The following is a 57,671-nucleotide window of genomic DNA, read 5'->3' as shown; positions in this document are numbered from 1 at the left end:
TGTGGCTGGTATAAAAATAAATCAAGCTGGTATTTTTGCTAGTTACCAAATTAATTCAACATGGGCTATTGCAACAAGTTACCACCAAGACTTAGAGTCTGATATAAATATGGATGCTTTGATAGGTTTTGAATATCGCTCTTGTTGTTGGAGTATACAATTGGCAGCTAAACGACAAATTCTTGTTGATTTAGATGATGCGCAAATAGGCTCTAATACAGATATCGAATATGACACTGGCATCAGTTTCAATTTTAAAATTAGTGGATTAGGTGGTGATTTATCATCAAGCATTGCAAATTTATTCTCAGAAAGTATTTTTGCTTACCGCCGACCATATTTAATTACAAATTAAAAATATATAAGAGAAAAATAATGATAAACAAATCAATTATAAGTTTAGCTTTATTGTGTAGTCTGTTTGTCTCAGCCACAATACAAGCTGAACCACAAGAAATTGACCATGTCACAGTAATTGTCAATGAAGGCGTTATTTTAGAAAGTGAAATTCAAGCAATTATCGCTGAAGTAAAAAAAACGGCTTTACAAAACAATCAATCTCTTCCTTCTGATAAGGCACTAAGAGCTCAAGCTGTTGACCGTTTAATTATAAACAGTGTTCAGGTTCAAATGGCAGAAAATATGGGCATACAGATAAGTGATGCACATCTTGACTCTGTAATACAAAATATTGCTCAAAGTCAAAATATGACCGTAGAGCAAGTTCGCTTAGAAATAGTAAAAAGTGATGAGAGTTATGAGCGCTATAGAGAAAAACTAAGAGAAGAAGTGGCACTTAATGAGGTTCGTCGCGGTAATGTTCATAGACGGGTTAACATCTCACTACAAGAAATTAATACACTTATTGGTTTAATGGACGAAAACTCCAGTAAAGAAGAATATCAAATAGGTCATATTTTGGTATCAGTGCCAAATAAAGCAGCACAATCTGAAGTGGATGTAAAAAAAGAGATCGCAAATAAGGTTCTTAAATTATTAAAAGATGGCAGCGACTTCAAAAAAATCGCAATAGCATCGTCTTCTGGTGCAAAAGCTTTAGAAGGTGGTGATTGGGGTTATATGGGTATTAACGAAATGCCTTCATTATTTGCAGAAAGTGTACGTGACAAAAAAGCAGGAACATTAATTGGCCCTCTTCGTTCTGGTGCTGGTTTTCATATAGTAAAAATATTAGATGTACGAGGACGTCAAACGGTTGAAGTTAAAGAAGTTCTAGCTCGCCATATCTTAATCAAACCATCTATTATTTTAAGTGAAGAAAAAGCCAAAAATATGCTTAATAAATTCTTAGAAGAAGTTGCTGATGGAACCGAAGATTTTGGAAAACTAGCTAAAAAGCACTCTGAAGATCCAGGCTCTGCATTAAAAAATGGTGAGCTAGGTTGGGCTAACCCTGATATTTACGCTCCTAAGTTTAAAGAGCAGTTAGCCAGTTTAAAAGTAGGTGAATACAGTAAACCATTTCGTTCACAATTTGGTTGGCACGTAGTGCAACTGATGGAAGAGAGAACGGCTGATGCAACAGCAAAGAGTAAACAAGATCAAGCGTATCAGATTTTATATAAACGTAAGTTTGCAGAGGAAGCAGAAAATTGGTTAAGAGAAATTCGAGACCAAGCTTATATTGAAGTAATTGCGGAATAATATGCTTAGTAAAATAGCGATAACTCCAGGCGAACCAGGCGGTATCGGTCCAGACATTACAATACAAGTTGCTCAATTAGAATGGGACGCTCAGCTTATTATCATTGCCGATAAAAGTATGATGTTAGATCGAGCAAAAACACTTAATTTACCATTAACTTTGATTGATTTTGACAATACCAAACCGTCAATAAAACATATCCCTGGTCAGCTATACATCATTAATGTGCCATTAGCTGAGCCAGCCAAAGCTGGTCAACTCAATGAAGCTAATGGTCGATATGTGGTAGAAACCTTAACGGTGGCAAGCCAAGGTAACTTAGATAATATTTATGATGCTATTGTCACAGGGCCAGTACAAAAAGGAATAATTAACCAAGCCGGTATTCCTTTTAGTGGACATACTGAGTTTTTTGCAGGGCACTCTAATACATCTGATGTAGTTATGTTATTAGCCACTGATGGTTTAAGAGTTGCCTTAGTGACTACTCATATTCCTTTGCAATATGTATCAAAAGCCATAACACCAGAACGTTTACATAAAGTAATTAGTATTTTACATAGTGAATTGCAAGTGAAGTTTGGTATTGAGAACCCAGCCATATTTGTTTGTGGATTAAACCCACATGCTGGTGAAAATGGACATTTAGGTCGTGAAGAAATAGAAGTTATAGAACCAACTTTAGATATATTAAGAGCCGAAGGTATTAATCTAATTGGCCCTTTACCTGCTGACACCCTATTCCAAGAAAAATATTTACAAGATGCTGATGCCGTATTAGCTATGTACCACGACCAAGGTTTGCCTGTATTAAAATATAAAGGTTTTGGTAATGCTGTTAATATCACTCTAGGCTTACCTTATATAAGAACCTCTGTGGATCATGGTACAGCACTAGATTTAGCCGGAACCGGTAACGCAGATATTGGCAGTATGAAAGTTGCCATTACCCATGCTATTAAAATGGCAAAAGAAAAATTAGCGAGAGCCTCTAAATGAGCAAACATAGACCATCCAAAAAAGTCACCAATGTAAAAAAAGGCATTCATCAAGGTCATAAAGCTAAAAAACGATTCGGTCAAAACTTTTTAAATGACCCTGATATTATTGACAGAATCGTTCGTGCTATTTCACCGAAAGTAGGCGATAACCTGTTAGAAATAGGTCCTGGTTTAGGCGCTATTACAGAACCTGTTGCTGAATTAACTGATAAATTAAATGTAGTAGAGCTCGACAGAGAGCTTGCTGATAGACTTAAAACACACCCGTTTTACGGTAGTAAATTAAATATTTACCAAGGTGATGCTTTACAATTTGATTTTAACGAAATAATTAAACCCGGTGAAAAATTCAAGATCTTTGGCAACTTGCCATACAATATATCGACGCCATTACTTTTCCATCTTTATAACTATCTTGATTGCATAGAGAACATGCACTTTATGTTACAAAAAGAAGTTGTTAATCGTATGTGTGCGGCTCCAAACAGCAAAGCTTTTGGTCGACTGAGTGTAATGACGCAATATTATTGCAAAACAATACCAGTTACTGAAGTGCCACCAAGCGCATTTATACCACCACCAAAGGTTGATTCAGCGGTAATACGTTTAATACCTAAGCCACATGCAGAACGAAACCAAGTTAATCCGGCAACTCTGAATACTGTGTGTTTAGAAGCATTTAACCAACGTAGAAAAACATTACGTAACAGCTTGAGCAACATAGTGAGTCAAGATGTACTAGCTGAGTTAGGGATTGATGCTAACCTACGCGCTGAAAATCTAACTTTAAATCAGTTTATAGAAATTGCTCAATGGTTAGATAAAAATAAAGAAGAACTGAGTAAAAATGACGATTAGTATTGAAGTTAAAACTAAGCATATTGAAGAACAATCCGATGAACAAAATCATCGTTTTGTATTTGCCTATACTGTCACTATAACTAATAACGGTGATAGTAACTCACAGTTATTAAATAGGTATTGGTTGATCACAGACGCCAATGGGAAAAAGACAGAAGTACAAGGTGCTGGAGTTGTCGGTGAGCAACCTATGATCCAACCTGGTAAAAGTTACACTTATACCAGTGGTTGTATTATTGAAACGCCAGTTGGCACAATGGAAGGTTATTATGAAATGTTAGATACCGCTAAAAACAAGCATAAAGCCTCTATTCCAGTATTCCGCCTTTGTGTTCCTAACATAGTACATTAAATAAATAGTTCACTAATCCAATGGTATAGTAAATCAAATGGCACATTACTTTATTGGCGATTTACAAGGTTGTTTTGATGGGCTGCAACAAGCACTGGCTAAAGTAGACTTCAATTCTAGTAAAGATACACTTTGGTTAACGGGTGATCTTATTGCTCGTGGTGAGCAGTCATTACAAACACTTGAGTTTTTATATAAAAATCAAGACTCGGTAAAAACAGTACTAGGTAACCATGACTTACATTTTTTGTCTGTTGCCAATAAAATAAAAAAAGAAAACCCAAAAGATTTATTAACTCCCCTATTAAAAAGTCCTAAACTAACTCGTTATATCGATTGGCTTAGGTTGCAACCTTTAGTGTTAGCTTTACCAGATAATTCAGGATTTATGAGTCATGCAGGCCTACCGCCTGACTGGCAAGGTAAAGACGCTATATATTGGTCGCAGCAAGTACAGTCTATTTTAATCGCAAAAAACTATGTTGATTTTCTTCCTTCCATGTACGGAAAAAAGCCAACTAAATGGCATGAAAAGCTATCAGAACTCGACAAAATAAAATACGCTATAAATGCATTAACCAGAATGCGCTATTGCTCATTAGATAATGAGTTGGAATTTGATACCAAGTGCGCGCCTCAAGATTTAATCGATAAAAGCTTAAAACCTTGGTTTGAATGCAACAAGCAAAGATTTAAACAACATAAATGGATTTTTGGTCATTGGGCTTCATTAATGGGTAAAACTGAAAATAAAAATATTATTGCACTAGATACAGGTTATGTTTGGGGACAATATTTAACCATTTATGAATTAAATAAAAATAATTATCTAAAAATCCCAGCAATTAAGAAATAACCCTACATAGTTTAACTACAAAATATTGTAATCTACCCGTGTAAACTTGCTATCTAACTACAAAAAGCAGTTGTCGAACCACAAAAATAAAATTACATGATAGAATCTACAATTAGCGCTAAATTTATTTAACTTATTGCCGATAGCTTTTAGAGAAATAAAAAATTTATAATGTTTTCAAAATATTGGAGCTCATATGAACTTAACCATTGCTAAGAGAGTAATTGGCGGATTTGCAATCACGTCCACCTTGTTGTTATTCCTTGGCATTAACTCAATCTTTGTTTTAAACGGGATATCTGAGTCAACAACTCAAGTTAATCAAGTTTCTGTTCCAGCATTGGATGCCAGCGCTAAACTTCAACAAAACTTCCTGCAAATGAGTAAAACGGCATTATTAGAATACTATGCAACTGACTTTCAAATTATTGAAGAGTCTATTGCTAAGTTTAATGAGCAATCTTCGGAGTTTGATACCGACTTTGCACTATTAACAGAAATAGTATCCCAGGACGAATTACTTTTTGAAGCCCTACCTAGCGTGAAAAATAGCTACGACGCATTTAAAGAAAAAGCCGACTTATTATCTCACTCCAAAGAAAGAGTGCTAAAACTAGCAGATGCTATTGCCACTACATTTGATGATACTGAAATGGCCGCTGACGATGCATCAGTTTACTTATTAGATTTTATCGATTTAAATAATTTAAGCGTTACGAAACCTGCTGCACGAGAATTGGCTGTAAAAATAGAAAGCAGCATGGTGAGTGTTATCAGTGCAGTTACCGATATTAAAAAAGAAAACAAAAAATTAACGGTTGCTGTCATTATTAAAGAATTAGCTTATACCCAAGACAGTATCAATGAGTCACTTGCACAGTTAATTACGGTTGTGGGCAATTCAGATGTTGAAGGTTTTGATGATGTTGTAGAGCAAATTGGCATTTTAAATGACATGCTAACTAATGAAGTTTCAATACAAAAGCTAAAAGTAGACTGGATAAATCAACTAGAAACAACAGACCGTTTATTAACAGAAACAAACTTAGAAATTAGTAATGGTTTAGCTGCGCTAGATAGTTTATCTAAAGTAGTTAAAGAGCAGTTATCTATTATGAAAACGGAACTAAGCGAAGATGTTAGTGACGGAGTATTAAGTAACTGGTTTGTTATGGTCATCTCAATCATATTATCTGTATTTATCGCATTCATTACGGTTATCCGAGTTACTCGCCCTCTGGCAGAGGTTAATCGTGTACTAACCATAGTTTCTACTGGTGACTTAACCACTAAATTAGATGACTCAGGTACAGATGAATTTGGAATTTTAGCTAAAAACTGTAACTTATTAATTGAAAACCTACGTAACCTAATTAACGGTATCGTTAACCGCTCAAATCAATTAGCTACTGCTGCTGAAGAAACATCTATGATCGTTAAAGAATCGACTATTGCGATAAACGATCAACGTTCACAAGTTGAGCAAGCCGCAACAGCAACTTCAGAAATGGCTAGTACCTCTGAGTCTGTTATGGAACGAGCAAACGAAGCATTATCTGATATAAAACATGCTGATGAAGATGCTGAAAAAGTTAAACTTATTTCAAATACAAATAAAGATACCATCTTGCAACTAGCAAAAGAAATTGAACAAGCATCAGGTGTTATTAACGATGTGAATCAACACAGTGTTGCAATCGGTGGTATTTTGGACGTTATACGTGGCGTAGCAGATCAAACCAACTTATTAGCACTTAATGCTGCGATAGAAGCAGCTCGAGCTGGTGAGCATGGACGAGGCTTTGCGGTTGTTGCCGATGAAGTTAGAACTCTAGCAAGTAAAACTCAACAATCTACTGAAGAAATTCAAAGCATGATCGAACAGTTACAAAGTGGTTCCACATCTGCTGTTGAAGTTATGAACAATAGTAAAGAGCAAGCTGAGAAATGTGTAGAGCAATCTGAGCAAGCAACTATTGCTCTAGATAGCATTACAGACTCAGTGCACCAAGCTAACGATATGAGTGAACAAATTGTATCGGCAGCAAGAGAGCAAAATCAAGTTAGCTCAGAGATAAGTGAACGTTTAGAGTCGATTGTAACTATTGCAGAACAAACGGCATTAGGTGCTGAACAAACTGAGTTGTCTTCACAAGAAGTGGCTAAACTGGCAGAAGAGTTACGCCAGTCAGTAGATCAATTTAGATTGTAACCCTTATTTAGATTTTTCTTATCTTGTTAAAAAACGCCAATTTATATTGGCGTTTTTTTATGAAATGTATTCAAATAGCATTAACGTATGAATACATCTTGTACTCTAACCTAAGCCTTTAAGGTGCATCTCTTTGCTCTGGTGTGACTTTGAAGTCTTGAACCATTGTATGTGGATTAACAACGGCTTTATGATTGTTTGTTGCCTGAGCCCACCACTCTAATTGATTAAACGTACGGCCAAAATAACCAAACCAAGATGCTTGGTCTTCTCCTTCTTGCACAGAACCATCTTCAGTAAACACATCTTGTGCTTTAGGTACGTGGATCATGGCTGATACAGATAAACAACCTAATTCAGATAGGAAGGTTCTCATATTAACGGCAGCGCGCATTCCGCCCCATTGACCAGCTGAATAAGTCACGATTGCACTTGGTTTATAGGAAAATAGAGAACTGCCAAAGTGATTTAATAGATTAGCTAAAGCTGGGCTCATAGAGTGATTGTATTCGGGACTGATCATGACAAACCCGTCAGCCACTTCTATTTTTTTAGCTAAGACATCGAGCTCAGTAGGAGCTTTACCTTTTGCATAAGCAAATTGTGGCTTAAATACAGTGTCCAATGAGTAGTCTAACGCGTCGATTAATTCGAATTCATGTTCAGGAAATTGGCTGTTTAAACAGGCAATAGAGGCTTTTGATACTCGAACGCCAAGTCGAACTGGTCTAGGTGGCGTACTGTTTCTAACTGTGCCTAAGAAAACAAGAAATTTCATATATAAACTCCATTAAATAAATTACGATATCAAGCTAGTCGTTTTTTTGGGTTTCAGATCTAAGCTATTATTCCAATGATCCATAAAACTAATGCATACATGATAACAATGGTAAAAAGAACGAATATTGAGCTGTATTAATGAAACATAACATAATTTGTAGAAAGTTGATTTTGAAGGTTTAAAGTAAAAAAAGTAAGTTAAAAAATTACAGGTGTGGGTTTGTATAGAGGTTAAATTGTTAATTTTAACTAACACTCATAGTTAAAATTAACACCTTAACAATTAGAGTAACTTTTCAATTGGACCCGTTAGTTTTTGTGGTTTAGTGGTTGATCCAAACCGTTTAACCACCTGACCTTGTTTGTTAATTAAGAATTTAGTGAAATTCCATTTTATTTTTTTACTGCCTAAAAATCCGGGTTTTTGTTGCTTTAAATATGTATAAATTGGGTGTTCATTTTCACCATTAACATTAATTTTTTCAAACATTTGAAAATCAACACCATAGTTAATTTGACAAAACTCTGAAATCTCGCCTGAATCGCCCTTCTCTTGTTCACCAAACTGATTACAAGGAAATCCAAGGATAACTAAACCTTGATCTTTATACTTTACATACAAGTCTTGTAAGCCTTCATACTGATAAGTAAAACCACATTTGCTTGCTGTATTAACAATAAGCACAACCTTGTCTTTGTACTCTGACATATTAATAACTTGCCCTTGCAGACTCGTTGCACTTAACGTGTAAAAATCACTCATTGTTTATCCTTAATATTTCATCTCTTTAATAAGTATGAGAATAACGCTTAAATCTTAATATTGATAATTAAATTATTGTTTCACATTTATATTTAAAGTACTTAGCTGAAGTACTGTGCCGGCATTAACTTTCAGTTGCAGAGAATAGGCAAAAAAAAGCTGGGAATTAATTCCCAGCGATTACTCATTATCGTTTACATAATCAATGCGTTAATTAAACGACAAGCCTAATGATTTTAACCTTGCTGTACGTCGGCTAATTGCGTCAGTCTCAGACTGTACCGTCTCAGCTTGATTTAAGTTATCTTGTGAGGCATCACTTATATTAACTATGTTTTTACTGATCTCTAATGACACCGCATTTTGCTCTTCGGCTGCCGTTGATATCTGCATGGTTAAGTCTGCTATATCGGTAATTGCATCATAGACTGCAGTAACCACGCCCTGAGTCTCTTCAGTATCAGCTACGCAAACTTCAGCTGCTTCTTTTCCTTTAGCCATAGTGTCTGACCAAGCATGTAGTGTACTTTGAATTTCATTAATAGATTTATGAATTTGCTCAGTAGCACCGTGAGTACGACTAGATAACGCCCTAACCTCATCAGCAACAACAGAGAAACCTCGACCATGCTCACCAGCTCGTGCTGCTTCAATGGCGGCATTTAACGCAAGTAAGTTAGTTTGGTCAGCAATACCCTGGATTTCTTGCATGATAGTACCAATTTTCTCAGCTTCTTCGGCTAATTCATGTGCAGATGTTGATGACTGAGCAACATCTTTTGCTAATGAAGAAACTTGAGTCATGGTTCTTGTCATCGACTGAGTCGCAGTTTCACAATCATTATGAGCTTGATGAACTTTCTCTGATGTACTCGTAGTATTTTGAGCAACTTCAGAAATGGTAGCTACCATTTCTTCAACCGCTGTAGAAACTTGGTGAAGTTCATGGGTTTGTTTTTCAACACCTACTTTGGCATGACTAGATGCATTATTTAATTCTGCTACACCATCTTCCATAACATTAGCAATATCAACAACTCGGCCTAATATAGTTCTAACTTTACCTTGTTGAACTTTAATATGGTAATCAGCCACACTATAAGATTTTGTGCCAGAAAACACCCAACGAGAAGCACTGTCATACTCACTTTTCAATTGTTTGAAGTAAGCTGGTGTTTTAATCAGCTCATCGGCATAAAATATAAAAGGTAATATAGGTAACACAAAGGCAAATAAGTTAGATATTGCGATTGTACCAGCCAGAGTTGCGGCACTAAACAGCGCAAACAACGTATGACGACTGTTTAAATGTGAATACCAACCTTCTATATTCTTACCTTGGTTTAAAGCTTTGTACGCTTTTATTGCCGAGTGCTTATCTTTCTCACTTAGTTTAGCCCTAACGGACTGATAACCAATTAATTGGCCATTTTCAAAAATTGGACATACATAGGCATCAACCCAATAATAACGTCCATCTTTACAACGATTTTTAACCGCACCACGCCAATTCTCACCATTTTGTAACTTTGCCCACATGTCTTTAAAAGCGGCTTTAGGCATGTCCGGATGACGAACCATATTATGGTTATTACCTACAAGTTCATCCAACTCATAACCGGCAATTCGACAGAAAATAGTATTTGCATACGTGATCACACCACGTAAATCTGTGGTTGAAACGAGCTCTTCGCCCTCATTAAACGTTACTTCTTCATCTACAACTGGCTGATTCCGTTTAGACATATGACTCTCTCTGATAAATGCTATTCGTTTAATTTCTAAAAATTTCCACAGCAGCAATGAAAATAAAAAATGACTGGAGATTATAAAGTATCTATCGGCAAAAATGCATTTAACTTTATGATATAAATCAATAAGTTTTTATTTATTGATAATATTCCTCATTCTCCGTCATGTGAGATGCTTAAAGGTAACAAAAGCTTAGTTTAATGGATAAAAATTTGCTTCGAGGTCTATATCATAGACACCTTTTAAAAGTGGGTTTATACTCTGCAATCTTTTTAGTGACGACTTTAGTTGCAACTTACCATTGGGGAAATAGTTAATGATCTCAGAAAAACACCAACACTTAGTATTTGCCTTTTTTATGGCATTGTTAATGTCATGCCTGATGTCGTTTGTGATCACCATCTTTAACATAGGTTTTGCAGATAACTTATTAAGTTTGTGGCTACAAGCTTGGAGTTTTGCTTTTGTTGTAGCCTTTCCAGCTGTTGTTACCGTGGCACCTTTAGTGAAAAAATTAACCGCTGCAGTTGTTAAAAAATAGAAAACTAAGCTAATAGTTACTTTTTAATATGGATTAGCCTAACATTAGTTTAATTAGGCTTTCTTATATAAACCCCTTTTTTAACGGGAATATCATCTTCCAAACTAACTAACATCCACTGATATTGATTTTCGTTTACCCATTTCCATGTTTCAGTATAAATTTCTATTTCACCATCTAATGTAATCGACTTATAAATAAACTCTAACGAGCCATCTTCAACATTGCCAAAATATTCTAGTAACTCAGGATCTTTGCCTTTTTTCTGGAAAGTAGAAATGCCTTTAATTGAGAAGCTATCCGGTGAGTAATAAAAGAAACCTTCACTGACCACATATTCCTTTCCACCTTCAATAATGAAGTGTTTCATTTTGATCTGTGTATAACCTAATCCCCATTCAAATACTTTATAGCTGTCCGTTCCTAACCACCATTTTCCGCCTATAACATTAGACATAAGGTTTAAATGTATTTGTTCTTCTTGTGAAGTTTCAGAGTGGGAAAAAGGGGAGCTACAAAACAAGGTAATAGAAAGAAGTAAGCAGTAAATTTTTTTCATATTCATCCAAAATTATCTTTGAAGTAAAAAACACAGCGTTTGTCACTTCGAGAGATTTAGCATGATATAAAAGTATTCTACAAATACCGTTTACGCAAATTTTAGTCCTGGTTATTAAATAACTTATCGAGCGGTAAGCTAGTTAACTTCTCCATTGTTTTTACCACGTAAAACAAAATAGCAATGAGCATAATAAACGATGGTATCGCGATAATTGGATAACTAAGCATCGTCATTTCACCAAGTTCTTGATTAAATTCAACAGTGCCAGTTGGGCTGGTTACTATCCATTTGGCTAGCCAATAATTCATAGCTGCTGAAAATACAAAGGTAATAGATAAATAATGGTTGGCGCTGTTTACTTTAGATTTAAATTGAGCCGTATTATTCAATTTAGCCAAAGAGTCATAAATAAGGTTTAAGTTAAAAATCACAGGATTTAATAGCATTTTAGCAATAATTGGCTTATTGCTAAATCCAGATAAAAACACCACAAAACCAATAGCAGAAGGGATTGCCGCTTCTTTAACCGCTAACCACTGCACATCAAGTTCAAACAAACCTATGCCACCGGTTAATAATGTACTGAGGAAACCTAACAAGGATATAAAGTTAAATGACTTGTACTTTATTAAATCATAAAGCCCGTAGGTAAGAGGAAATAAGAGTGCAAATATTAATGCATTAACACTACCTAAAGAGCTAGCGTCGGATAACTTCATCAGTATTAACGAGGGAATAACGACATTTACTATTAACTCTAAAAACACATTAGGTTTACGCTGTGTATCCGTTTGATTCATATTTCACTCTGGTTATATTAAATAAAACACCCGCGAACTTGTCTGCGTGTTTACAATTATTGTATTTATACTCAAAAATATCGAAAATACTAAGCTTCAGACAATAACTAAAGATGGAAAAACTATTCAGCTAAGCAATTTCTACCTGACTTTTTAGCACGGTATAAGGCTTTATCTGCTTGTTTCATGACTTCGTCAAATTCTTTTAGCTCACCTTCTCGCTCAGCGACACCTATACTAACACTGACATGAACGGTTTTACTGCGACTTTGAGCTTTAGAGCGCTGTGCCTTGCCAGTTTTGCGATTATCTGGGCGATCATTATTATCACGTATAGTCATAGCGTAACTGGCAATAGATTCACGAACTTGTTCTAAATAAGGAATTGCATAATTAACAGACTTATTTGGAAATACAATAGTAAACTCTTCACCGCCGTAACGATAAGCTTTACCACCGCCTTTAACATCATCAATCTTACTCGCCACTAGTCTCAAGACTTGGTCACCAACATCATGCCCGTAAGTATCATTAAACTTTTTAAAATGATCTATATCTAGCATAGCCACTGTGTACTTTTTACCTAATGAAAGGGAGGATTGTAACAAAGCTCGTCTTGCTGAAAGCCCAGTTAATTCATCAGAAAAAGCCATCTGGTAAGAGTCTGTTAATACTCCTTGAATTAATAACAAACCAAATACAGAAAACGCGACTAAATGAGTAAGTACAGCTGCATCAATTAATCTAAAATAGACTAAGAAAAAAGTGATTATCCAGATGCCTAAAATGGATTTGCTCGGACTAGAAATATGCTTTACCGCTAACATTAATAAAGCCAGTACTGACAGGATCAATTCTATTTGAGTCATACCACCAAGCTTGATGCCTGTTATTAATTCTGTGTTTAATAATTCATGTAAGGTAATTGAGTGATTAAAACGATAGTTAACCATAATAATGGTAAAAATAATTGCAGCTCTTAATAAGCCATGTCGATCAAAAATGGTTTTATTTTGGTCAAAACTAAAAAAAACCAAAATAAATAACTGACTTAAAAACCATAACGATGGGCTAAATTTAAGATATTTGAAATGCTCAACCTCAACAAATAATGCCCAGCTTAATAGCAAAAACAATAATATATAAACGATACGGCTTTGTTTAAATTTAAGCGCAACAACAATTGCACCAATAAACAAAAACATTGGAGCTTGTTTTAACAGTGTTTGCCAAGGCCTTAAATCTAACATCCCATTTTGAATTACAAAAAACAAAGTGAATATTAACACTACTGGTAAAGACACAGCTTTAATAAAGTTGACGACTAAATAATTCAATTAATGACCTTATCTGCTTTGGCACTATACCAACTTCCCATTACTATCTTTTTCTGAGCACCAGTAACAGAAGGTGAGTTTGCACTCATTAAATTAACTCGACAATAAGCTAACCATGCAAATGCCATAGCTTCCAATGCATCACTATTTATACCAAGAGAATCTGTCGCTTGAATGATATATTGAGGTAACTCTTGTTGTAACTGCGCTATCAAAAATTGATTATGCACTCCACCACCGCAAATAAATAATTTTTTTGTATGGGTGAATGTCTTAATTTGTTCTGCTGCAGTTATTACCGTTAATTGTAATAAAGTTCTTTGAATGTCTTCTGGTAATAGTTGTTGAAAATCTTTCTGAGTTAAAAGTTCTTTAATCGCAGGTTCGTTGATTTTTACTGTGTACAATTCAAGTTGTTTATTTAACCAAGCAATGTTAAATAATTCTTTCCCTGTACTTTTAGGCCAAGGTAAAGAAAAATAATTATCTTCCAACATGATATCTAACAGAGTGTGATTAACCACACCAGATGCGGCCCACATGCCTTGAGCATCGTATGGTTTTTGAGTATGCATCTCACACCAAGTATCTAACAAAGTATTTGCAGGTCCAGTGTCAAAGCCAACGACCTCAGCATTAGGGTTCAATACTGTTATGTTAGCAATTCCACCTAAATTTAGCAGGATACAAGCGCTATTGTCATCGAGTTGTTCGCCGGCTTCGGTATTAAATTGCTGAGCAAATAAAGCTTGATGAAACGCAGGAACCAAAGGAGCTCCTTGACCACCAACCGCTACATCCATATTTCTAAAATCACTAACCACGTCTATGCCTGTTAATTGAGCCAGTAAATTGGCATCAGTTATTTGCATACTAAAAGGAAATTCGTCGTTAGGTTGATGGCGTATTGTTAACCCATGACTGCCAATTGCCGTTATTTGTGACTTATCAATTTTGTATTTATCCATTAAATCATTAATCGCATCTGCAAATAAATGTGCTAACTGTACTCCAGTGTGCCCTAAAATTTGCATATTAACGTTTTGTTCAAAAGATAAATGTATAAGGTTGGATTTAATTAATTTAGGTAAGGAAACACTGTGGGAAGCAACAAGCGATATTTTATCCTCACAGCCAATTTTATTAATTGGCTGTATATCTACAATAGCAACATCAATAGCATCTAAACTAGTACCTGACATTAAACCGATAAAATAATTTTTACTACTCATCGAATTCCATCTATCTATTTGTTATTAACGGATAGCTAGTAGCAACTGTTTATTATGCTGTAATAAACCTAAACGTTCTTCAGCATAAGCGGCAAATTGCGTTTTCTTTTCACCTTTTAATGGATTTGCTTTAGGTAAAGAAACCGTACGTGGATTACGATGAACACCATTTACTAAAAATTCATAATGTAAATGAGGACCCGCTGCTAAACCAGTTGAACCAACTAAACCGATAACTTGTCCTTGCTTAACTTTTTGACCACGACGTACTTTGCGCTTAGAAAAGTGAATGTATTTAGTAGTAATACCGCCGCCATGCTCAATAAACACATGGTGACCATTAAATCTGTCGTACCCAGCTTTTATAACTTTACCATCACCTGCAGCAAATACCGGAGTACCTGTATTAGCAGCGTAATCGACACCTCTATGTGCTTTCATTCTTTTTTGTACTGGGTGGAAACGTCTATTAGAAAAGTTTGAACTGATATATTTAAAGTTTACCGGTGAGCGTAAAAACGTTTTACGCATGCTGTCACCTTCAGGTGTGTAATAACGGCCATCGTCATAACGAACAGCTGTAAATTTTTCATCTTGATTAATAAATTCGGCAGCGACAATATCACCGTGACCGATAAATTCACCATCAATATAAATTTGTTCAACTAGAGCAGAAAAGCTATCACCAGCTCTAATATCTAATGCAAAATCGACATCCCAAGCAAAAATATTTGCTAAGTTCATGATCATATTATCATTTAAGCCTGACGCTGTACCTGCATTCCAAAAGTTACTATTAATTTTACCTTCATAATAAACCGTTCTTATTGTTCTTGATTTTTCTTCAAATGATGATGAATAAGACTTATCTTCTGTAAGCTTGGCGACCACAGTGGTTAATTGATCTTGCTCATAACTTAATGAAACGACTTCTTTGTCTTTGTTTAATTCAAATTGTAAAAACTTACCAGGAATTAACCGAGTGAACGTTTTCGATGCTTCACCTGAACTAGCAATGGCTAGCATAGTTTTTTGAGGTTGTTTTATACGGGTAAAAATTGTTGCTAGTGAATCACCACTACGTATTTTAACTTTAAATAAATCAGTAAATTCAATTTCAGTATTTGCTTCGCTGAAATCTAGAGGAACAGGATAATCTTGACCAATAGAGAGTGCCGCATAATTAGCGACAATATTATTCGAGGTTACAACAGGATGCCCCGTCATTCTAGAGGCTTTAGCCGACTCACTAGGTAACACGATCAATAAAGCAAATAGCATAGACGCTATTAAGATCGTGACTCTGTGTTGTTTTGGAAAATTATCTACTAAATTCTTCATATCTCTTCTTGTAATAACTTATACATGACAAATTTATTTGTATTCATAGAATACTATTTCCACCAGATTACCACTGTGACTTTATAAATCCAAGCAGGAAAACCCCTATAACACAGGTGTTTCGTGCAAAAAAACACCTTATTGTAGAAGTAATCCTCAAAAACTAACCTGGTCGTCTATGTCTTTTTATAAATCCACCCGCTTGTCTTTGTTGAGACAGTGTCATATTTTTCGATTTATTATCTTCAAATGGGTTAGCACCCTCTCTAAACTCTATCTTAATTGGCGTACCCATTACGTCTAATGCTTTACGGTAATAATTCATCAAATAACGCTTATATGAATCAGGTAAATCTTTTACCTGATTTCCATGTATTACTATTCTAGGAGGGTTATAACCACCAGCATGCGCATATTTTAATTTCACTCGACGGCCACGGATCATCGGCGGTTGATGATCATCTTGTGCCATTTTCATGATACGAGTCACCATAGAGGTTGAAATACGTTTTGTTGCTGAACGATACGCTTCATCAATAGATTCAAATAAATGACCTACGCCAGTACCATGTAACGCCGAAATGAAATGTAAACGAGCGAAGTCGATAAAACCTAAACGTCTATCAAGCTCGCGCTTAACATCATTTTTAATATCTTGATCTAACCCATCCCACTTATTAACAGCGATAACGATTGAACGTCCAGCATTTAGGGCAAAACCTAACAAACTTAAATCTTGATCAGAAATCCCCTCCCTTGCATCCAACATTAACAATACAACGTTAGCGTCTTCAATTGCTTGTAGGGTTTTTACTACTGAGAATTTTTCAACGGCTTGGCGAATTCGACCACGACGGCGAACACCTGCAGTATCAATAATAACGTAGTCTTGATCATTACGAGACATAGGGATGTAGATTGAATCACGAGTAGTACCAGGTAAGTCATAAACCACAACACGTTCTTCACCTAACATTCTGTTAGTTAATGTTGATTTACCAACATTAGGACGACCAATTAATGCAAATTTAATTGGTACATCAGCAAATGGAACATGCTCAGGCTCTTCAACCTCAATAATGTCACCATTTTCGTCAAATTCAGGCTCAGGAAATTCAAAATCTGTTTCAGCAGTCGCATTTTCAATCGATAATGCCGCCATTTCCAATTCAAATTGTTCTGATAACTCTTCAATAACAGGCATTAATGCATGATCAAGTAACTGTGTTACTCCACGGCCATGAGCAGCTGCAATCTGATGAACGTCACCCATTGCTAAATTATAAAACTCAGCCGTTGTCGAGTCACCATCAATACCGTCAACTTTATTTGCTACGATAAACGTAGTTTTATTTAGTTTTCTTAAATGTTCTGCAATTGCGTAGTCTGATGCCGTAAGCCCTTCACGGGCATCAACTAAAAATAATACAATATCAGCTTCATCAATAGCTAGTAATGACTGTTCAGCCATTTCCACTTCAATGCCTTCTTCCGTGCCGTCAATACCACCAGTGTCGACCACAATAAAATTGTGTTCGCCATGTGTTGCTTGACCGTACTTTCTATCTCTAGTAAGTCCAGGAAAGTCCGCTACTAGCGCGTCTCTTGTACGTGTTAATCGATTAAAAAGAGTCGATTTGCCAACATTAGGACGACCAACTAAAGCAACCACAGGAAGCATGAATTCACCTCAAACATATACTCATTTTTATAGAGTAATGTATTTAAATTTCTAAAAGGCCTAACAATCAGATTTGATAGTTAGGTTGTTGCCACATTTTATATATTGAAACTGTGACACAAAAAAGGCTTTGAGTCTTTTTATAAAAAACCCAAAGCCTAAAATATAACGGTTATTTATTACGGTAGACGTAAAGCGCTAACTTTTCCATCACGCGTTTGTATAATCAACTTATCACCAGAGACTACAGGCTCAACATACGCCCCGACTTCATCAAAATTGAACCAGTTAACAAACCACCAAAAGATAGAACGGTCATAATCAGCAAATTTAAAGCGTGAAACAATTTGCCCTGACTCTTTATCTAAAAAGTGAAAGTAACCTTCATAATCACCAACAACAATTGTATCTTTATAAACAACAGGTTGTGTTAAGCGACGGTTATATAATTCAGATGATGTCCACTTTTCAATGCCACTAGCTGAATCAACAGCAATAACATTACCTTTTGCATCAGTTAAATATAGTACTCCAGCATCCATAGCTAAGTTACGGTAAGATGAATATTCACGTTTCCATAACACTCGACCAGACATCATATCTAATGCGGCAAGATTACCATTGTAGGCAATACTAAAAATGGTTGAACCATTAATGATAGGTTTACTATCTGCATCGATTAATTTTTCTAATTCAGTAGAGCCTTGAGTTGTACCAATTGCTTGTTCCCAAGCTGGAATACCGCGTTCTAAAACGATAACAGATAACTTACCCGTTGCCGTACCAACTAAAACACCACCACCAGCGATTGTTGGAGACGATGTGCCCCTTAAAGATAATGCAGGTACATCTGTCGCTATTTGCCAACGTATTTCACCAGTATCTGGGTGTAAAGCAGCAACAAAACCTGCCGCTGTGGTAACCGCAATCCAGCCTTCACCAGCCGATGGGGCTGCAACAACTTCACCTTTAACCTCGGTACGCCATAACACTTCACCAGTTTCTTGTGACAAAGCTAATACGTCGCCGTTTTCAGTACCAATATATAAATTGTTATATGCAGCGGTTATACCACCACTTAATTTTTCAGGCTTAACAGTAGTAAATGTTAACGCATCCCATAACGTTGGCGGCGCGACTCTTACATCCGTAGACCAAACTTCATCGCCACTATCTTTTTCTAACGCAACCACTTCACCGTCACGGTTTGCAACAAATATAACATCACCAATGGCTGCGGGTGTTAAGTTTGAAAAGTAATTATCAACACCTGAACCGGCAGTTTCACGCCAAACAAGCTCAACTTCTTTAGTTGAGTTGATCGGTTTTATTTCTGCGATACGAAACTCTTCTTTTATTTCATTACTTTCACATCCGGCTAGGCCGAATAATAAAGCAAATGTAATTGCAGTGAACTTAGCTTGTTTTAACATTCAACAGGGCCTTAATTAGCTAGTTGTTTTTGAAGATAGAGCTAAATCATCTAACTTCATTTTAAGTAGGTCATTACCTGCTAAGCCGTCATTATCAGCAGCTAATTGATAAGACATACGAGCCTTATCTTTATCACCTTGAGCTAAATGAACGTCACCAACCAATTCAGCAACACGCGCTATATAACCGTCACTTTTAATAGTACCCAATGTTTGTAAGGCAACATCATATTGTTCTAACTGAATTTGAATACGAGCAAGGCGTAAAGAAACTAATTCTTTTAAACTAACAGAATCAGTTAATGTTAACGCTGACGTTAAGTTATTTGCAGCAACATCAAATTTAGCTTCAGCAACCGCTTGTTTTGCAGCAAGAAGCTGTACAAATACACCGTAACCAGACTCACCATACGTTGTAGTAAATGCTTTTAATTCTGTTTCAACTGACTCAGATGAAGTTGTTTCAGCTTGGCTAACCTTAACAAATTCTTCGTATTGAACTGAAGCGGCTTCTTGTGTTGCAGCTTCTTTATCTACGTACCAATTCCAAGCGCCAAAGCCCCCTAAACCAAGAACGACACCAACTACGATTTGGCTACCGTTTTCTTTCCAAAAACTCTTTATTGCTTCAACTTGTTGTTCTTCAGTAGAATAAACTTCCATTATAACCTCTATATCTGTACTGCATCAGTCAGGGGTTTATTACCCTGCCAATATCTATTAAGCAAAGATCGTATTGATACGTTCTTCCAATTCTGCCCAACCAATCACTTCTTGCTCTACGTTTTCACGTAAGTATTTAAGTGTAATTTGTTGATTTGTAATTTCGTCGTCTCCCAAGATTAAGGCAATCGATGCTCCAACCTTGTCAGCACGTTTCATTTGTTTCTTGAAGTTGCCACCACCACAGTGATTAACAACTCTAACTTGCGGTGCAGCTTGTCTTAAAATTTCAGCTATTTCAACCGCTTTTATTTCAGCTTTTTCACCAGATGCGACCATATAGACATCAGCCGTCGACGTTGGTTCCTTTAAAATTTCTAAGGTTTGCAATAATAAGACTAATCTTTCGATGCCCATTGCAAATCCAACAGCAGGTGTAGCTTTGCCACCAAGTTGCTCAACTAAGCCATCATAACGACCACCAGCTAAAACAGTTCCTTGAGAGCCTAAACTTGTTGTTACCCATTCAAATACAGTTCTGTTGTAGTAATCTAATCCACGAACTAAACGTTCGTTTACTACGTATGCAATGCCTGCTGCATCTAAACGTAAACGTAATTGTTTAAAGTGCTCAACTGACTCATCATCTAAATAATCAGATAACTTAGGTGCGTTTTCTAATAAACTTTGTACTTCTGGATTTTTACTGTCCAAAATACGTAAAGGATTTGTTGTTAATCTACGCTTTGAATCTTCATCTAACTTGTCTTCATGTTGTGACAAATATTCAACTAATGCTGCACTGTAATCGGTACGCGATTCATTTGAACCTAACGAGTTAATTTCTAAAGTTAAATGCTCAGAAATATTAAACGCTTTCCAAAGGCGAGCTGATAATAAAATAACTTCCGCGTCCATGTCCGGTCCGGCAAAGCCATACGACTCTACACCAAACTGATGAAACTGACGATAACGGCCTTTTTGAGGACGTTCATGGCGGAACATAGGTCCGGTATACCAAAGACGTTGTTGTTGGTTATATAATAAAGCACCTTGATTTGCAGCTCTAACACAAACAGCGGTACCTTCAGGACGCAATGATAACGAATCACCGTTACGGTCTTCAAAGGTATACATTTCTTTTTCAACGATATCAGTTACTTCGCCAACTGAGCGTTTAAACAGATCAGTAAACTCTACGATAGGAAAGCGGATCTCTGAGTACCCGTAACTAGCTACAGTTTGACGAATTACCGATTCAACTTGCTGCCACTGGGCAGTTTCTGCTGGTAAACAGTCATTCATTCCACGAATTGCTTGAATTGGCTTAGACACTGATGATCCATTCTCTGATTGAGTTAAAAATTAGCGGCGTATTATAGAGCTAATCCCGCTCAAGGTAAATTGATAACGCTAAATTGCCAAATAAAATTTTTAATTAGCTCTAAATATGACGAATTACTGCGTTCATAATCCTTAATCAAGATGAATTTCAATGGTCTAGTTAATATAAACCCTCTTCCTTTACTATTTTTTGTGATTTTCCTTTATTTATATAAACATAACTCTTGCGGTATTAAGCATAACTAAGTATAAAAAATAAGTATAAGTAAAGCTCGCGCGCTGTATACGAATACAAAGAGCAAACCCCAAGTATCCGTATAACAAAATATGAAAGGTTACGCCCCCGAATGCCAACATTAATAAAATGTCCAATCACGCACTTAAAAGTAGGCCAATATGTTGCTGATATATCCCAACAAGTTGGCAATATAAAAGTATCGACAGCGGGTTGGATATCGAGTAAATCAGTTGTTAGTGAGTTAGCGGCAAAAGGTGTAGTGGAAGTTATCCTTGATGCTGACAAACAACTAAACGATAGCAATTTAACCACTGACAAATTATCCATTAAATCCGAATTTAAGGACGTGCCATTTGAAGATGAACTTCCTCGAGCTAAAAAAGCATTTAATAAATTACTAACGGAGTTACAAAATGCTTTTAGCCGAATAAGAGATAACGATATTTTTGACCTGAGTCACTTACATTTGGCAACAATAGCTTTTATTGCATCAGCCTACCGTAACCCATCGGCTATGCTATGCATTGCACGAGCTACAAATTTTGATGATTATCAACTAGGGCATGCACTTAGAACCGCCGCCTATTATTGTAAAACATTTAGAATAATGAAATGGCCTTCCGAGTCTATTCAAAACTGGGTGGTTGGTGCGTTTTTGCACGATATTGGCAAATTGCATATGAAACCAAGTATTCAGCAGCCACACTTATTGGATATCACTGAATCAAAAAGAGAACAAAATAATTTCATAGTGCCTGCCCATATTGAAGAAGGTGTATCTATTGCACATAAAATTGGTGGATTTTCTGAAGAAACCATTGAAGTCATTCAAATGCATCATGAAAGACTCGACGGTTCCGGTTATCCAACAGGGCAAGGTTTAACAGATATAAATGATGCAATGCGCATCTTTACCATTATTGACGAGCTAGACCGTTTGATGCATGTTCCAGTCAAAGGTAAATACTTAAACGCGATTCAGGTTTATCAAAAATTACTTAAGATGGAAAAACAGTTTGATTTTGAGTTTATCCAACAGATCATAAAATCTATTGGTATTTACCCTCCAGGCTCATTGGTTATCTTAAAAAGCGGTAGAGTTGGTATTGTCTTGGGAAATCATGGTTCTACCGTAAAACCAGATATTAAACTTATTTATGACGACAGGCTAAGCCAACATACTAATGTAAAAACCGTGTCATTAAGTGCCCCCAAAGAAACCGATGAAATTGCAGACTTTTATGATACAGACATCTTCCCAGATTTATCCGAACGCTATTTATAATTGGTTAAATTGTATTTTAATAACAAACAATATTTGATTGATTTGTACCATTGGGTACAATAGAAGCTAATTATTAGATTGAAAGTGAGTGTTGTATGGCCAGTGGCAGAAAAAAATCATTTAGTGAAAGTGAAGCACTCGTTGCCGCCATGCAAGTATTTTGGGCTAAAGGTTACGTTGGTGCATCTTTATCGGACTTAACTAAAAGTATGGGAATTAATAAACCCAGTATGTATAGCGCTTTTGGTAATAAAGAAGCTTTGTTTATTCAAACGACACAGCTGTATATAGAAAATAGTGAACAAAAACACGCTAAGTTTTTATCTGAACAAAATACCCCATTAGCTCAACGCATTAAAAACCATATGGCTTCCATAGTATTAACTCAATGTGAATCAAGCCACCCAAAAGGATGTTACTTAGTACTTTGCCAATCAGAAGTCGTAGGCGGAGCTATTCCAGAAGCCGCTAGCAAAGTTCTAAATAATGCGAGAGTAGACGGACAAAAAAAATTAACTGACTTTTTTAGTAATGATGTTGAATCTATTGAATTAGGGTTAAATAAAAACGCTGAAGAACATGCGTTGTGTATTATGACTACATTAAGAGGCACAGCAACTATGGCACGAGCCGGAACTGCCTATAATGAACTTGAAGCTGTGATTGATAATACTTTACGAGGTATAGGTTTACTCCCTTGTAAAGCAAAGATCACTCATTAAAGGAGTATAGTTAGAACTCAAATCATTCTATTGCCAATAATTATTGTACAAAATCGACTAACGCTAATTGCCCTACTTTTCTATTATTAAAACGCCAAATAATGAGATTTTGTTTGATCTCCAATAAAGTCAATCCCGGTACTAATTCATTACCTTCGTATAATATTTTGTCGTTTATTTTTACCCAGCGCTCGCTTACATCGGATGAAAAAATATGCATTTGGTAAATTAAATCTGGTAAAAGTGCCGTTTGATATGCTGTTAAATCTTCCAACATTAATACATTACCGTTAGATGATAAATCCATTTCAAAATTAGCATCTAACGTTTCAGTTACTTCCGTTGCTTTTATTGCTTCAGCAAACGAGGCTTTTAAATTATCCGGCACACCAGATAAATCAATCTCAGGCGTTGCTTTTTCTGATATTGTTGATGACGGAGCACTTTGCTCACTTCCATTTGTTGTCGCTATCTTTGAAGCTTTATCTGTGACTTTTGAAACAACTTGACCTTGAGAATTTACAGCAACTTCAATGGTTTGTTCCGCTTCACTAGTTTCTGTATTAGCTACTAAATTGGCATCAAAGGGGATTAGGTTAGACTTATTTTCTGTTGTAACGTTTTCAACAAACTCAGCTGAGGTTTTAGTAACAACATTATTTGATGGTTTAAAATTGCCATAAATATAACCAGCTAATAAACCGACAACTAATAATAAACTGGCAATAAATAACCAAACAAACCAAGGTAAATTATTTTGACTTTTCCCTACATGAGCTCCAGCAAATTGCTGTGAGTGAAACGAGTTCCAAGGTTCAACATTAGATTGACTGGTTAATAAGTCAGAGTGTTTGCTTTTATTCTCTTGTTGTTCCTGGTTCTGACTCTGAACAGGCTTATTCTGATTATTTTTTAATAACGCTTGGTATAACAAACTCATTTAACTTGTTCCATTATTCTATTTACTAAAGCGGTTCACTAGAGATACCCACTAAAAAAAGTAACGCGCTAACATTAGGCTAAAGACCACCACAATAACTATCACAGCAGAATAAATAGCGACCTTTTTATTTCTGTGGAGATGATTATCCAACTGACCACCAAACACTTCTAACGCAGCTTGCTTGGTAGTTTTATAATCAACAAAAAACTGTCCTTTTGCATAAGCCCCCATTAACGCTCTATCCGCTAATAAGTTAATTAACCTAGGAGTGCCTTTTGCTTGCTGAAAAATAGTCGTCATGGCTTTTTTATCAAATAACGGACGACTCCCACCAACAGCTATGACTCTATGATTTATATACGCGAACGTTTCATCTTTAGTTAACGGCAGTAAATGATACCTTGCCGTTATACGTTGCGCTAATTGTCTAAGCTCTCTGGTATTAAGTTTTTCTTGTAACTCAGGTTGCCCAATTAAAATAATTTGCAGTAATTTTTTATCATTGGTTTCTAAGTTAGTAAATAAACGTAGTTGTTCCAATGCTTGTGTTGATAAATGCTGGGCTTCATCAATTACTAATAAACTGGACTTGCCTAGTTTGTCCTGTTCAATTAAAAAAAGTTGCAAAGCATCGGATAAAACTTTGTGATCATCGTTATGCTCAACAGGGATTTCAAACGACTCACAAACAGTTTGTAATAATTGAATATTATTTAACGTGGGATTTAAAATATACGCGACGTTAAACGTGTCGGGCAAATCACCAAGAACAGCACGGCTTACCATGGTCTTTCCAGTGCCAACCTCTCCGGTTAACATCACAAATCCACCGCTACCACGCAGGCCATAACGTAAGTAACCAATCGCTTCTTTATGACGATTGCTCGGATACATTAAGTTAGGGTTCGGCGCTATATTAAACGGTTCTTGCTTTAACTGAAAATACTCTAGGTACATTATGGCTACTTCAAATTAACGGGTTATTTAATTAAATTTAAGGCTACTCGTTGTAGTAGCGACTTTCGAATAATAACAGAATATACTAACGGTATAAGTAAAAGTTAATTTAAGGTTTTTGAGTGCAAATATATCTAGTCGGTGGTGCGGTAAGAGATTCACTTTTGCAATATCCTATAAAGGATAAAGACTATTTAGTGACGGGTGCCACAATCCAGCAAATGCTTGATTTAGGTTACCAACAGGTAGGCCGATCATTTCCTGTATTTTTACATCCAGAAACTCATCAAGAATACGCACTAGCTCGTACTGAAAAAAAATCAGGTAGTGGTTACACAGGTTTTGTTTGTGACTTTTCTACCGACATTACCGTAGAGCAAGATTTATTACGTCGCGATTTAACCATTAATGCCATGGCGATGACTGAAGACAGTTCGACGTCTAAAAAAACAATCATCGACCCTTACAACGGCCAACAAGACTTAAACGATAGAATTTTACGTCATGTATCAGATGCCTTTAGTGAAGATCCGCTAAGAGTATTACGAGTCGCTCGTTTTGCAGCTCGGTATCATCACTTAGGTTTTACTATTGCTGAAGAAACACTAGCGTTAATGGCTAAAATATCTGCATCAGATGAACTGTTAGCATTAACACCTGAACGTGTTTGGCAAGAAATAGAGTCCGCACTGGCTGAGCAGTCTGCTGATGTGTTTTTTGAAATACTGCGAAAAGTCGGTGCATTGGCTGTTTTATTACCTGAGCTAGATGCTCTTTGGGGCGTGCCTAATCCGCCCAAATGGCATCCAGAGATAGATACTGGCTTACATACGATGATGGCACTAAAACAAGCTTGTCTTTTAACTGATTCTGTTGAGATCCGTTTTGCTGTTTTATGCCACGATTTTGGCAAGGGTTTAAGTCCTGTGGATAATTTACCGCATCACCACGGTCATGAAAAATCTGGTGTAGCTTTGGTAAAACAAGTTTGCCAACGCTTTAAAATACCTAATAGCTTTAGAGAATTAGCCGAGATCATGAGTGAGTTTCACTCTCACGTCCATCGGGCATTCGAATTAAAACCAAGTACCATATTAAAACTATTTGATAAAACCGACGTTTGGCGTAAGCCTGAGCGATTCAACCAGTTTTTACTTGCATGTAAAGCTGATTTGCAAGGTAGAACTGGATTTGAAAATAAAGCATACCCACAAAGCCAATTTATTATTGAGTTATTAGATACGGCAAACAAAGTTGCAGTTAAAGATATTATTCAAGATGGTTTTACCGGGCCTGAAATTAGAACTGAGCTATCACGTAGAAGAATTGAGCAGATACAAAAGTGTGTGAAATTAAAACGTGCAGAGCCTAATTAATAATTTAGGCTCTGTATAAGTATAACGCTAGAGCCTTATATTAGGCAGCGGCATTAAAAGTTAGATTAACAAAGAGCTACGTTAAAGAAGCTATATTCACAAGCTGGGTTAGATAAAAAAAGCAATTAATATCCCACCAAGGGCTAATCGGTAGATCACAAATGGCATCATGCCAATCTTCTCGACTAAGATCAGGAAGTAATGAATACAAGCATAAGCACTAATAAACGATAATAAAGTACCAAGTCCAATCGCAGTCCAATCAACTGGAATAACTTGCTGACTTAGCTCTATGGTTTTGTAACCACCAGCGGCAAATATTAAAGGTATTGACAGTAAAAATGAAAAACGCGCAGCTGCTTTAGCCGTTAAGCCTAAAATTAAGCCTGCTGTAATCGTTATGCCACTTCGTGAAGTGCCTGGAATTAATGCTAATACTTGCGCAAAACCAATAAACAATACTTCTTTAACCGTTATTTCATATTCACCTTTGGTTTGTTTGGCATTTTTATCAGCCCACCAAAGTAATAAACCAAATAAAATAGTCGTAATAGAGATAACCGTTACGCTTCTTAAGTTACCTTCAATAAAGTCATTAAAGATTAATCCAGCTAATCCAGCAGGAATAGTCCCTAAAATAATAAGCCAAGCCAATTTACTTTCTGAGTCATGTTTGCCAAATAATGAAGCAAACCAACTTACCGCCATACGACCAACTTCCTGACGAAAGTACAATACAACTGCGAACAAGCTTCCCGCATGAACCGCAACATCAAAGGCTAAACCTTGATCTTGCCAACCAAAAACGTGTGATGGCAAGATTAAATGCGCTGAACTTGAAATTGGCAAAAATTCAGTCAATCCCTGCAATATTGCCAAAACGATAATTTCAATTAATCCCACAACATTTCCTTATCTGATTTTTAATATAATTAAGTACAACTTTATTAATCTGACCTGTTTATTCGTTCTGCTTAAAATTTATTTAGTATATAGATTAATATAGCGGTTTTGTACGTTCAATAATAACACCGACACCTGCGGTATTAGGAACAGCCCCTAACTTACGCAATGTTATTTTTACACTACTAACCTGATAATCAGCAAGGATTAATTCGGCTACTTTCTCGGCTACCGTTTCGATTAATTCAGCTTGATTCTGTTTCGCTAGTTTCACAACATCTTCAGCAACCACAGAATAATCCACGGTTTTTGACAAATCGTCTATTTGAGCAGCCGCTTTTATGTCAGTTCGCATTTCAATATCGAACTGTAATGTTTGCTCAATCGTCTTTTCCCAATCGTATACACCTATTACAGTGTCTACTTTTAACGCTTCTATAAAAACAATATCATGGATCATTTATTATTCCTGAATAAGTTATGATTGAGTTAACTATTCTGGTCGGATACCATTTAGCTAAGTAAATCGTTATAGTGGTGCCTTAAGTGAGGGGTAAATACCAAAAGTATTTTGCATAATCACAAAGAATTCGAATTCTATCCCAAAAAACTAAATTGAGAAACTGATGCCGTTAGACTTTTTGTTGGTATTAATTTTTTCCTACCTGTTAGGATCAATTAACTCTGCAATTATTTTTAGTAAAATATGTCATTTACCCGACCCTAGAACTGTGGGTTCTAATAATCCGGGAGCAACGAATGTGTACCGCACCGCTGGTAAAACAACTGCGGTAGCTGTGTTATTGTTTGATGTTTTAAAGGGGATTATTGCTACTTGGGGAAGCTACCATATTGGTTTAACACCCATAGAGATTGGTTTTGCGGGCCTGTTCTGCTGTTTGGGCCACATGTATCCAATATTTTTTGGTTTTAAAGGCGGTAAAGCCGTTGCTACAGGCCTTGGTTGCTTATTGCCTGTTGGTCTATCTTTAGGCATTAGTGTATTAGCTGTTTGGTATTTAGTGTTTAGAAAAACAGGATATTCCTCTATTGCAGCAATAGTATCTGTTTCACTATCGCCATTTATCACCTTTTATGTTGATGACAGATACGTGATACCAGTAACTATGATCGCTTGTCTTATTGTTTTACGCCATATACCTAACGTTATACGTCTTATTAATGGCAATGAGCCAAAAACAAAACGTAATTAACGTTATACATTTAACGTTAAATAGCAGGCAACTCTTCAATTGACCATCTAGGTCGCGCTTTGATTAGTAAATCACGGTCACCATATTTTTGTAGACGTTGAGCGCCTGCGTAGGCGATCATAGCGCCATTGTCGGTACAAAACTCATGACGAGGGTAATATACTTGCCCTCTATGTTTTTCCATTAACTTGGCAAGCTTGCTGCGTAACTCAGTATTTGCACTAACGCCGCCAGCAATAACTAAGGTTTTAATACCGGTTTGCTCTACTGCTCTTCTGCATTTAATTGCTATTGTATCAACAACCGCTTCTTGGAATGCATAAGCAATATTTGCTTTAATTTGTTCTACGTTTTCTGGTGCATTTTCATTCTGGGTAGATTTACTGCCCGCTAATATAATGCCTTCTGAACGAATAACATTCGCTGCTGCGGTTTTTAAGCCACTAAAAGAAAAATCTAATCCTGGCCTATCTGTCATTGGCCGTGGGAATTTATAAAGACCTTCATTACCAGATTCAGCTAATTTAGCTAACATAGGGCCACCTGGGTAATCCAATCCGAGTAACTTAGCTGTTTTATCAAAGGCTTCGCCTGCGGCGTCGTCAATTGATTCACCAAGTATTTGATATTCACCAATGGCTTTCACCTCAACTAGTTGAGTGTGCCCGCCAGACACAAGTAAAGCGATAAACGGAAACGCCGGTGTGTCATCTTCTAACATAGGTGCTAATAAGTGCCCTTCCATATGATGAACAGGCACGGCTGGAATATCCCAAGCAAAGGCTAATGAACGGCCAATACAAGCTCCGACCATCAAAGCCCCCACTAAACCAGGGCCTGATGTATAAGCAATACCGTCAATGTCTTGTTTCGTTATTTTAGCGTCAGCCATTACTTTTTTAATTAACGGAATAGTTTTACGCACATGATCACGAGATGCTAATTCAGGGACAACACCGCCATAATCTGCGTGTACATCTATTTGGCTATATAGCTCATGTGCTAACAAGCCTTTGTTAGTATCAAACAAAGCAATACCTGTTTCATCACACGAAGATTCGATACCTAAAATTAACATCTAGTGAAACCTTTCTATTAATAGTAAAATAACTGAAACCATTACTGGCCAATTTCTAGCCGACATAATTACGTCATAGCCTTTTAAGTTGGCGGCATTCTACCCATTCTTTAATTATTCCTCCAGTATTTAAATTAGGACTTTACATTTAGTATTAGATGGCATTAAAATGCCGCACTATTTTTATTAGTCTTGGTTAATATTTAACCATATATCCAAATACTGAGGTGAATTTTTAAATGCCAGTAATTAAAGTTAAAGAGAACGAACCGTTTGATGTTGCTCTACGTCGTTTCAAGCGTTCATGTGAAAAAGCAGGTATCCTTTCTGAAGTGCGTCGTCGTGAACATTTCGAAAAGCCAACTTGGGCACGTAAGCGTAAGAAAGCAGCAGCTGTTAAACGTCACTTGAAAAAAGTTTCACGTGAGAACGCTCGTCGCATCAAGCTTTACTAATATTGGTTTACTTTCTCTAAAGGATTTTCCATGAATTTGAAAGATCAGCTTAAAGAAGCAATGAAAGATGCAATGCGTGCTAAAGCTAAACTTAGCTTAACTACAATTCGCATGGTAATGGCTGCTATAAAGCAAAGAGAAGTTGACGAAAGAATTGAACTGGTCGATGAAGACGTAATCGCTATTTTAACCAAAATGGTTAAACAGCGCCGCGATTCTCAAGCACAATTTGAAAGTGCTGATCGACCAGAGTTAGCTGAAAAAGAAGCGGCTGAGATAGAGGTTATCGAAGCATTTTTACCTCAACCTCTTACTGAGGAAGAAGTAACATCACTTATAGCGAATGCTATAACATCTTCTGGAGCCTCTGGCATGCAGGATATGGGTAAAGTGATGGCTGAGTTAAAACCTACTATTACAGGTCGTGCTGACATGGGTAAAGTAAGTGGATTAGTAAGAGCTCAACTTAACAGTTAGTTTTAATCTGCAACCTAAGTTAGTTTGAATCAAAACCGTGCATTTTCGAATGTGCGGTTTTGTTGTTTTTACGCTAAAGTTTTTTTTCTGTTATTCCCACAGCGACGCTATTCTGTAATAATCCCTATTCATTTAAAATTTATATAAAGAGGTTTTGTGTCCGGACGTATTCCAAAACAATTTATCGATGATTTAATTGAACGTACCGACGTTGTCGATTTAATTGATGCAAAAGTTCCTCTAAAAAAAGCGGGTAAAAACTACCAAGCTTGTTGCCCTTTTCATAATGAAAAATCCCCCTCTTTCAGCGTAAGTCCAGAAAAGCAGTTTTATCATTGTTTTGGTTGTGGTGCTCACGGCAATGTAATTGGTTTCTTAATGGAATATGAGCAACTTGAGTTTGTTGAAGCCATTGAAGAATTAGCCCGTTTACATGGTTTAGATATTCCGCGAGAAGACACAAAAGGTAAAACTCAAAAATACGAGTCTGTTAGCCGAGAGCAAAAACTATCTGATTATGAATTATTAGAAACTGCCAGTAAATTTTTTCAACACCAGTTAAAGCATGATGAAAACTCACCTAAAGTGATTGAGTATTTAAAGTCTCGCTCTTTAAGCGGTGAAATAGCACAGCAATATGGAATTGGTTACGCACCTGACTCTTGGGACAAAGCGTTAAAGTCATTATCCAAAACACCTGAGCAACAACAGCAATTAGTTGACTTAAAAGTACTAACTCAAAATGATAAAGGCAGAACGTACGATTTTTTCCGTAATCGCGTTATGTTTCCAATTCGCGATAAGCGTGGCCGAGTTGTAGGTTTTGGTGGTCGAGTTATTGATGACTCTATGCCGAAATACCTTAACTCACCAGAAACTCGTATATTCCATAAAGGCCGAGAATTATATGGTTTTTATCAAGCAAAAGTAGCCAATCCAAAACTTGATAAAGTACTTATTGTTGAAGGATATATGGATGTTGTATCTCTAGCCCAACAAGGTATTAATTACGCTGTTGCTTCCCTTGGTACAGCAACAACGGCAGATCACATGCAAATGTTGTTCAGAGCCACACGTCAAGTTATTTGCTGCTATGACGGTGATAGAGCTGGCCGAGATGCCGCTTGGCGCGCATTAGAAAATGCATTACCTCATTTGAAAGATGGTATCGATCTTAGATTTTCATTTTTACCAGACGGTGAAGATCCAGATACTATGGTACAAAAAGAAGGCAAAGAAGAATTTGAGCAACGCCTAAGTAAATCGACTCCATTACTTAGTTACTTTTATGAACACTTTTTAATAGACTTAGATATCACCACAGATGCTGGGAAATCGGCATTATTAGCGGCAGCTAAACCTCTAATTGAATTAGTTCCTAGTGATTATTATAAAGAAGCGTTAATGACAAAATTAGCGGATCTGATTGGTAAACAAGTAGATAAGCTAACAGGCTTTAATCGTTCACCTATTGCACAAGTAAGGCAAAAACAAACCGAATTACAAATAACGCCAATGCGAAGAGCTATTGCATTATTGCTACAGCATCCCCATTTAGCTAAGGCAGTACCTTTTATTCCAGCGTTAAGCCAAGCTGACCTACCTGGATTTAATGTATTAATTAATATTCAAAAAACAATTTTAGAGCAGCCAGAGATTAAATCTCATGTTTTGCTTGAACGTTTTAGGGAAAGTAAAGAGTACTCATTTTTGTCGCGTTTGTTTGCTTGGGAACACCATATTACGGAAGAAAATTTAGCTCCAGAATTCTCAACAACTTTTAAGTTTTTACAAGATAACTACCTTAAAAAACGATTAGAGCAGTTAGAAATCAAAGGTAAAACCGGTCAACTAAACAAAGACGAGATGAAAGAATATAGCGCATTGTTAATGGCGCTAAAAAAGTAATTAGAACTATAGTTTGTATTATAATTTTGATGTTAATGAATTTGCTATTTGATAAATAATAACCAGTAAATCATAGCCAGAATTTAATTCTACTGTTATAATTACAAGTTCGCTTTTTTAACCATATTAGTATGGTTGAAATTAGCTATCCGATTTTGATATTCAACAACTAGGTGGAAGATAATCTGTATGGAGCAAACTCCTCAGTCTCAATTAAAACTTCTTATTCTTAAAGGTCGCGAGCAAGGGTATTTAACCTTTGCTGAAGTAAACGATCATCTTCCACAGGATATGATCGATGCGGAGCAGGTCGAAGATATAATTCAAATGATCAACGACATGGGCATAAAAGTGTGTGAAACACCGCCTGATGCTGATGAATTATTAATGCAAGAGCAAACCAGCGACGACGAAGTTGTTGAAGCTGCAGCTGCAGCACTTGCTACTGTTGAAAAAGAAATAGGTAGAACAACTGATCCAGTGCGTATGTATATGCGTGAAATGGGTACGGTTGAATTACTGACTCGTGAAGGCGAGATTGTAATTGCAAAAAGAATTGAAGAAGGTATTTATACCGTTCAAAAATCTGTTGCAGAATATCCTCAAGCTATCAGCTATTTGTTGGACCAGTGGGACCAATTTGAAGCTGAAGAGATTCGTTTGAGTGACATCATTGTTGGCTTCTTAGATCCAAACGAACAAGACGTTGCACCAGCGGCAACTCACGTTGGTTCAGAACTTAGTAAAGAGCAGTTAGCTGACGCTGATTCTGATGATGAAGACGAAGACGAAGAAGAAATTGATACTGGTCCAGATCCAGAAGAAGCTCGTGAACATTTTGAAGAGTTACGTCGTTTGTATGAAGACTCGACTTTATCAATTGAAAAGTTAGGTCGTGCACATCCTGATACTCAAGAAAAAATTAAAGCACTTAGCGAACATTTTAGATTATTTAAATTAATCCCTAAACAGTTTGACCGTTTAGTTCGTAATATGCGTGAAATGATGGACCGTGTTCGTGTTCAAGAACGTTTGATCATGAAACATTGTTGTGGTTACGCTAAATTACCTAAAAAAGATTTCATTAAAATTTTCCCAGGTAACGAAACTAAAACATCATGGTTTGATTTACTTCAAGCTGGTGGTGATTTAACAGCTAGTCGCTTAAAAGATGTAAATACTGAAGTTCGTCGCAGTATTCAAAAGTTAAAAGATATTGAAATTGACACTCGATTAAACATTGAAGCGATAAAAGATATCAATCGCCGTATGTCAATTGGTGAAGCTAAAGCTCGACGTGCCAAGAAAGAAATGGTTGAAGCCAACTTACGTTTGGTTATTTCAATTGCTAAAAAATACACAAACCGTGGTTTACAATTCTTAGATTTAATCCAAGAAGGTAATATTGGTTTGATGAAAGCTGTTGATAAGTTTGAATATCGCCGCGGTTATAAGTTCTCAACTTATGCAACGTGGTGGATACGCCAAGCGATCACTCGTTCAATTGCTGACCAAGCACGTACAATCCGTATTCCAGTACATATGATTGAAACGATTAATAAGTTAAATCGTATTTCTCGTCAAATGTTACAAGAAATGGGTCGTGAGCCAACTCCAGAAGAGTTAGCTGAACGTATGATCATGCCAGAAGATAAAATTCGCAAAGTACTTAAAATTGCGAAAGAGCCTATCTCGATGGAAACACCAATTGGTGATGATGAAGACTCTCACTTAGGTGACTTCATTGAAGATACAACTATCTCATCTCCGGTTGATACAACGACAGCTGAAGGTCTACAAGACGCCACTCGTGACGTGTTGTCTGGTTTAACCGCTCGTGAAGCTAAAGTTCTACGTATGCGTTTTGGTATCGATATGAATACTGACCACACGTTAGAAGAAGTTGGTAAACAGTTTGATGTAACACGTGAACGTATTCGTCAGATTGAAGCAAAAGCGTTACGTAAACTACGTCACCCTTCTCGCTCTGAACCACTTAAAACATTCTTAGATGATTAATCATTAAGAATAAGGAAAACCCACTTAATGTGGGTTTTTTTATGCCTATAATCCTCTTATCAAGCTCCCGATATTAATTAGCTCTAAAGTTATAGATTGGTTAACTAATGCCATTAGAATGAGCCCACCTTCCAGCTGTAAGATATAAAAGCATCAGATACAAAAATGCCGCTATTAATAGCGGCATTTTACTTTTAATTATATATAATAACTAAGCGAGTTTATCTGTCGCAACATGATAACGAGGGTCTTCGTTAATGTTCATCTCAACGTACTTCTGAGCTTTAACTAATAACTCACGACATTCTGGGCTGATATGACGAATATGAAGTTTTTTACCAACAGCTTCATACTTATCTGCTAAACCATCAATGGCATCAATACCTGAACTATCCCAGATACGAGAATTCTTAAATTCAATTACAATATCTTTTGGATCATTTTCAATATCAAATAACTCTTTAAAATTACCTACCGAGCCAAAGAACAAAGGACCTTCTAATTCATACACTTTCCAGTTTTCTTCATCGATATGCGTACGAGCAAATATATGAGACGCATGTTTCCAAGCAAAAACTAACGCTGAAACAATAACACCAACAACAACCGCAATAGCTAAATCAGCTGCAACCGTTACACCAGTAACAAGTAATAAAACAAATGCATCTTCTTTGTTTGCGCCTCTGATAATTTTAAATGAAGCCCATTCAAATGTCCCCAATACAACCATAAACATAACACCAACAAGTGCTGGTAACGGGATCATTTCAATCCAAGGAGCTAAGAATAAAATAAACGCTAACAACACAATCGCTGCGGTAATACCAGACAAGCGGCCACGCCCACCAGAATTAATATTGATCATAGATTGACCTATCATGGCACAACCACCCATACCGCCAAAGAAGCCGTTAACTGTATTAGCAACGCCTTGGCCGACGCATTCTTTATTACTTTGTCCACGAGTATTAGTAAGCTCATCAATTAATGTCAGCGTTAGTAATGATTCAATTAAGCCAATCAAAGCAATTATTACAGCCGTAGGTAAGATAATGTATAAAGTCTCTAGTGTGAAAGGGATCATTGGAATATTAAACGATGGTAATTCACCAGCTAACGTCGCTGTAGCTTTCTCAGCTTCAGGTAACATATCGCGAACAAAATCAATAACCGTACGTGCTTCTAGGTCTAAACCATGTACGGCAAATGTAACCGTAAGAATAGCAACTAAAGATGAAGGTATTGCCGTTGTTAATTTAGGAAGAAAATGAATAATTGCCATAGTTAAAGCAACAAGCCCTAACATTATGTACATTTGATTACCTGTCATCCATTGTGCAATGCCCGATGCATCAAAGATTTTAAATTGTCCCATTTGAGCTAGGAAAATCACAATAGCTAAGCCATTTACAAAACCTAACATCACAGGATAAGGAACCAGTCGAATAAACTTGCCTAATTTAAATACCCCAAAGAGTATTTGTATTAATCCAGCTAAAATAACTGCGGCAAATAAATATTGAATACCATATTGAGCAACTAATGCCACCATCACAACAGCTGTCGCACCGGTTGCACCTGAAATCATTCCAGGGCGGCCACCAATTGCCGATGTAATAAGCCCCATCATAAATGCAGCGTACAAACCTATCATAGGGTCTACTCCTGCAACAAAGGCAAACGCTACGGCTTCAGGTACTAACGCTAATGCAACAGTGATACCTGATAACACGTCATTTTTTACATTTGAATCACTTTTAGTGATCAGATTAAACATGACTACTCCAAATTATTTAGCTGGAAATTTTAATTGCTCGACTGAATATACTTTATCCAGCCAGAAAGGTCGGCGATAGTAGCAAATTAAACACTGAAATTCACTACATTAAGTATTTCACTTTGGTGAAATTATTTCATGACAGGTTAAATATTTGACATAAAAAAAGCCAGTCAATGACTGGCTTCTCGTTATTAGCTTACACTAACTATCTAATTTGTAGGATTGTTTGAGTAATGGTTGAGTTAACTTCTAACGCACGTGAACTAGCCTGATAGTTACGCTGTGCGGTGATTAAGTCAACTAACTCATTAGTTAAGTTGGTATTAGATTGCTCTAACGTCCCTGAACTAATTTGACCAAATGTTCCCGTATCGGCTTCACCAGCTAATGCTTGACCAGATGTTTGGCTTTCTTCCCAAGTCGTATTACCAACTTGAGTCAAACCTTGTTCATTGGCAAAACGCGCTAACATGATTTTAGCAATAGGAACTGAATCACCATTTGAATACTTGCCTTCAATTAAGCCTTCATCATCTATCGTCACACCACTTAATCGACCAACAGTTGAACCATCTTGGTCTAATGCATAAAGTTCATAACTACCAGAGTACTGAGTTAGCTCAGACATTATTATGGTAATTGTTTGATCTGGGTCACCACCATTAGTCACCGCACCGGCACCTAAATATGGTGCAACAGGAGCAGGAACAATATCAGTTGGATCTGTATCCGCACCTAAACGCTCACCAACTGGTACAGGGTAAGTCTCTTCAACCGCAGCACCAGCAGAGTCAAACTGTAATAACATACCACGTTGGCCAAGTGTACTTTCAAAAACAACACCTGTGCCACCAAGAATAGGATCATCCTGTAAGTCAACAACTTGAGGGTTACCATCGTCATCCGTTACGGTCGTATACATAATCCAACTGCTCGAGTTACCTTGCTCTGCAACAGGGACTGCAGCTATACCGCCAACAAAACCATCCGTTGCTGAAATAGCTGAAGCCGCGGCTTCAGTTTCAAGTGACGTAGGGTCTGTTGTTTTCACGAAATACATTTCTTGAATACGGCTATTACCCAATGAATCATAGATAACCGTTGAAGTTGAGTAATTATAAGTATCCGTATCTGCTGGATCGAAAGCTAGAGGATCTAAATTATCATCTCCACTGTTTAAATTAAATTCTATCTCGATTTCTGATGTTTGTGATGGAGCACCTGCGGTGTCTGGAATTTGAATCGACTCTACAGCGCTTAAACTTACTGAACTCGCAGTTCCATCATCATTAACGGGGTAACCTTGTAAATAACCACCATTAGAGTTTACGACATAGCCATCAGAGTCTAATTTAAATGCACCGGCACGCGTATAAGACAAGTCAGTCGTACTAACGTCATTCACGTCATTTACAATACCGAAGAAGCCGCCACCTGAAATAGCTAAATCTAGTGAATTTTCGGTAAACAACAAACTACCTTGAGTAAATTGTTGAGCAACGTCGTTAACTAAAACACCGTCACCATTAGCTGTTTTTGCATTGGTAAAAATTGATGATGAATATACATCAGCAAATTCTGCACGAGACTCTTTAAAACCATACGTATTTACGTTAGCTATATTATTCGCCGTTACGTCCAGATCTTTCTGAGCTGCTTTCAGACCAGTTAACGCTATATTAAAAGACATAGAGATTTCCTATACATTGCGGCTATTTGAGTCGCGTTCAAAATAAATTATTAAAGAATAAACAACTTTACTGTTTAATCTCCAACGGCCAATACATCTGTTAAGGTGATTGAGCCTAATCCTTGTAAGTTCAATTCAAGTCCCGTGCCATTTACACCAAGAGTGACTGAACTTACATTTCCGTAAGTTAATACAGTTAAGCTTTCTGATTGACCAGAAACAAGACCGGTAAATTCGACAGTATATTGCCCAGCAGGCAAAGGATTGCCGTCATCGTCAGTACCATCCCACTCAAAATCCATCATACCGGCACTTTTATCACCTAACGCTTCTGACTTTATCAAATTACCAGACTCATCCATTACACGCATATTTACGGTTTGAGCTGTAGAAGGGATCGCAACTTGTCCACTAATACCAGTACCGTCAGAGTATGATAGTGAGCTATTAACTAAAACATTACGCCCTACTAATGAAGAGGCTTCTAATGCTTGATTTGATGTCATTGAAGCTGAAAAAGCATCAAACTTATCACCTAAATTACTTATGCCTTCTGACATAGTAAACTGTGTCATTTGTGAGATCATATCTTCATTAGTGGTTGGGTTTGATGGATCTTGCATTGCTAACTGAGTTGTTAACAAGGCAAAAAAATCAGCTTGCCCCATTTGACCATTAACTTCACTGGTTCCAATTTCTTCATCTTGCCACGTTATTGCGTCTATCGCTGCGTTTGATACAGTACTTGTGATTGCCATAACTATTTACCTTATCTTTGACCTAATGTAAGTGTTTTACTAAGCATTGTTTTTGCAGCATCGGCTATCTGAACATTAGTCTGATATGCGCGAGACGCAGAGATCATATTCGCCATCTCTTCAACAACGTTCACATTAGGTTTATAAATATAGCCGTCTTTATCAGCCATTGGATGATTAGGGTTGTGCTCCATAGTTAAAGGAGCATCACTTTCTACAATACCTAAAACGCTAACTCCTGTAGATTGAGAAGACATAGCTTTAGTCATTTCTGCAGCAAATACAGGGTGTCTAGCTCGATAAGTTTCATCTACACTACTAGATACTGAAGTTGCATTAGCCATATTACTTGCCGTGGTATTTAAACGTATTGACTGGGCACTCATCCCAGTTCCTGATACGTCAAAAACATTATATAAACTCATTGTTAATTACCTCCGGTAAGTGCTTTATTCAAAGATTTAACTTTTCCGTTTAAAAATTCCAAACTAGTTTGATATTCCATAGAGTTTTGCATAAACATATTACGCTCAACTTCAACATCAACTGTATTACCATCACCAGTATCTGGTTGGTTTGGATTTCGATATTTTTGACTTGTGTCAATTTCAACGGATAAATCAAAATGCTTATCGTGGGTTTTAGACATGCGATAAGTATTACTTTTTTGTGCATTAGCTAATGCAACTGCAAAGTCCATATCTTTCGCTTTATATCCAGGAGTATCGGCATTAGCAATGTTACTGGATAAAACTTCCGCTCGGTCTGATCGAACTAATAACGCATTTTGATGTATACCAAACGCTTTATCTAAACTAATTGCCATAATTCCTCCACGACTTATTGTTGTGAATTCAAAATGCAAAATAAAGGCCAGAAATAAATTATTGAGGAATTTTTTAACTATCGTGTTGTTTTTAGAGGTAATGACTTAGGTAAAGTAAGGTCTTGGGCTTTGTACTATACACCTTACTTTTTACCTGCATCTAATTTGTGACAAGTTGGTACTTATTATGGCGGCAACAAACGTTCATTGTTAGCCACACTGTTTTTATCTGCTATTTTTTTTGATAAATAATACCAGGATTACATCTGATCATATTAAAGGCATCACTTAAACCAGACATAGACTCGGAAGCTCCTAATACGAGGTAACCATTGGGATTTAACTGCTGTGCAAATTTATTAATAATTTGAGATTTAATATCAGCTGAAAAGTAAATAAGTACATTACGACAAAATATAATATCAAACTTACCTAGAAGGTTATAACTATCAAGCAAATTAAGGTGCCTAAAATTAACAACTCTTTGCACATCGGCATTAATTTTCATCATGCCATGGCCAGAATCGGTAAAAAACTTAGTTTTACGTTCAGCCGATAAACCTCTAGATAATGCTAATGCGTCATATTCACCATTTTTGCAGATATCCAACATAGTATTCGAAATATCAGTACCTACAATAGAAAACATACTGCGGCTATTTACACTAACTTGATTTTTATATTCTTGTATTGTCATTGCAATAGAATAAGGTTCTTGACCTGAAGAGCTAGCGGCAGACCATATTTTTAAAGGTTTACCTTTATCTAATTCAGGTAACAACTTATCCTTGAGTAATTCATACGGGTATATATCACGAAACCATAAAGTCTCATTAGTCGTCATTGCATCAATAACAGCAGCTCGTAATTGCCGCTCAGACTGACGCATTGTCTTGTTAACTAAATCCGTTATAGACTCGATTTCAAATCGAGCCATCAACGGAGATAAGCGACTTTTAACTAAATACTGTTTATTGGTCCCTAAAACGATCCCGCACTGTTGCTCCAAAAAATCACAAAAAACACTATAATCATTATCACTTAAGGTTTTATTACTCACTATATATACTCTTTACCAGTCAATATAAGTTACTCTTCATGAAGCCATTTTTGAACAGCGCCAGCTAATTCATCAGGGTTAAATTTAGCAATAAAGTCATCCGCTCCAACTTTTTCAACCATAGCATGATTAAATACACCACTTAAAGACGTATGCAAAATAACATGTAACCCGGCTAACTTAGGCCGTGCTTTCACTTCAGCGGTTAATGTATAACCATCCATAACAGGCATTTCTACATCAGACACCATTAAACCAATTTTTTCAGTAACTGAATGCTCACACTGTTCTGCAATTTCAACTAAATAATCTAAGCCTTCCTTACCATTCTTCTTCGCTATAATAGGAAGACCTACACCTTCTAATGCTCTTTTCACTTGATTACGAGCAACGGAAGAGTCATCCACTATTAGTATAATACGATCACCTAGGTCTTGAATAATCTCGTCATCTGAAATAACCCCCTTTGATACTCTTGTATCTGATGGTGCAATTTCTTCTAAAACTTTTTCAACATCTAAAATCTCAACAAGTTCATTATCTATTTCAGTCACAGCAGTCAGATAATTAGTTCGACCCGAACCACTCGGAGGGGGCATTACATCACCCCAATTTAAATTAATAATACGTTCCACTGAATCAACTAAAAAACCTTGGATTGTACGATTGTACTCAGTGATGATAATGAAAGCATCTTTTACGTTTTTAATTTCTCGGCCACCAGTGGCAAGCCCCATATCAATAACTGAAATAGTTTGCCCCCTAATATGAGCAATTCCTTTAACGTAAGAATTTAATCTAGGCATAGATGTTAATGGAGGGCATTGTAAAACTTCACGAACTTTAAATACATTAATTCCATATCGTTGACGACCGTTTAATTTAAACAGTAATAACTCTAATCTATTCTGACCAACTAACTGGGTTCTTTGATTCACCGAGTCTAAAATACCCGCCATAAGCCTTCTCCATTAAACTAGGAATGATATTTGCTAGCATCTAATATATTGATGATAACTATCTAATAAAATCTGACGTTTCGCCAGTATTTTGACATTACTAAGCGTCAAAGCATAGCGCGAACTTAACTATATGATAAAGCATAGTAAAAAGGTGACAAATATGTGGAAAAATATAACAATAATTTACACTATACTCTTTACCACATTAACATTATCAGGTGATTTATCGGCCAAAGGTTATAATTCTTTAGCCCATGACGAATTACTAAAACAAGTTATTTCCTACGTAGAACAGGAGTTTAATCCCGATGAAGATAAAAATTTAAGAGTAGTTGCGCATCCATTAGACAGCAGAATTATTGTTAAAGAATGTAAACAAAATTTATCATTTAGTATTGCGAACACTCGTTCTTTTTCTCGACAGTTTCCAGTAAAGGTAATATGTAATAACGAAAACAAGCCATGGAAACTATTTGTGCAAGTTTCAACTTCAGAAATGATTGAAGCATTAGTTATAAATCAGACTATAGCTAAAGGCACAATTGTCGATACAGATATGTTAGAAATGAAACTAATAGAAATAAATCGAGTTAGAGATAAAAGCTCTTCAGATTTAAGTTCTATTGTTGGAGGTAGAGCATTAAGGAATCTACAACGAGGACACCAAGTGAGTCAAACTGATGTATGCTTAGTTTGTAAAGGTGATGATGTATCTATCATAGCAAAGAATAGCAGTATGATGATTAAAACCTCTGGTACAGCAATAGAAAGCGGTTCTAAAGGTGAGTCAATTAAAGTCAAAAACAACTCATCAAATAGAGTCGTTAAAGGAATCATTGGCGATTTAAGAGAAATATACATAAATCTATAAATAAATGCTAAAGTTTACACATCCAGTGCCGATATAGCTGGTGAGATAAAATAAAACTATGGGTGTAGTTATGGTAAACAATGTAAAAAATGGTGGATTCAATAGCGCTAACAGTGCAGTCTATCAACAAAAAGAACAGCAACTTGAACAAACAAAATTAGAGTCTGCTAAACAACAAACTAGTCAAACTGATACAGTAAAATCTGTTAATAAAGATTCTGTGGCATTAACACCACAAGCTAATCAACTAAAAGAATTGCAAAAACGCATTAGCGACACGGATGCATTTGATAGCAAAAAAGTTGATGATATTAAACAGGCACTTTCGGATGGCCAGTATTCTATTAATTACGATCGTCTAGCATCAAAACTAGCGGCGTTTGAATTCGAGTTATAAAAATGACTGAACAAAATGATCTGCTGACTCAAGTCACCAAACAATTTAATACTCAAAAATTGCGTTTAGAACAAATGCAAAATACATTGAATGATGAGTTGGAAGCTGTGAAAAATAGAGATGGCAACCTCATTTTGGAAATTTCAAAAAAGAAAGAACTTCAATTGGAAGCGATAACCAACGCTGACAAATTGTTAAATAATGAAAAATACGTAGAAATAATTAATACTACACCGCTGTTTTCTACGATAAAAAATGAGATAAATGATTTGTTGTTGCAATGTAAGCATACAAATGAAGTTATATATCTAACGGCAACGCAGAACCAAATAACTATTGAAAAAGTAAAACAGTTACTTATCGGTGGTTCTAAAAATCCAACTTATAATGCCTATGGCCAGAAAAATTCAAGCTCTTCTATAGGAACAAGTATTAAAGCCTAATACATGATGATATTAGGCCTTTAATCAAACCTTTAGAGCCTGCAATAGATTTTATTGTAAGTACTTTTTAAGTTACCTAGTAGGTTCAAAGAAAGGTAGAACACATAAACCTAAATCTATTACGAATTTGTACTTTAATTTAACCACCTCAAAATCGTCTAATTCGCTCTACGTAACTTCTCACTATCGCAACATCTAATGGCCGTCTTTGATCATCTAAAACCCGAGCCGAAAACTCATCTGCTATTTTTTTAGCCGCATTGTGCATCATGTTAAAGGTCGGGAGAGGTGCCGCACTGTTCGGTAATGTCATAAATATGGTTAAGCCTCTTGTCGTCACTTGCTCCATATTATCAATATCAAATGTTCCTGGGTTGTACATATTAGCTAAACTAAATAAAATATCACCACGGCCTGTAGTATCTTTATGGCGATGGAACAAGTCCATTTCGCCGTATTTAAACCCTAATGTTAATAGCAGAGGCAGTAATTTAGCGCCATCTATTGGCGTTCCTTCAGGCTTATCAACAAATAACATAAAGACTTCTTGTTTTACTTCTTCTTGTATCTCGTCCTCTATTTTCTCGACTTCAACTTTTTTATCTTCAACTTCGGTTTTTTTAGCTTCAATAGGTTCAACTAGGCTTGGTTGAGCATCTAACTTATGTTGCAGTCTCTCATCATTATATTTTGGAGCGTCAGGTGCTTTTTTTGAGGCTTCAGTTTTTTGGGCTTCAGGCGTATCATCTAAGGCTGATGTTTCTCTCTGTTTAAAACGAGGTTGTTGTGGCTCTTCGTCATCAAAGATATTTGTTGAAATAATAGAAGGAGTATAATCGTCACTAACTTCATCTGCTTCAAATTTATTGGTGAATGAGTATTCAGTATCTACGTTACTAATATCAACTACTTGTTGCTGTTGCTGAGAACTTTCTAAACCCGTTTCATTTTCTTCTACATCTGTAACAAAGCGTGGTTCTTGCTCATTATGATAAATAGAATCTAAGTTCATCTTCTTAACTGGAATACTGCCTGACGTTTGTTCATTTTTACGCAATTGCAATTCGCTAAAATTCATTTCCATTTGCTTTAGCTTTAGCTTTTGCATTTCTTGTTCTTCAAGTGCAATAACAGGTTCAGCTTCTTCAGCTTCAATTTTCGCATTTTTACGTTCTTCACTAACCGTTCTACGAACGGTCCAGATCCCATGTAAAATTACACTTCCTATTGCTAGCGTTCCTAATAAAATCAGCGCTAATCTTAGTTCTTCAGCCATTGTTATTACTTACCTTTGTAATTACTTTACCGTTATTCTTACATACCATCATTATAAGGCATCTGCCATTTTCACGGCCTCTTGAATGTCTACAGCAACTAAACGAGAAACACCAGGTTCTTGCATAGTCACACCTGTTAAATGTGTCGCCATTTCCATTGCCACTTTATTATGACTAATAAAAATAAATTGTACTGTATCTGACATTTCTTTTACTAATTTACAGAAACGCCCAACATTTGCATCATCTAATGGCGCATCCACTTCATCTAGCATACAAAATGGCGCTGGATTTAGCCTGAATATTGAAAATACCAATGATAAAGCGGTTAACGCTTTTTCTCCACCACTTAACAAATGAATTGTAGAATTTTTCTTACCTGGCGGTCTCGCCATTATAGTTACACCAGCTTCAAGCATATCATCAGCAGTTAAGGCTAAATAAGCCGAGCCACCACCAAATACTTTTGGAAACAGATATTGTAGCCCTTCATTTACTTTATCGTAAGTTTCTTTGAATCTCGCTCTTGATTCTCTATCTATTTTACGAATCGCATTCTCTAAGGTTTCTAATGCACCAAACAAGTCATTATGTTGTTCATCTAAGTACCCTTTCCTTTGGGCCTGTATATCATATTCTTCAATTGCTGCTAAGTTAATAGCGCCCAAACGGGAGATTGCCAACGTTGTTTTTTCTAATTCAATTTGCCACTCGTCTTCATTTGCCTCAGCGGACATAGACTCAAGTATAGACTTTAAAGGCTGATCAATATCTTTTAATGTCTCTAGCATATTTTGCGATCTAATTCGTGCGCCTTCACTGTCTAACTTAATTGATTCAATTTCTGATCGCATTGAATCTAATTTTTTATGAATTCCAGATTGGCCTTGCTCTAACTGAGAAATTTTCTCGGCAACTAATGCAAGTTCATTTTGCTTATCTAACAAACGTTCTTCACTTTCCAATCTTAACTGTAAATATTCTTCAAGCTCTGCTTTTAAATCTTCAACTGGATTATTGCTTGAATCCAAAGACTCAGTGATTTGTTGCAGCTTAGTTTTTACTTGTTTTTGATGTTGAATAGCTCTATTAATATTTTGCTGTACAGACTCATACTGAGAGTCTAACGTTTGTGCTTTTAATGCATATTGATGTGACTGATTTTTTAACACATCTAATGATTGTTTGGCATTATTCAGCTGATTCACTTTATGTTGTTTTTCTTGCTCTAGCTGATCAAGTTGCGACTGAAGCTCTAACTCTTGTTCTTGTTGTACTTCCAACTGCAACTCTAATTCTAATGTTTTTTCTTGCTCAAGCTCTATTTGCAGAGCCTGTTGTTCAGCATCTTGCGTTAGCTTATCCAGAGATGTTTGAGCTTGTTGGTACTGTTGTTTAAGTAATCTAGCTTCAGTTTCTAAATTAAGCATCGCAGATTTGGCATCAGTAACTTGCTGTTTAAATTGATTCAAGCTGGCTAATGCTTGTTTCTTCACCGCTAAAGCATCTTCAACTTGCTTAGACACTTGCTGTTTTAATTCTTCAGATTCATCTAACTGTGACTGTAATTGGCTTATTTCGGCTAATCGCTGTAATACATTGACATCACCGCTATTATTAATCGAACCTGCACTTTGCCAATTAAGTCCGCACCAAACACCAGATTTGGTGATCACACTACTCCAACGTTTAGTTTGCAATAATGTTTTAGCATCAGCTTCAGTCTCTGCCAAGGCAACTTGATTCAACCAATCTGGATATACGCCTGATTTAATCACCGCAGCTGCAGAATCTACTGCCGCGCTTTCGGTAGACTGAGATACAAAATGTCCAGACGTACCTATTGGTAATTTATTCGTAACATTACTTTGCCCATGATGGCTCAATAAAGTTTCAATAGCCGATTGCCACTGAGGTTGCACATTTAATTGTGTTAATAAATTACCAACCAATTTAATACCTTGACTGTTTAAGTCGGCATCATCAACTTGTACAGTATTTGATTCATACTCTTGCTGCCACTGGCGCAAACTTTGTAATTTAATTGATAAGTTATTACTGGTTTGAGTGATCTCTTTTTGTTGTTCGCTAACTTGTAAAAAGTCATTTTCAGCTTGCTGATAAATAGCATCTTGTTCAGCTTCTTTTTGCTCGAGCAAAGCTAAATCAGTTTGACTAACTGTTACTTTTTGACTGTTTTTTTCCAACGACTTTTCAATTTCAATCACATCCATTGATTCAATTTCTGTACTTATGCTTAGCAATCTTTGTTTAAAGCCAGATATATTTTGTTCTATTGCTTGCAGCTTAGTTTGAATAACTTGGCTTGATTGGTTCGAATTAGCCGCTCGACGCTGCTGAGCTTGCCAACCTGCTTGCCACTTTTCGTATTCGTCTTCACTTTGCAGTAACGTTTCTGTCGCTTGTTCAATTTGTTCAGCAACTAATTCCATCTCAGGAGCAAAGGTTTCTTTTTGCTCTAAAAGCTCTTCAAGTCGCTCTTGTTCAAACCCTGAGTGTGTTTCAGACTGTTCTAAGTTGTCTTGTAGTTGTTGCAATTCATCTTGCTGAGATACCAATTTCTCTTGAGTGAAAACAATTTGTTGTTCAACTCGAGTAATTTGATTACCCACTTGATACATAGATTGTTGATTGGTTTGTACCTGATCAAATAACTCTTGATGTTGCTCTTTAAATTGCAACATCCCTAATTCTCCGCCCCTTTGTTCAGCGATAAAAGCTTCTAATTCTGTTTCTTTGGCGAGTCGTTCTTTCTCAAATCCATTAAGTTGTTCATTATATTTGTGCCATTTCAGGGCATATAACTCAGCTTTATATTGTCTTTCTTTAGCTTTTAATAATTTAAATCTTTTTGCCGTTGCTGCTTGGCGTTGTAGCTTTTCAATTTGTACAGAAAGCTCTTGCCTAACATCTTCTAAACGTAATAAATTTTCTCGGGTATGTTTTATGCGATTTTCTGTTTCTCTGCGACGTTCTTTGTACTTTGAAATACCAGCAGCTTCTTCAATAAAAATACGTAACTCTTGTGGTTTAGACTCTATCAGTCTAGAGATCATACCTTGTTCTATAATGGCGTAACTTCTTGGACCAAGACCAGTACCTAAGAAAATATCAGTAATATCACGTCTACGACATTTACTGCCATTTAAAAAATAAGTTGATTGGGCGTCTTTAGTAACCTGACGTTTAATTGAAATTTCATTACGACTAGCAAAACTGCCTTGTAATTTGCCATCAGTATTATCAAATACCAGCTCAACGCTAGCCATAGAAACAGGCTTGCGATTGGTCGAACCGTTAAAAATAACATCCGTCATTGAATCGCCACGTAAGTTTTTAGCCGAGCTTTCACCCAGCACCCATCTTACTGCATCAATTACATTTGATTTACCGCAACCATTAGGTCCGACAATAGCCGTCATTTGATCTGGAAATGGTACTGTCGTAGCATCTACAAATGATTTAAAACCAGCAAGTTTAATATGTTTTAGGCGCATGAAAAAAGTATAGAAATATTAATGAGTTGTTATTGTTGATTACATTTTAAATAAAGATGCAAAAAAACCAATTTAGTTGTGCAGACTGTAACAGATAATGTTGTAATTTGTAACATTCTAATTATTGCATCAAAGCATAGCTGTCTTATACTACGACAAATTCACTTGGATACATCATCATGACATTTACTGACGGCATTAAGTTTTTTCTATCAGGCTTTAGTCTGATCCAAACCAAAGGATTAAAACGTTTTGTTTTAGTCCCTTTGATTGTTAATTTTGTACTTTTTAGTTTTGCTATAGGTTACTTATTATCTGAACTAGGTTTGCATATTGATGGGATGATCAGCTACTTACCAGATTGGCTTAGTTGGTTAGGCACACTTCTATACCCTGTCGCTTTATTTATATTATTATTTTTGTTCAGTTTGTTTTTTACCACAGCCGCAAATTGGCTAGCAGCTCCATTTAATGGCGTATTAGCAGAAAGAGTTGAACAGCACTTAAGTGGGCAAACACCAAGTAATGATAATTTTATTGCCATTGTTAAAGCCATTCCACACACTTTATCTCGAGAATGGCAAAAACTTATCTATTTTATTCCTCGTTTTATTGGTTACTTTTTAGTTGGTTTAATCTTGCCAGGTATAGGTCAGGTAATCTGGTTTTTATTTATAGCTTGGGTATTAGCCATTCAATACTGCGACTATGCATTTGATAACAATAAATATAATTTTGATTATATGCGCCATGTACTTCGTCAAAACAAAGCAGCCTGCTTTGGTTTTGGTTCAATGATCTCTATATTTACTATGGTGCCTATTTTAAATTTACTTGTAATGCCAGTAGCAATTTGTGGGGCAACTGCCATGTGGGTTGAACATTTAAAGTCTCAAGTTGATCAAAACAAGATGTGAGCCTATTATTTAGATAAATTAAGGCTTTACATTAGCTAACAATAAGTTTTATGTTTAACAATGTAAGGCTTGTTATATCTTAGTGTTAAGGTGTCAATTGCAAAATTTTGAATATAAATTCAACGAAAAAGAACTCACTCTAATTGTTACTCTGACTAAAGACTCAGAGGCATTGGAAGAGTCTGTTATTGTTCAACAGATAAAACACTCTGAGCATTCATCTTTAAGCATCCTGCATGAGCATATAAAAAGCTTAGTACAAACTGCTAATACACAACTGGCTAGCATCAAAAAAGATAACCTCCCCGACAGCGTTGTTAATGCACTTGTTGCAAAAGCAATTGATGCAAAAATAAACATTCAATTAGCTGAAGATAAAATGTCAGTTTCAGCTCAAGTCACAACCGCAGTTGGTGGCAAATTATTAGATTTAGAAACAATTAAACAATCTTGCCTCGATGCTGGTATTCGATACGGTTTAAAATCCTCGTTAATTAATGAATTACTCTTACAATGTAAAAATTCTGAACCCGGTTCACCCATCGAATTTACTATTGTTAAAGGGATGCCTGTCGTTCATGGCGTGGATGCTTACTTAAAACCTAGAGTTGCATTATTCTCAGACGCCTGCCGTACTCCCAAAGTAGACTCAAACGGTCGTGCTGACTTAAAAGACTTAGGCAATATAGAAACCGTTACTGTTAATCAAGCCGTGTTAGAAAAAGTACCTCTAACCATTGGTAAAGAAGGCATTGATATTTATGGTGATAAAATCCCGCCCTCTGTTGGTAAAGATATAAACTTCTCGATAAATGACAGTGTGATCATAAGCCCTAAAAATCCTAACATTTTGCTTGCGACCAAAAGTGGCTTAGCTCGCTTTGACGGTAAAACTCTGATCATCGACGATGTTTTCACCTTACCTGAACTCGACCCTAAAAAAGGTCATGTTAAATTTAAAGGCAGTGTCATAATTCAAGGCGATGTGTCACCAGACATGCAGCTTACAGCCACTGGCGATGTATTTATTGGTGGATTTGTAGAGTCTGCAGTTATTAAATGTGGTGGTGAATTAACCATTATATCAGGTGCATCAGGACGGCTTCTTGAAGGTCCAAAAGACGATCATCATTACTCTTGTGTGCTCCAATCTGGTGGGCAAATTAATTTAACATTTGCCAATCAATGTGAAATTACAGCAAAAACAATTGTTAGTGTAAAAAAACAGTTAAGCCACTGTAATGTTGAAGCAAATAGTGTTGTGGTTGGTCAAGGTGATAGACCGAGTGGACTGATCACAGGCTGTCGATTTTTCCTGTGTAAAACATTAGAAGCTGGTGTTATAGGCACTGAATCGGATGTGCACACCGACATTAGTATGAATCGTACTTATGATATTTTTATTAATAAAGAAATTGAGCTTGCCGACTGGATCCATGAAATGATCTCTCGGTTAGAAGGCGTTGAAAATGATTATAATAATACGCTCGATTCTGATAAAAAGCATGAACTAGAAAACGCATTAACCAAACTACAGTCTAAAGTAGAAAAGTATACTGGATACCGTAACGCTTTAATTGGCAAACGCCGTGAATATATGGAGATGGTATCAGTAACCGCTAACTCTAAACTTTACCCAAAAGTATCTGTTGTTATTGCCGATCATTCCCTTATTACTAAAGTAGAAAAAGGGCCATCTATTATCAAAATAGAAGATCATGAATTTAAAGTGCAACCTAAAACCTAGGTTCAATTAACATTAACATCAAAAGCCTCAAATAAAAAAACGTAAGTTACTTATGTAACTTACGTTTTTGACTTATATGCCCACAAATCTATGTAACGATAAACCTATTAAATACTAATGCTATTTGGTATTTGTGAAGGTAATTGGAATGGGTATTCCATAGGTCTGCTTCTATTTCTGCGAGTAATAGTCACTTCAATTTCAGCTAACTCCTCTTGAAACTTACTTAAAGCAAACGTTAATCGTCTGTCTTTAAAATAAGGAATTTTAGGATCTTCAGAGTAATGACCAAATGTGTCGTATTGCACTCCACTTAATAAATATTCAAACAAAAAAGTATACATGGAAACGTCTAACGGCGGATACCAAGCCAAGCAATCTTGCTCAGAGGCTAAGGGAGTATTTTTACCTGGAGCAGGTTGATAAATGGTTCCTGCAACACTCGGCATATAAGACATAAGCGGATACTGGGCATAGTTAACCGAGGCATGTTGCGGTCCAGCAATATAAATAATTTGCGCTATGATCTTAACCAAATAATCTTTATCGTCAATGACATAAGGCTGCTTTGGATTGCCTGTAGCTGTCAATCCTCGCATCCCCGTTACTTTTGCATAGTTTGGCGAAACCAACTCGTTAATCCATGCCTGCAATTCGTTATCTTGTAACATATCGTCTTGGTTTGGATAATAAAGATAAACATAGCTTTTAACCCACTTATTAACTGCTTGCCAAAGTAGTTGAGTATCATCTCTAAAAGGAAAGTTGGGAATATCCGCAACTCCACGAATATCAAATATACAGTCCGGATTATTATCATCAAATTGCCATGCTAAATGAGCTTGGCGAACCAACTCCCAAGTATCTTCTATTTTAGGACCAACATTGGTTGCAACCACCCCACCTGGAATGATCAAACTGTGCAAGGCACTATTGTTAATATTGATAGTAAATCTAAAATGAGGTTTAAGTAAGATCATAATAGGATGATTGTCAGAGAGCTTTCTATTCGTCGCAACAACCATAGGATCTAACGTTAAATGGCAATCGCCTAAGTGCGCTACAGACTCATGCTGAATAGCACAAGATACATTGACAAAATACTTAGCGACACGCCATTTAAAGTGATGTTGATCATCGGCATTAGCTGAGTCGGTTGGAGTAAATATTGGTGCGTTAACTTCATCAAATTTTTGTTGTAACTGAATTGCAACAGGCTGCATTACACCATGAGTTTCAGCCGGTGGATAGCCAGCTGGCGAATCATTATTTAAGTAGAACAAGGCAATTGGTGCCGACAAGTAACGATCTTCACCATGCACAGGAGTCGTTTCAGCCCCATCTAACATAGCGTAATCAACAACGAATAAACGTTTTTGCTCAGCGGCTTGTTGCAAAGTTACATTAGCGATACCAGTTTCTTGCTGTAAAATAGCGTCCGTTACTGGCATTTTTGCCAATAAACTAGATAATTCGACAATTTCAGTACCTGCAGGTTTGGTTAACTGAACACCACGTAAGTTGGTTGTATTAAATCCTGCGATTTGCAAATAACCAAAAAACCAATCTTGCATACAAGGTTTTTCATCACCAATCATCCAATCTTGCTGAGGTATCGTTAACATCTCTGGCAAAGACAAGGTTTCAAATAAATCTTCATAGTCTTGAATTGATTGGGCTTGTAAATAATCTCGACCACTTTCAGTACTCAGCACATTAAACAGCGTGTTTTTTAATATCTCAGTCGGCCCTTTTTCTATTGCATCTTCTGCTAAGTCTTTTAATCCATTTAATGCTTTCTCTAAATCTTGAGGTAAATGACTGAGACTTTTAAAGGCCTCTGGTAAGTCACCAATAACACTAAATATAGATTTAATCGCTTTTATTTCTTCACCGATATGGCGAATATCAATACCATCACTAAGCTCTTCAACGGCTTTTTTTAATTCATCCATGCGTTTAGTGGATATGTCATCTGTTATTTGTTTTCTAAATAAACGCTCAGTCACCACAATTAAATTTTCTACCATGTTTTTAAACACTGGGAGTAATTTAATTGCATAAGCTGTACTAAATTTTTCCTGCTCTGGTAAGTCGGCAGAAATTGGAACACCTTCCATATACGAGGTCATATAGTTATAAGTTGTATGCGCCATTGAGAGTTGGAACTCTCTTTTTGTTCTTTGCTCTGCATCATCATGTTGCGGTAAACTTGGTATTGTAGACTTGGTGCTCATTAACATTTCCTTATAGGTGAGTGCTCAAAAGTGAGAATTTAAAACTGTGCTTACTATTTAGTTTTAGCTAAATGCTAATTACCAACATTAAATCAATAACATGTACAAATAATGTACTGAAAGTGTGGATATTACAATCACTATGTTTGGTTTTAATGACATCCTCAATATTCATATCGTGTACCAATAAAGTAGATTGGGATATGATGAATAAACAAAACTTAGCAACAACTTATAACCTGTACTTAAAACAAAAAGGGAACACCATGAACGACTGTTACAATGTACCTAACTTAATGCCTTTTGAATTAGCAAAAAGTACATTATTAACTAACGTCAATACGATCACAGAAAATGAGCTTATTGCTATTCAAGACGCCGACCAGCGTATCCTTGCTAAGCCAGTTACTTCCCCAATCCAAGTCCCAGCTCACAATAATTCAGCAATGGACGGTTATGCGATAAGAGATGACTCTTTGCAGGCAGATTTAACAGAAAGTCCGACACCATTGAGCCAATTTAAACTTATTGGTACGTCTATGGCTGGTAGTCCGTACAAAAATAAATTAGGTGGTAATGAGTTAAATAATGGTGAATGCATTCGAATTATGACAGGTGCGGTCGTGCCAAATTCTGCTAACGCGGTAGTTATGCAGGAGAATGTAAACAGTCAGATTAATCCTGAAACTCAAGACCAACAAATCACCCTACTACATCCAACAAAACACCAAGCTAACATCCGTTTTGCGGGGGAAGATATTCAACAAGGGCATGTATTATTTGATACAGGATATTGCCTTAAAGCAGTTGATATAGGTTTATTATCTTCATTAGGTTTAAGTAAAATTGACGTATTTAGGAAATTAAAAGTTGCGGTTTTATCTACAGGCGACGAACTTAAAATGCCAGGCCAACCTTTACAAGAAGGTGATATTTACGAGAGTAACAGTCAGATATTAATTGCCATGTTACAACGCTTGAACATGTCAGTTATTCCTCTTGGTATTATAAAAGACGATAAAACTGCCATTACTAATGCGTTTATCAAAGCCAATCGAGAAGCTGATGTCGTTATTAGTTCAGGCGGTGTATCGGTTGGTGATGCAGATTATACAAAGGAAGTGTTAAGTGAAATTGGTACGGTCGATTTTTGGAAAGTTGCGATTAAACCGGGAAAACCATTTGCCTTTGGCAAACTAGATAATAGTGTATTTTTTGGTTTGCCAGGTAACCCAGTATCCGCTGCGGTTACCTTCCACCAGCTTGCGGTTCCTGCCTTAAAATATATGGCAGGCGCTAATGCAACAGCGAACATTCAGTTAAATGCCACCACAACCAGTAGAATAAATAAAAAAGCTGGCAGAATGGACTTTCAACGCGGAGTTATGTCTGTTAGTGAGCAAGGTAATTTACAAGTTACCCCTTTACCGGCACAAGGCTCAGGTATCTTATCGTCAATAAGCCGAGCAAATTGTTACATCATACTTGCGCAAGAAAACCAAGGACATCAAGCTGGAGATACAGTCACTATAGAGTTGTTTGATTCTATTATTGGCTAATTGGGGTATAGTTTATTGGAGCGTAATCTATTAGGCTTTATCTATTAGGCATAGTTTATTAAAACCAAATGAATTAAATAATAAGGCCGTATGTTAATTATTCTATTTTTTTGAATATTAACTTCACCTCTTTCAAATAGCTTTAACATCACGGCCATATTATTATCTTTGTGCCGTAATTAATCGGCATTATTATTCATAAATAAACATTACGAGATTTCATGAAATTAGTACGAGACATACAACTTAATCAAACAACACCAATTAGTGGACTAGGTTTAGTTGCTGAAGGCGGTGGACAACGTGGCGCTTTTACAGCAGGCGTTTTAGATTACTTGCAGATTGCTAATTTTAATCCATTTGAAGTTATTATTGGAACATCAGCAGGAGCACAAAATGTAGCAAGCTTTGTGAGTCAACAGAAAGGCTATGCATACAGCTTAATTCATGATTTAACCAGAGATGAGCGCTTCTTTAATCCATGGCGTTTTTTTAGTAAAAATAACATCATGGATCTCGATTGGTATTTTAAACAAGTTAAAAAGAAAAGTTATCAATTTGATTCAGCCCAAGCGAATAAGAATGCACAAAACCGAAAAGTGCGTTTCACTGCGGCCCATTCATCACGACTAACCACTAAGTTAATAAATCCTGTAAAAGATGGTTGGTTAAATTCATTAAAATATTCAAGCTCAATTCCCTATTTGTATGACAGTGGAGATTTTTTAGATGGCGGCGTCAGCGCTCCTATTCCAGTAACTAAAGCGTATAAACTTGGTGCTAAAAAAATAGTCGTCATTAGAACTACTGATGGCTCTGAAACTATTATCCCAAAACCTATTGAGCGAATTAAACCTTTACTCTGTCCCAAGAATCGATGCCCTAGGTTTATCAAAATATTATATAAATACGAAAATGGCTATAAACGTGCTGAACGTTTTATAAAAAAGCCTCCTAGTGACGTTGAAATAATAACGCTAAGGCCACTTCGGCCTTTGGCTACAAAAGTCCTAGGTAGTAGTGAGCAAAACATAGTTGATGATTACAAATATGGATTGGAAATAGGTAAATCGTTTATAGAAAACCAAGCAAACAGCTTACTGTATAATCAGCAAGCTTCGCTAGACTGCAGCTAATGTATAAATTAAATAGCTATAACGCTATCGAACCCAGAACGTAAAGGGTTTGAAAGAGTAACCGACGGTATGATGAGCAAAGCAGTAAAATTATGTACGAGCAATTGAATTAAACGACTAGAACAAAGATTAAGATCTTTCTGATTATTGATAGCCAAAATGCAAAAAACCAGTCTAAAGACTGGTTTTTCTAATTTAATGGCGGAGAGAGAGAGATTCGAACTCTCGTTAGGTTTGACCCTAAACACACTTTCCAGGCGTGCGCCTTAAGCCACTCGGCCACCTCTCCGCATTGCTTATTAATAAGATTTAATAAGCGGCGCCATAATATTGAATTACTACGCCAATAACAAGAAGAAATCTAACCAGCCTAAACAACTGGTTATATTTCACGCTAATACAGTTCTATTTCTAGATGCTCGCATTTCACTACTCAAGGCCACATACTGATGTGACCTCGTATCTCGTATCTCGTAGCTGTTTAGCTTACGCATTACCTTTTACTTTCACTTTAGCTTCTGCGGCAAAGTTAAGCATTTTAGTTAATGGTTTCATAGCCTGCTCAGCTAATGCTTCATCAACAAACACTTCGTGCCCTGTTGCGTCCATTAGAGCTTCTTCTATCGCTTTTAAGCCGTTCATTGCCATCCAAGGACAATGTGCGCAGCTTTTACACGTTGCGCCGTTGCCAGCAGTTGGAGCTTCAATAAAGGTTTTGTCTGGATTGGCTTGTTGCATCTTATAAAAGATGCCTCTGTCGGTTGCAACAATAAAAGTATCGTTGTCCATAGTCGTGGCTGCTGAGATCAATTGTGATGTTGAACCAACGGCATCGGCTAATTCAACCACGGATGCTGGGGATTCAGGATGAACTAGGATAGCAGCGTTTGGATAAACATTTTTAAGGTCTTTTAACGCTTTAGCTGAGAATTCATCGTGAACGATACATTCACCGTTCCACAACAACATATCTGCGCCAGTTTGTTTATTGATGTAACCACCTAAGTGACGGTCAGGACCCCAAATGATTTTTTTACCTTCAGCATCAATGTGATCAATAACGTCTAATGCAATGCTTGACGTAACCACCCAATCAGCACGAGCTTTAACGGCCGCGGAGGTGTTTGCGTAAACAACAACCGTATGGTCAGGGTGTTGGTCACAAAATGCAGAGAACGCATCTACAGGGCAACCTAAGTCTAAAGAGCAGGTTGCTTCAAGCGTTGGCATTAAAACTGTTTTTTTTGGTGTTAATATTTTCGCGGTTTCGCCCATGAATTTAACACCGGCGACAATCAAGGTATCGGCATCATGTTGGTTACCAAAACGAGCCATCTCTAATGAGTCTGCTACACAACCACCGGTTTCTTCAGCTAATGCTTGGATTTCAGGGTCAGTATAATAATGCGCGACTAACACAGCATTTTTTTCTTTTAGCAAAGATTTAATACGCTGCTTATACTCTTGTTTTTCAACATCAGTTAGCGCGATTGGTTTAGCTGGAAAAGGATATTCTTGTTGCACAATTTCTATAGGATTCATGGCGTGTAAATGCTTATGGATTTTGCGGGATTATACCGAGTATTTAGTGATATGTCACACGTGATTATAAACTTGATGATTTGAATTATAACTAATTGGAATGTACTGAGGAATAACATTAAATGGTGGGTCATGATGGATTCGAACCATCGACCAATTGATTAAAAGTCAACTGCTCTACCAACTGAGCTAATGACCC

Annotated in this window: 51 protein-coding genes and 2 tRNA genes (1 of these 53 running past the window's edge); 23 read left to right on the top strand and 30 right to left on the bottom strand. The window is 36.6% G+C overall.

Annotation, left to right across the window (positions count from 1 at the left end; all coding sequences use genetic code 11):
• From lptD to Q0940_RS16005, 7 genes are all read left to right on the top strand, one after another.
• A protein-coding gene (gene lptD / locus Q0940_RS16035) for an LPS assembly protein LptD (protein ID WP_299270791.1) crosses the window boundary here: on the top strand, nt 1-355 show its 3' end. It extends 1,928 nt beyond the left edge of the window; only the last 355 of its 2,283 coding nucleotides appear in the window; the start codon falls outside the window, past its left edge; it ends in the stop codon at nt 353-355.
• A gap of 20 nt (nt 356-375) precedes the next feature.
• Nucleotides 376-1,665: a peptidylprolyl isomerase SurA gene (gene surA, locus Q0940_RS16030; protein ID WP_299270789.1), complete on the top strand. Its 1,290-nt coding sequence runs from the start codon at nt 376-378 to the stop codon at nt 1,663-1,665.
• A gap of 1 nt (nt 1,666) precedes the next feature.
• On the top strand, nt 1,667-2,665 hold the full coding sequence (gene pdxA, locus Q0940_RS16025) for a 4-hydroxythreonine-4-phosphate dehydrogenase PdxA (RefSeq protein WP_299270787.1): 999 nt from the start codon (nt 1,667-1,669) through the stop codon (nt 2,663-2,665).
• On the top strand, nt 2,662-3,525 hold the full coding sequence (rsmA, locus tag Q0940_RS16020; RefSeq protein WP_299270785.1) for a 16S rRNA (adenine(1518)-N(6)/adenine(1519)-N(6))-dimethyltransferase RsmA: 864 nt from the start codon (nt 2,662-2,664) through the stop codon (nt 3,523-3,525). Before pdxA ends, rsmA begins: the two co-directional genes overlap by 4 nt.
• Nucleotides 3,515-3,880, top strand: coding sequence for a Co2+/Mg2+ efflux protein ApaG (gene apaG, locus Q0940_RS16015; RefSeq protein ID WP_299270783.1), 366 nt, complete (start codon nt 3,515-3,517; stop codon nt 3,878-3,880). The genes rsmA and apaG overlap by 11 nt, the downstream gene beginning before the upstream one ends.
• Before the next feature lie 37 nt (nt 3,881-3,917).
• The gene (locus Q0940_RS16010; RefSeq protein WP_299270781.1) at nt 3,918-4,736 is read left to right on the top strand and encodes a symmetrical bis(5'-nucleosyl)-tetraphosphatase; all 819 of its coding nucleotides are present in this window, start codon (nt 3,918-3,920) and stop codon (nt 4,734-4,736) included.
• 196 nt (nt 4,737-4,932) lie between these two features.
• Nucleotides 4,933-6,948, top strand: coding sequence for a methyl-accepting chemotaxis protein (locus Q0940_RS16005; protein WP_299270779.1), 2,016 nt, complete (start codon nt 4,933-4,935; stop codon nt 6,946-6,948).
• A gap of 118 nt (nt 6,949-7,066) precedes the next feature.
• On the opposite strand, the gene Q0940_RS16000 is transcribed toward Q0940_RS16005, so the two are convergent.
• The 3 genes from Q0940_RS16000 to Q0940_RS15990 all read right to left on the bottom strand — a co-directional run bounded on the left by Q0940_RS16000 (nt 7,067) and on the right by Q0940_RS15990 (nt 10,237).
• Complete coding sequence (locus Q0940_RS16000; protein WP_299270777.1) at nt 7,067-7,726, bottom strand: NAD(P)H-dependent oxidoreductase; 660 nt, start codon at nt 7,724-7,726, stop codon at nt 7,067-7,069.
• 285 nt (nt 7,727-8,011) lie between these two features.
• Entirely contained in the window at nt 8,012-8,491 is a 480-nt protein-coding gene (locus tag Q0940_RS15995) for a glutathione peroxidase (protein ID WP_299270776.1), read from the bottom strand.
• Nucleotides 8,492-8,701: 210 nt separating this feature from the next.
• Nucleotides 8,702-10,237, bottom strand: coding sequence for a methyl-accepting chemotaxis protein (locus tag Q0940_RS15990; protein ID WP_299270774.1), 1,536 nt, complete (start codon nt 10,235-10,237; stop codon nt 8,702-8,704).
• A 322-nt stretch (nt 10,238-10,559) separates the two neighbouring features.
• Here Q0940_RS15990 and Q0940_RS15985 point away from each other — a divergent pair, with 322 nt between their 5' ends.
• On the top strand, nt 10,560-10,784 hold the full coding sequence (locus Q0940_RS15985; protein WP_299270772.1) for a DUF2798 domain-containing protein: 225 nt from the start codon (nt 10,560-10,562) through the stop codon (nt 10,782-10,784).
• A 49-nt stretch (nt 10,785-10,833) separates the two neighbouring features.
• Here the strand turns inward: Q0940_RS15985 and Q0940_RS15980 are convergent, their stop codons facing one another.
• From Q0940_RS15980 to hisS, 9 genes are all read right to left on the bottom strand, one after another.
• Nucleotides 10,834-11,343 (bottom strand): hypothetical protein, encoded by a 510-nt coding sequence (locus Q0940_RS15980; RefSeq protein WP_299270770.1) that lies wholly within the window; start codon nt 11,341-11,343, stop codon nt 10,834-10,836.
• A gap of 101 nt (nt 11,344-11,444) precedes the next feature.
• Complete coding sequence (locus Q0940_RS15975; RefSeq protein WP_299270768.1) at nt 11,445-12,146, bottom strand: VC0807 family protein; 702 nt, start codon at nt 12,144-12,146, stop codon at nt 11,445-11,447.
• A gap of 122 nt (nt 12,147-12,268) precedes the next feature.
• Nucleotides 12,269-13,483 carry a GGDEF domain-containing protein gene (locus tag Q0940_RS15970; protein WP_299270766.1) on the bottom strand — a complete coding sequence of 405 codons (1,215 nt, stop codon included), beginning with the start codon at nt 13,481-13,483 and terminating at the stop codon, nt 12,269-12,271.
• Nucleotides 13,480-14,715 (bottom strand): anhydro-N-acetylmuramic acid kinase, encoded by a 1,236-nt coding sequence (locus tag Q0940_RS15965; protein ID WP_299270764.1) that lies wholly within the window; start codon nt 14,713-14,715, stop codon nt 13,480-13,482. Before Q0940_RS15965 ends, Q0940_RS15970 begins: the two co-directional genes overlap by 4 nt.
• Nucleotides 14,716-14,739: 24 nt before the next feature.
• A complete protein-coding gene (locus tag Q0940_RS15960; RefSeq protein ID WP_299270762.1) occupies nt 14,740-16,056 on the bottom strand; it encodes a peptidoglycan DD-metalloendopeptidase family protein in 1,317 nt (438 codons plus the stop codon).
• A gap of 163 nt (nt 16,057-16,219) precedes the next feature.
• A complete protein-coding gene (der, locus tag Q0940_RS15955; RefSeq protein ID WP_299270761.1) occupies nt 16,220-17,737 on the bottom strand; it encodes a ribosome biogenesis GTPase Der in 1,518 nt (505 codons plus the stop codon).
• A gap of 179 nt (nt 17,738-17,916) precedes the next feature.
• Nucleotides 17,917-19,170, bottom strand: a complete 1,254-nt coding sequence (gene bamB, locus Q0940_RS15950; protein WP_299270759.1) for an outer membrane protein assembly factor BamB — start codon at nt 19,168-19,170, stop codon at nt 17,917-17,919.
• Nucleotides 19,171-19,185: 15 nt separating this feature from the next.
• Entirely contained in the window at nt 19,186-19,833 is a 648-nt protein-coding gene (locus Q0940_RS15945) for a tetratricopeptide repeat protein (protein ID WP_299270757.1), read from the bottom strand.
• Nucleotides 19,834-19,890: 57 nt separating this feature from the next.
• Nucleotides 19,891-21,168, bottom strand: coding sequence for a histidine--tRNA ligase (gene hisS / locus Q0940_RS15940; protein ID WP_299270755.1), 1,278 nt, complete (start codon nt 21,166-21,168; stop codon nt 19,891-19,893).
• Nucleotides 21,169-21,524: 356 nt separating this feature from the next.
• On the opposite strand from hisS, the gene Q0940_RS15935 reads away from it, so the two are divergent.
• The gene (locus tag Q0940_RS15935) at nt 21,525-22,700 is read left to right on the top strand and encodes an HD domain-containing phosphohydrolase (RefSeq protein ID WP_299270753.1); all 1,176 of its coding nucleotides are present in this window, start codon (nt 21,525-21,527) and stop codon (nt 22,698-22,700) included.
• A gap of 95 nt (nt 22,701-22,795) precedes the next feature.
• Complete coding sequence (locus Q0940_RS15930) at nt 22,796-23,422, top strand: TetR/AcrR family transcriptional regulator (RefSeq protein ID WP_299270751.1); 627 nt, start codon at nt 22,796-22,798, stop codon at nt 23,420-23,422.
• Nucleotides 23,423-23,462: 40 nt separating this feature from the next.
• On the opposite strand, the gene Q0940_RS15925 is transcribed toward Q0940_RS15930, so the two are convergent.
• Together Q0940_RS15925 and Q0940_RS15920 are read right to left on the bottom strand one after the other, a co-directional pair.
• A complete protein-coding gene (locus tag Q0940_RS15925; protein ID WP_299270749.1) occupies nt 23,463-24,362 on the bottom strand; it encodes a general secretion pathway protein GspB in 900 nt (299 codons plus the stop codon).
• 51 nt (nt 24,363-24,413) lie between these two features.
• Nucleotides 24,414-25,322, bottom strand: a complete 909-nt coding sequence (locus tag Q0940_RS15920; protein WP_299270747.1) for an AAA family ATPase — start codon at nt 25,320-25,322, stop codon at nt 24,414-24,416.
• A gap of 122 nt (nt 25,323-25,444) precedes the next feature.
• Here Q0940_RS15920 and Q0940_RS15915 point away from each other — a divergent pair, with 122 nt between their 5' ends.
• Complete coding sequence (locus Q0940_RS15915; protein WP_299270745.1) at nt 25,445-26,698, top strand: multifunctional CCA addition/repair protein; 1,254 nt, start codon at nt 25,445-25,447, stop codon at nt 26,696-26,698.
• A 108-nt stretch (nt 26,699-26,806) separates the two neighbouring features.
• On the opposite strand, the gene Q0940_RS15910 is transcribed toward Q0940_RS15915, so the two are convergent.
• Nucleotides 26,807-27,601 (bottom strand): undecaprenyl-diphosphate phosphatase, encoded by a 795-nt coding sequence (locus Q0940_RS15910; RefSeq protein ID WP_299270743.1) that lies wholly within the window; start codon nt 27,599-27,601, stop codon nt 26,807-26,809.
• Nucleotides 27,602-27,695: 94 nt separating this feature from the next.
• Nucleotides 27,696-28,061: a dihydroneopterin aldolase gene (folB, locus tag Q0940_RS15905; protein WP_299270741.1), complete on the bottom strand. Its 366-nt coding sequence runs from the start codon at nt 28,059-28,061 to the stop codon at nt 27,696-27,698.
• Between the two features lie 166 nt (nt 28,062-28,227).
• On the opposite strand from folB, the gene plsY reads away from it, so the two are divergent.
• Nucleotides 28,228-28,815 (top strand): glycerol-3-phosphate 1-O-acyltransferase PlsY, encoded by a 588-nt coding sequence (gene plsY, locus Q0940_RS15900; RefSeq protein WP_299270740.1) that lies wholly within the window; start codon nt 28,228-28,230, stop codon nt 28,813-28,815.
• Between the two features lie 16 nt (nt 28,816-28,831).
• Here plsY and tsaD read toward each other — a convergent pair whose 3' ends face one another.
• Nucleotides 28,832-29,893: a tRNA (adenosine(37)-N6)-threonylcarbamoyltransferase complex transferase subunit TsaD gene (gene tsaD / locus Q0940_RS15895; RefSeq protein WP_299270737.1), complete on the bottom strand. Its 1,062-nt coding sequence runs from the start codon at nt 29,891-29,893 to the stop codon at nt 28,832-28,834.
• 239 nt (nt 29,894-30,132) lie between these two features.
• On the opposite strand from tsaD, the gene rpsU reads away from it, so the two are divergent.
• The 4 genes from rpsU to rpoD all read left to right on the top strand — a co-directional run bounded on the left by rpsU (nt 30,133) and on the right by rpoD (nt 34,752).
• The gene (gene rpsU / locus Q0940_RS15890) at nt 30,133-30,348 is read left to right on the top strand and encodes a 30S ribosomal protein S21 (protein WP_105053374.1); all 216 of its coding nucleotides are present in this window, start codon (nt 30,133-30,135) and stop codon (nt 30,346-30,348) included.
• A 30-nt stretch (nt 30,349-30,378) separates the two neighbouring features.
• On the top strand, nt 30,379-30,825 hold the full coding sequence (locus Q0940_RS15885) for a GatB/YqeY domain-containing protein (RefSeq protein ID WP_299270735.1): 447 nt from the start codon (nt 30,379-30,381) through the stop codon (nt 30,823-30,825).
• Between the two features lie 156 nt (nt 30,826-30,981).
• On the top strand, nt 30,982-32,733 hold the full coding sequence (dnaG, locus tag Q0940_RS15880) for a DNA primase (RefSeq protein ID WP_299270734.1): 1,752 nt from the start codon (nt 30,982-30,984) through the stop codon (nt 32,731-32,733).
• Between the two features lie 189 nt (nt 32,734-32,922).
• Nucleotides 32,923-34,752 (top strand): RNA polymerase sigma factor RpoD, encoded by a 1,830-nt coding sequence (gene rpoD / locus Q0940_RS15875; protein ID WP_299270732.1) that lies wholly within the window; start codon nt 32,923-32,925, stop codon nt 34,750-34,752.
• 211 nt (nt 34,753-34,963) lie between these two features.
• On the opposite strand, the gene Q0940_RS15870 is transcribed toward rpoD, so the two are convergent.
• From Q0940_RS15870 to Q0940_RS15840, 7 genes are all read right to left on the bottom strand, one after another.
• Nucleotides 34,964-36,529, bottom strand: coding sequence for a SulP family inorganic anion transporter (locus Q0940_RS15870; RefSeq protein ID WP_299270729.1), 1,566 nt, complete (start codon nt 36,527-36,529; stop codon nt 34,964-34,966).
• A gap of 208 nt (nt 36,530-36,737) precedes the next feature.
• Nucleotides 36,738-38,222 (bottom strand): flagellar hook protein FlgE, encoded by a 1,485-nt coding sequence (flgE, locus tag Q0940_RS15865; protein WP_299270726.1) that lies wholly within the window; start codon nt 38,220-38,222, stop codon nt 36,738-36,740.
• A gap of 74 nt (nt 38,223-38,296) precedes the next feature.
• Nucleotides 38,297-38,980 carry a flagellar hook assembly protein FlgD gene (locus tag Q0940_RS15860; protein ID WP_299270723.1) on the bottom strand — a complete coding sequence of 228 codons (684 nt, stop codon included), beginning with the start codon at nt 38,978-38,980 and terminating at the stop codon, nt 38,297-38,299.
• 11 nt (nt 38,981-38,991) lie between these two features.
• On the bottom strand, nt 38,992-39,405 hold the full coding sequence (gene flgC / locus Q0940_RS15855; RefSeq protein WP_299270720.1) for a flagellar basal body rod protein FlgC: 414 nt from the start codon (nt 39,403-39,405) through the stop codon (nt 38,992-38,994).
• 2 nt (nt 39,406-39,407) lie between these two features.
• Complete coding sequence (flgB, locus tag Q0940_RS15850) at nt 39,408-39,806, bottom strand: flagellar basal body rod protein FlgB (RefSeq protein WP_299270718.1); 399 nt, start codon at nt 39,804-39,806, stop codon at nt 39,408-39,410.
• A gap of 232 nt (nt 39,807-40,038) precedes the next feature.
• Nucleotides 40,039-40,866: a protein-glutamate O-methyltransferase CheR gene (locus tag Q0940_RS15845; RefSeq protein ID WP_299270715.1), complete on the bottom strand. Its 828-nt coding sequence runs from the start codon at nt 40,864-40,866 to the stop codon at nt 40,039-40,041.
• Between the two features lie 29 nt (nt 40,867-40,895).
• Nucleotides 40,896-41,825, bottom strand: a complete 930-nt coding sequence (locus Q0940_RS15840; protein ID WP_299270713.1) for a chemotaxis protein CheV — start codon at nt 41,823-41,825, stop codon at nt 40,896-40,898.
• Nucleotides 41,826-41,988: 163 nt separating this feature from the next.
• Here Q0940_RS15840 and flgA point away from each other — a divergent pair, with 163 nt between their 5' ends.
• From flgA to Q0940_RS15825, 3 genes are all read left to right on the top strand, one after another.
• Nucleotides 41,989-42,699 carry a flagellar basal body P-ring formation chaperone FlgA gene (gene flgA, locus Q0940_RS15835; protein ID WP_299270709.1) on the top strand — a complete coding sequence of 237 codons (711 nt, stop codon included), beginning with the start codon at nt 41,989-41,991 and terminating at the stop codon, nt 42,697-42,699.
• 70 nt (nt 42,700-42,769) lie between these two features.
• Nucleotides 42,770-43,096, top strand: a complete 327-nt coding sequence (flgM, locus tag Q0940_RS15830) for a flagellar biosynthesis anti-sigma factor FlgM (RefSeq protein WP_299270706.1) — start codon at nt 42,770-42,772, stop codon at nt 43,094-43,096.
• 2 nt (nt 43,097-43,098) lie between these two features.
• The gene (locus tag Q0940_RS15825) at nt 43,099-43,539 is read left to right on the top strand and encodes a hypothetical protein (protein WP_299270703.1); all 441 of its coding nucleotides are present in this window, start codon (nt 43,099-43,101) and stop codon (nt 43,537-43,539) included.
• A gap of 148 nt (nt 43,540-43,687) precedes the next feature.
• On the opposite strand, the gene zipA is transcribed toward Q0940_RS15825, so the two are convergent.
• Entirely contained in the window at nt 43,688-44,815 is a 1,128-nt protein-coding gene (gene zipA, locus Q0940_RS15820) for a cell division protein ZipA (RefSeq protein WP_299270700.1), read from the bottom strand.
• A gap of 51 nt (nt 44,816-44,866) precedes the next feature.
• Complete coding sequence (gene smc, locus Q0940_RS15815) at nt 44,867-48,334, bottom strand: chromosome segregation protein SMC (protein WP_299270697.1); 3,468 nt, start codon at nt 48,332-48,334, stop codon at nt 44,867-44,869.
• 179 nt (nt 48,335-48,513) lie between these two features.
• On the opposite strand from smc, the gene cysZ reads away from it, so the two are divergent.
• Together cysZ and Q0940_RS15805 are read left to right on the top strand one after the other, a co-directional pair.
• Nucleotides 48,514-49,251, top strand: coding sequence for a sulfate transporter CysZ (gene cysZ / locus Q0940_RS15810; protein ID WP_299270693.1), 738 nt, complete (start codon nt 48,514-48,516; stop codon nt 49,249-49,251).
• A 97-nt stretch (nt 49,252-49,348) separates the two neighbouring features.
• The gene (locus Q0940_RS15805) at nt 49,349-50,998 is read left to right on the top strand and encodes a FapA family protein (RefSeq protein ID WP_299270689.1); all 1,650 of its coding nucleotides are present in this window, start codon (nt 49,349-49,351) and stop codon (nt 50,996-50,998) included.
• 107 nt (nt 50,999-51,105) lie between these two features.
• On the opposite strand, the gene Q0940_RS15800 is transcribed toward Q0940_RS15805, so the two are convergent.
• Nucleotides 51,106-53,235: a lipoxygenase family protein gene (locus Q0940_RS15800; RefSeq protein ID WP_299270686.1), complete on the bottom strand. Its 2,130-nt coding sequence runs from the start codon at nt 53,233-53,235 to the stop codon at nt 51,106-51,108.
• 203 nt (nt 53,236-53,438) lie between these two features.
• On the opposite strand from Q0940_RS15800, the gene glp reads away from it, so the two are divergent.
• Together glp and Q0940_RS15790 are read left to right on the top strand one after the other, a co-directional pair.
• The gene (gene glp, locus Q0940_RS15795; protein ID WP_363323592.1) at nt 53,439-54,794 is read left to right on the top strand and encodes a gephyrin-like molybdotransferase Glp; all 1,356 of its coding nucleotides are present in this window, start codon (nt 53,439-53,441) and stop codon (nt 54,792-54,794) included.
• 221 nt (nt 54,795-55,015) lie between these two features.
• A complete protein-coding gene (locus Q0940_RS15790; RefSeq protein ID WP_299270683.1) occupies nt 55,016-55,930 on the top strand; it encodes a patatin-like phospholipase family protein in 915 nt (304 codons plus the stop codon).
• Between the two features lie 199 nt (nt 55,931-56,129).
• On the opposite strand, the gene Q0940_RS15785 is transcribed toward Q0940_RS15790, so the two are convergent.
• From Q0940_RS15785 to Q0940_RS15775, 3 genes are all read right to left on the bottom strand, one after another.
• Nucleotides 56,130-56,219 (bottom strand) — tRNA-Ser (locus Q0940_RS15785).
• Between the two features lie 197 nt (nt 56,220-56,416).
• Nucleotides 56,417-57,472 carry a quinolinate synthase NadA gene (gene nadA / locus Q0940_RS15780; RefSeq protein ID WP_299270680.1) on the bottom strand — a complete coding sequence of 352 codons (1,056 nt, stop codon included), beginning with the start codon at nt 57,470-57,472 and terminating at the stop codon, nt 56,417-56,419.
• Nucleotides 57,473-57,595: 123 nt separating this feature from the next.
• Nucleotides 57,596-57,671: transfer RNA gene (locus tag Q0940_RS15775), tRNA-Lys, on the bottom strand.

It is taken from the genome of uncultured Psychrosphaera sp., assembly GCF_947500655.1.
Classification (GTDB): domain Bacteria; phylum Pseudomonadota; class Gammaproteobacteria; order Enterobacterales; family Alteromonadaceae; genus Psychrosphaera.
This window is presented reverse-complemented; position numbering and strand designations above follow the sequence as displayed.

Bases quoted from the DNA above. Each gene is read 5' to 3' on its own strand.
- surA (WP_299270789.1), top strand. From the start codon at position 376: ATGATAAACAAATCAATTATAAGTTTAGCTTTATTGTGTAGTCTGTTT.
- pdxA (WP_299270787.1), top strand. From the start codon at position 1,667: ATGCTTAGTAAAATAGCGATAACTCCAGGCGAACCAGGCGGTATCGGT.
- rsmA (WP_299270785.1), top strand. From the start codon at position 2,662: ATGAGCAAACATAGACCATCCAAAAAAGTCACCAATGTAAAAAAAGGC.
- apaG (WP_299270783.1), top strand. From the start codon at position 3,515: ATGACGATTAGTATTGAAGTTAAAACTAAGCATATTGAAGAACAATCC.
- Q0940_RS16010 (WP_299270781.1), top strand. From the start codon at position 3,918: ATGGCACATTACTTTATTGGCGATTTACAAGGTTGTTTTGATGGGCTG.
- Q0940_RS16005 (WP_299270779.1), top strand. From the start codon at position 4,933: ATGAACTTAACCATTGCTAAGAGAGTAATTGGCGGATTTGCAATCACG.
- Q0940_RS16000 (WP_299270777.1), bottom strand. From the start codon at position 7,726: ATGAAATTTCTTGTTTTCTTAGGCACAGTTAGAAACAGTACGCCACCT.
- Q0940_RS15995 (WP_299270776.1), bottom strand. From the start codon at position 8,491: ATGAGTGATTTTTACACGTTAAGTGCAACGAGTCTGCAAGGGCAAGTT.
- Q0940_RS15990 (WP_299270774.1), bottom strand. From the start codon at position 10,237: ATGTCTAAACGGAATCAGCCAGTTGTAGATGAAGAAGTAACGTTTAAT.
- Q0940_RS15985 (WP_299270772.1), top strand. From the start codon at position 10,560: ATGATCTCAGAAAAACACCAACACTTAGTATTTGCCTTTTTTATGGCA.
- Q0940_RS15980 (WP_299270770.1), bottom strand. From the start codon at position 11,343: ATGAAAAAAATTTACTGCTTACTTCTTTCTATTACCTTGTTTTGTAGC.
- Q0940_RS15975 (WP_299270768.1), bottom strand. From the start codon at position 12,146: ATGAATCAAACGGATACACAGCGTAAACCTAATGTGTTTTTAGAGTTA.
- Q0940_RS15965 (WP_299270764.1), bottom strand. From the start codon at position 14,715: ATGAGTAGTAAAAATTATTTTATCGGTTTAATGTCAGGTACTAGTTTA.
- Q0940_RS15960 (WP_299270762.1), bottom strand. From the start codon at position 16,056: ATGAAGAATTTAGTAGATAATTTTCCAAAACAACACAGAGTCACGATC.
- der (WP_299270761.1), bottom strand. From the start codon at position 17,737: ATGCTTCCTGTGGTTGCTTTAGTTGGTCGTCCTAATGTTGGCAAATCG.
- bamB (WP_299270759.1), bottom strand. From the start codon at position 19,170: ATGTTAAAACAAGCTAAGTTCACTGCAATTACATTTGCTTTATTATTC.
- Q0940_RS15945 (WP_299270757.1), bottom strand. From the start codon at position 19,833: ATGGAAGTTTATTCTACTGAAGAACAACAAGTTGAAGCAATAAAGAGT.
- Q0940_RS15935 (WP_299270753.1), top strand. From the start codon at position 21,525: ATGCCAACATTAATAAAATGTCCAATCACGCACTTAAAAGTAGGCCAA.
- Q0940_RS15930 (WP_299270751.1), top strand. From the start codon at position 22,796: ATGGCCAGTGGCAGAAAAAAATCATTTAGTGAAAGTGAAGCACTCGTT.
- Q0940_RS15925 (WP_299270749.1), bottom strand. From the start codon at position 24,362: ATGAGTTTGTTATACCAAGCGTTATTAAAAAATAATCAGAATAAGCCT.
- Q0940_RS15920 (WP_299270747.1), bottom strand. From the start codon at position 25,322: ATGTACCTAGAGTATTTTCAGTTAAAGCAAGAACCGTTTAATATAGCG.
- folB (WP_299270741.1), bottom strand. From the start codon at position 28,061: ATGATCCATGATATTGTTTTTATAGAAGCGTTAAAAGTAGACACTGTA.
- plsY (WP_299270740.1), top strand. From the start codon at position 28,228: ATGCCGTTAGACTTTTTGTTGGTATTAATTTTTTCCTACCTGTTAGGA.
- tsaD (WP_299270737.1), bottom strand. From the start codon at position 29,893: ATGTTAATTTTAGGTATCGAATCTTCGTGTGATGAAACAGGTATTGCT.
- rpsU (WP_105053374.1), top strand. From the start codon at position 30,133: ATGCCAGTAATTAAAGTTAAAGAGAACGAACCGTTTGATGTTGCTCTA.
- Q0940_RS15885 (WP_299270735.1), top strand. From the start codon at position 30,379: ATGAATTTGAAAGATCAGCTTAAAGAAGCAATGAAAGATGCAATGCGT.
- rpoD (WP_299270732.1), top strand. From the start codon at position 32,923: ATGGAGCAAACTCCTCAGTCTCAATTAAAACTTCTTATTCTTAAAGGT.
- Q0940_RS15870 (WP_299270729.1), bottom strand. From the start codon at position 36,529: ATGTTTAATCTGATCACTAAAAGTGATTCAAATGTAAAAAATGACGTG.
- flgE (WP_299270726.1), bottom strand. From the start codon at position 38,222: ATGTCTTTTAATATAGCGTTAACTGGTCTGAAAGCAGCTCAGAAAGAT.
- Q0940_RS15860 (WP_299270723.1), bottom strand. From the start codon at position 38,980: ATGGCAATCACAAGTACTGTATCAAACGCAGCGATAGACGCAATAACG.
- flgC (WP_299270720.1), bottom strand. From the start codon at position 39,405: ATGAGTTTATATAATGTTTTTGACGTATCAGGAACTGGGATGAGTGCC.
- flgB (WP_299270718.1), bottom strand. From the start codon at position 39,806: ATGGCAATTAGTTTAGATAAAGCGTTTGGTATACATCAAAATGCGTTA.
- Q0940_RS15840 (WP_299270713.1), bottom strand. From the start codon at position 41,825: ATGGCGGGTATTTTAGACTCGGTGAATCAAAGAACCCAGTTAGTTGGT.
- flgA (WP_299270709.1), top strand. From the start codon at position 41,989: ATGTGGAAAAATATAACAATAATTTACACTATACTCTTTACCACATTA.
- flgM (WP_299270706.1), top strand. From the start codon at position 42,770: ATGGTAAACAATGTAAAAAATGGTGGATTCAATAGCGCTAACAGTGCA.
- Q0940_RS15825 (WP_299270703.1), top strand. From the start codon at position 43,099: ATGACTGAACAAAATGATCTGCTGACTCAAGTCACCAAACAATTTAAT.
- zipA (WP_299270700.1), bottom strand. From the start codon at position 44,815: ATGGCTGAAGAACTAAGATTAGCGCTGATTTTATTAGGAACGCTAGCA.
- smc (WP_299270697.1), bottom strand. From the start codon at position 48,334: ATGCGCCTAAAACATATTAAACTTGCTGGTTTTAAATCATTTGTAGAT.
- cysZ (WP_299270693.1), top strand. From the start codon at position 48,514: ATGACATTTACTGACGGCATTAAGTTTTTTCTATCAGGCTTTAGTCTG.
- Q0940_RS15800 (WP_299270686.1), bottom strand. From the start codon at position 53,235: ATGAGCACCAAGTCTACAATACCAAGTTTACCGCAACATGATGATGCA.
- glp (WP_363323592.1), top strand. From the start codon at position 53,439: ATGATGAATAAACAAAACTTAGCAACAACTTATAACCTGTACTTAAAA.
- Q0940_RS15790 (WP_299270683.1), top strand. From the start codon at position 55,016: ATGAAATTAGTACGAGACATACAACTTAATCAAACAACACCAATTAGT.
- nadA (WP_299270680.1), bottom strand. From the start codon at position 57,472: ATGAATCCTATAGAAATTGTGCAACAAGAATATCCTTTTCCAGCTAAA.